Origin of the sequence: Brevundimonas sp., from assembly GCF_013912065.1 — a bacterium.
Lineage (GTDB): Bacteria > Pseudomonadota > Alphaproteobacteria > Caulobacterales > Caulobacteraceae > Brevundimonas.
The window spans coordinates 1-55,206 of sequence record NZ_JACESA010000017.1; the positions used below are offsets into that span (position 1 = coordinate 1).

Annotated in this window: 59 protein-coding genes and 1 tRNA gene (1 of these 60 only partly in view); 25 read left to right on the forward strand and 35 right to left on the reverse strand. The window is 65.9% G+C overall.

Annotation, left to right across the window (positions count from 1 at the left end; genetic code table 11):
* Window positions 1–342: 342 nt before the first annotated feature.
* From H2037_RS13645 to purL, 3 genes are read right to left on the reverse strand one after another with little or no spacing between them, the layout of a single operon-like run.
* Window positions 343–846 carry a hypothetical protein gene (locus H2037_RS13645; RefSeq protein WP_292123038.1) on the reverse strand — a complete coding sequence of 168 codons (504 nt, stop codon included), beginning with the start codon at window positions 844–846 and terminating at the stop codon, window positions 343–345.
* 2 nt (window positions 847–848) lie between these two features.
* Window positions 849–1,190 carry a DUF305 domain-containing protein gene (locus H2037_RS13650; protein WP_292123040.1) on the reverse strand — a complete coding sequence of 114 codons (342 nt, stop codon included), beginning with the start codon at window positions 1,188–1,190 and terminating at the stop codon, window positions 849–851.
* Window positions 1,187–3,403, reverse strand: a complete 2,217-nt coding sequence (gene purL, locus H2037_RS13655; RefSeq protein ID WP_292123042.1) for a phosphoribosylformylglycinamidine synthase subunit PurL — start codon at window positions 3,401–3,403, stop codon at window positions 1,187–1,189. The genes H2037_RS13650 and purL overlap by 4 nt, the downstream gene beginning before the upstream one ends.
* Window positions 3,404–3,470: 67 nt before the next feature.
* On the opposite strand from purL, the gene H2037_RS13660 reads away from it, so the two are divergent.
* The 4 genes from H2037_RS13660 (at window position 3,471) to H2037_RS13675 (ending at window position 4,598) form a co-directional block, all read left to right on the forward strand.
* On the forward strand, window positions 3,471–3,731 hold the full coding sequence (locus H2037_RS13660; protein ID WP_292123043.1) for a type II toxin-antitoxin system VapB family antitoxin: 261 nt from the start codon (window positions 3,471–3,473) through the stop codon (window positions 3,729–3,731).
* Complete coding sequence (locus H2037_RS13665; RefSeq protein WP_292123045.1) at window positions 3,731–4,117, forward strand: type II toxin-antitoxin system VapC family toxin; 387 nt, start codon at window positions 3,731–3,733, stop codon at window positions 4,115–4,117. Before H2037_RS13660 ends, H2037_RS13665 begins: the two co-directional genes overlap by 1 nt.
* Window positions 4,118–4,179: 62 nt before the next feature.
* A complete protein-coding gene (locus H2037_RS13670) occupies window positions 4,180–4,356 on the forward strand; it encodes a hypothetical protein (protein ID WP_292123047.1) in 177 nt (58 codons plus the stop codon).
* Window positions 4,356–4,598, forward strand: coding sequence for a Tat pathway signal protein (locus H2037_RS13675; protein WP_292123049.1), 243 nt, complete (start codon window positions 4,356–4,358; stop codon window positions 4,596–4,598). Before H2037_RS13670 ends, H2037_RS13675 begins: the two co-directional genes overlap by 1 nt.
* 4 nt (window positions 4,599–4,602) lie before the next feature.
* Here H2037_RS13675 and H2037_RS13680 read toward each other — a convergent pair whose 3' ends face one another.
* Complete coding sequence (locus H2037_RS13680) at window positions 4,603–5,400, reverse strand: hypothetical protein (RefSeq protein ID WP_292123051.1); 798 nt, start codon at window positions 5,398–5,400, stop codon at window positions 4,603–4,605.
* Between the two features lie 31 nt (window positions 5,401–5,431).
* On the opposite strand from H2037_RS13680, the gene H2037_RS13685 reads away from it, so the two are divergent.
* Both H2037_RS13685 and H2037_RS13690 read left to right on the forward strand, forming a co-directional pair.
* Window positions 5,432–5,602, forward strand: a complete 171-nt coding sequence (locus tag H2037_RS13685; protein WP_292123212.1) for a hypothetical protein — start codon at window positions 5,432–5,434, stop codon at window positions 5,600–5,602.
* A 64-nt stretch (window positions 5,603–5,666) separates the two neighbouring features.
* Entirely contained in the window at window positions 5,667–6,746 is a 1,080-nt protein-coding gene (locus H2037_RS13690) for an aspartyl/asparaginyl beta-hydroxylase domain-containing protein (RefSeq protein ID WP_292123053.1), read from the forward strand.
* 17 nt (window positions 6,747–6,763) lie between these two features.
* Here the strand turns inward: H2037_RS13690 and H2037_RS13695 are convergent, their stop codons facing one another.
* The 4 genes from H2037_RS13695 to H2037_RS13710 all read right to left on the reverse strand — a co-directional run bounded on the left by H2037_RS13695 (window position 6,764) and on the right by H2037_RS13710 (window position 10,368).
* Complete coding sequence (locus tag H2037_RS13695) at window positions 6,764–7,741, reverse strand: endonuclease/exonuclease/phosphatase family protein (RefSeq protein ID WP_292123055.1); 978 nt, start codon at window positions 7,739–7,741, stop codon at window positions 6,764–6,766.
* Window positions 7,742–7,831: 90 nt separating this feature from the next.
* Window positions 7,832–8,494, reverse strand: coding sequence for a phosphoribosylformylglycinamidine synthase subunit PurQ (gene purQ, locus H2037_RS13700; RefSeq protein WP_292123057.1), 663 nt, complete (start codon window positions 8,492–8,494; stop codon window positions 7,832–7,834).
* 106 nt (window positions 8,495–8,600) lie between these two features.
* A complete protein-coding gene (locus tag H2037_RS13705) occupies window positions 8,601–9,818 on the reverse strand; it encodes an MFS transporter (RefSeq protein ID WP_292123059.1) in 1,218 nt (405 codons plus the stop codon).
* Window positions 9,819–9,888: 70 nt separating this feature from the next.
* Window positions 9,889–10,368, reverse strand: a complete 480-nt coding sequence (locus H2037_RS13710; protein ID WP_292123061.1) for a YbhB/YbcL family Raf kinase inhibitor-like protein — start codon at window positions 10,366–10,368, stop codon at window positions 9,889–9,891.
* A gap of 113 nt (window positions 10,369–10,481) precedes the next feature.
* On the opposite strand from H2037_RS13710, the gene H2037_RS13715 reads away from it, so the two are divergent.
* Window positions 10,482–11,645, forward strand: coding sequence for a cyclopropane-fatty-acyl-phospholipid synthase family protein (locus H2037_RS13715; RefSeq protein ID WP_292123062.1), 1,164 nt, complete (start codon window positions 10,482–10,484; stop codon window positions 11,643–11,645).
* Window positions 11,646–11,652: 7 nt separating this feature from the next.
* On the opposite strand, the gene purS is transcribed toward H2037_RS13715, so the two are convergent.
* Both purS and purC read right to left on the reverse strand, forming a co-directional pair.
* Window positions 11,653–11,889, reverse strand: coding sequence for a phosphoribosylformylglycinamidine synthase subunit PurS (gene purS, locus H2037_RS13720; RefSeq protein ID WP_292123064.1), 237 nt, complete (start codon window positions 11,887–11,889; stop codon window positions 11,653–11,655).
* Window positions 11,889–12,647 carry a phosphoribosylaminoimidazolesuccinocarboxamide synthase gene (gene purC / locus H2037_RS13725; protein ID WP_292123067.1) on the reverse strand — a complete coding sequence of 253 codons (759 nt, stop codon included), beginning with the start codon at window positions 12,645–12,647 and terminating at the stop codon, window positions 11,889–11,891. Before purC ends, purS begins: the two co-directional genes overlap by 1 nt.
* A gap of 278 nt (window positions 12,648–12,925) precedes the next feature.
* Between purC and H2037_RS13730 the strand changes: the two genes are divergently transcribed.
* A complete protein-coding gene (locus H2037_RS13730) occupies window positions 12,926–13,249 on the forward strand; it encodes a DUF1476 domain-containing protein (protein WP_292123070.1) in 324 nt (107 codons plus the stop codon).
* A gap of 196 nt (window positions 13,250–13,445) precedes the next feature.
* Here H2037_RS13730 and H2037_RS13735 read toward each other — a convergent pair whose 3' ends face one another.
* From H2037_RS13735 to gcvA, 13 genes are all read right to left on the reverse strand, one after another.
* Complete coding sequence (locus H2037_RS13735) at window positions 13,446–14,072, reverse strand: fasciclin domain-containing protein (protein WP_292123072.1); 627 nt, start codon at window positions 14,070–14,072, stop codon at window positions 13,446–13,448.
* A gap of 106 nt (window positions 14,073–14,178) precedes the next feature.
* The gene (purU, locus tag H2037_RS13740) at window positions 14,179–15,021 is read right to left on the reverse strand and encodes a formyltetrahydrofolate deformylase (protein WP_292123074.1); all 843 of its coding nucleotides are present in this window, start codon (window positions 15,019–15,021) and stop codon (window positions 14,179–14,181) included.
* Window positions 15,021–15,533, reverse strand: a complete 513-nt coding sequence (locus tag H2037_RS13745; protein ID WP_292123076.1) for a DNA-deoxyinosine glycosylase — start codon at window positions 15,531–15,533, stop codon at window positions 15,021–15,023. Before H2037_RS13745 ends, purU begins: the two co-directional genes overlap by 1 nt.
* Window positions 15,530–16,831, reverse strand: coding sequence for an adenylosuccinate lyase (purB, locus tag H2037_RS13750; protein WP_292123079.1), 1,302 nt, complete (start codon window positions 16,829–16,831; stop codon window positions 15,530–15,532). The genes H2037_RS13745 and purB overlap by 4 nt, the downstream gene beginning before the upstream one ends.
* 61 nt (window positions 16,832–16,892) lie before the next feature.
* Complete coding sequence (locus H2037_RS13755) at window positions 16,893–18,263, reverse strand: O-antigen ligase family protein (RefSeq protein WP_292123082.1); 1,371 nt, start codon at window positions 18,261–18,263, stop codon at window positions 16,893–16,895.
* Window positions 18,260–19,618: an O-antigen ligase family protein gene (locus tag H2037_RS13760; protein WP_292123084.1), complete on the reverse strand. Its 1,359-nt coding sequence runs from the start codon at window positions 19,616–19,618 to the stop codon at window positions 18,260–18,262. The genes H2037_RS13755 and H2037_RS13760 overlap by 4 nt, the downstream gene beginning before the upstream one ends.
* Window positions 19,619–19,696: 78 nt before the next feature.
* Window positions 19,697–20,869 (reverse strand): glycosyltransferase, encoded by a 1,173-nt coding sequence (locus tag H2037_RS13765; RefSeq protein WP_292123086.1) that lies wholly within the window; start codon window positions 20,867–20,869, stop codon window positions 19,697–19,699.
* Window positions 20,853–21,707, reverse strand: coding sequence for a WecB/TagA/CpsF family glycosyltransferase (locus H2037_RS13770; RefSeq protein WP_292123090.1), 855 nt, complete (start codon window positions 21,705–21,707; stop codon window positions 20,853–20,855). Before H2037_RS13770 ends, H2037_RS13765 begins: the two co-directional genes overlap by 17 nt.
* Window positions 21,708–21,962: 255 nt before the next feature.
* On the reverse strand, window positions 21,963–23,369 hold the full coding sequence (locus tag H2037_RS13775; RefSeq protein WP_292123093.1) for an O-antigen ligase family protein: 1,407 nt from the start codon (window positions 23,367–23,369) through the stop codon (window positions 21,963–21,965).
* Window positions 23,370–23,388: 19 nt separating this feature from the next.
* Entirely contained in the window at window positions 23,389–24,705 is a 1,317-nt protein-coding gene (locus H2037_RS13780) for an outer membrane beta-barrel protein (protein WP_292123096.1), read from the reverse strand.
* Between the two features lie 77 nt (window positions 24,706–24,782).
* Window positions 24,783–25,292, reverse strand: coding sequence for a hypothetical protein (locus tag H2037_RS13785; protein ID WP_292123098.1), 510 nt, complete (start codon window positions 25,290–25,292; stop codon window positions 24,783–24,785).
* 98 nt (window positions 25,293–25,390) lie between these two features.
* Window positions 25,391–25,978, reverse strand: a complete 588-nt coding sequence (locus H2037_RS13790; RefSeq protein WP_292123101.1) for a hypothetical protein — start codon at window positions 25,976–25,978, stop codon at window positions 25,391–25,393.
* Between the two features lie 158 nt (window positions 25,979–26,136).
* Window positions 26,137–27,066 (reverse strand): transcriptional regulator GcvA, encoded by a 930-nt coding sequence (gene gcvA / locus H2037_RS13795; RefSeq protein ID WP_292123104.1) that lies wholly within the window; start codon window positions 27,064–27,066, stop codon window positions 26,137–26,139.
* A 124-nt stretch (window positions 27,067–27,190) separates the two neighbouring features.
* Here gcvA and cysG point away from each other — a divergent pair, with 124 nt between their 5' ends.
* The 5 genes from cysG to H2037_RS13820 are packed head-to-tail and all read left to right on the forward strand — an operon-like array spanning window position 27,191 to window position 32,618.
* A complete protein-coding gene (gene cysG, locus H2037_RS13800; RefSeq protein WP_292123106.1) occupies window positions 27,191–28,576 on the forward strand; it encodes a siroheme synthase CysG in 1,386 nt (461 codons plus the stop codon).
* On the forward strand, window positions 28,573–28,848 hold the full coding sequence (locus H2037_RS13805) for a DUF2849 domain-containing protein (protein WP_292123108.1): 276 nt from the start codon (window positions 28,573–28,575) through the stop codon (window positions 28,846–28,848). The genes cysG and H2037_RS13805 overlap by 4 nt, the downstream gene beginning before the upstream one ends.
* Window positions 28,848–30,518, forward strand: coding sequence for a nitrite/sulfite reductase (locus H2037_RS13810; RefSeq protein WP_292123110.1), 1,671 nt, complete (start codon window positions 28,848–28,850; stop codon window positions 30,516–30,518). Before H2037_RS13805 ends, H2037_RS13810 begins: the two co-directional genes overlap by 1 nt.
* The gene (locus tag H2037_RS13815; protein ID WP_292123113.1) at window positions 30,502–31,581 is read left to right on the forward strand and encodes a phosphoadenylyl-sulfate reductase; all 1,080 of its coding nucleotides are present in this window, start codon (window positions 30,502–30,504) and stop codon (window positions 31,579–31,581) included. Before H2037_RS13810 ends, H2037_RS13815 begins: the two co-directional genes overlap by 17 nt.
* 38 nt (window positions 31,582–31,619) lie before the next feature.
* Window positions 31,620–32,618: a cysteine synthase A gene (locus H2037_RS13820; protein WP_292123117.1), complete on the forward strand. Its 999-nt coding sequence runs from the start codon at window positions 31,620–31,622 to the stop codon at window positions 32,616–32,618.
* A 165-nt stretch (window positions 32,619–32,783) separates the two neighbouring features.
* Here H2037_RS13820 and H2037_RS13825 read toward each other — a convergent pair whose 3' ends face one another.
* The 8 genes from H2037_RS13825 to flgF all read right to left on the reverse strand — a co-directional run bounded on the left by H2037_RS13825 (window position 32,784) and on the right by flgF (window position 39,121).
* A complete protein-coding gene (locus tag H2037_RS13825) occupies window positions 32,784–34,571 on the reverse strand; it encodes a DUF885 family protein (protein WP_292123120.1) in 1,788 nt (595 codons plus the stop codon).
* Between the two features lie 61 nt (window positions 34,572–34,632).
* Window positions 34,633–35,127, reverse strand: coding sequence for a hypothetical protein (locus H2037_RS13830; RefSeq protein ID WP_292123121.1), 495 nt, complete (start codon window positions 35,125–35,127; stop codon window positions 34,633–34,635).
* Window positions 35,128–35,139: 12 nt separating this feature from the next.
* Window positions 35,140–35,589: a hypothetical protein gene (locus H2037_RS13835; protein WP_292123124.1), complete on the reverse strand. Its 450-nt coding sequence runs from the start codon at window positions 35,587–35,589 to the stop codon at window positions 35,140–35,142.
* 50 nt (window positions 35,590–35,639) lie between these two features.
* A complete protein-coding gene (locus H2037_RS13840; RefSeq protein ID WP_292123127.1) occupies window positions 35,640–36,122 on the reverse strand; it encodes a hypothetical protein in 483 nt (160 codons plus the stop codon).
* A gap of 102 nt (window positions 36,123–36,224) precedes the next feature.
* The gene (gene flgH / locus H2037_RS13845; RefSeq protein ID WP_292123131.1) at window positions 36,225–36,959 is read right to left on the reverse strand and encodes a flagellar basal body L-ring protein FlgH; all 735 of its coding nucleotides are present in this window, start codon (window positions 36,957–36,959) and stop codon (window positions 36,225–36,227) included.
* 12 nt (window positions 36,960–36,971) lie between these two features.
* Window positions 36,972–37,574: a flagella basal body P-ring formation protein FlgA gene (locus H2037_RS13850; protein WP_292123134.1), complete on the reverse strand. Its 603-nt coding sequence runs from the start codon at window positions 37,572–37,574 to the stop codon at window positions 36,972–36,974.
* A 3-nt stretch (window positions 37,575–37,577) separates the two neighbouring features.
* Window positions 37,578–38,366 carry a flagellar basal-body rod protein FlgG gene (gene flgG, locus H2037_RS13855; RefSeq protein ID WP_292123136.1) on the reverse strand — a complete coding sequence of 263 codons (789 nt, stop codon included), beginning with the start codon at window positions 38,364–38,366 and terminating at the stop codon, window positions 37,578–37,580.
* 14 nt (window positions 38,367–38,380) lie between these two features.
* Window positions 38,381–39,121, reverse strand: coding sequence for a flagellar basal-body rod protein FlgF (flgF, locus tag H2037_RS13860; RefSeq protein ID WP_292123138.1), 741 nt, complete (start codon window positions 39,119–39,121; stop codon window positions 38,381–38,383).
* A gap of 178 nt (window positions 39,122–39,299) precedes the next feature.
* On the opposite strand from flgF, the gene H2037_RS13865 reads away from it, so the two are divergent.
* The 7 genes from H2037_RS13865 to H2037_RS13895 all read left to right on the forward strand — a co-directional run bounded on the left by H2037_RS13865 (window position 39,300) and on the right by H2037_RS13895 (window position 44,681).
* Window positions 39,300–39,980: a flagellar basal body-associated FliL family protein gene (locus H2037_RS13865; protein ID WP_292123140.1), complete on the forward strand. Its 681-nt coding sequence runs from the start codon at window positions 39,300–39,302 to the stop codon at window positions 39,978–39,980.
* A gap of 2 nt (window positions 39,981–39,982) precedes the next feature.
* Window positions 39,983–41,023 (forward strand): flagellar motor switch protein FliM, encoded by a 1,041-nt coding sequence (fliM, locus tag H2037_RS13870; protein WP_292123142.1) that lies wholly within the window; start codon window positions 39,983–39,985, stop codon window positions 41,021–41,023.
* The gene (locus H2037_RS13875) at window positions 41,023–41,613 is read left to right on the forward strand and encodes a DUF6468 domain-containing protein (protein WP_292123145.1); all 591 of its coding nucleotides are present in this window, start codon (window positions 41,023–41,025) and stop codon (window positions 41,611–41,613) included. Before fliM ends, H2037_RS13875 begins: the two co-directional genes overlap by 1 nt.
* Window positions 41,614–41,630: 17 nt before the next feature.
* Complete coding sequence (locus tag H2037_RS13880; protein WP_292123148.1) at window positions 41,631–42,521, forward strand: MotE family protein; 891 nt, start codon at window positions 41,631–41,633, stop codon at window positions 42,519–42,521.
* Between the two features lie 298 nt (window positions 42,522–42,819).
* Window positions 42,820–43,059: a DUF3297 family protein gene (locus H2037_RS13885; protein WP_292123151.1), complete on the forward strand. Its 240-nt coding sequence runs from the start codon at window positions 42,820–42,822 to the stop codon at window positions 43,057–43,059.
* Window positions 43,060–43,100: 41 nt separating this feature from the next.
* Window positions 43,101–44,546, forward strand: a complete 1,446-nt coding sequence (locus H2037_RS13890) for a M20/M25/M40 family metallo-hydrolase (RefSeq protein ID WP_292123153.1) — start codon at window positions 43,101–43,103, stop codon at window positions 44,544–44,546.
* Window positions 44,547–44,594: 48 nt separating this feature from the next.
* Window positions 44,595–44,681 (forward strand) — tRNA-Leu (locus H2037_RS13895).
* Window positions 44,682–44,717: 36 nt separating this feature from the next.
* Here the strand turns inward: H2037_RS13895 and H2037_RS13900 are convergent.
* Window positions 44,718–46,127: an SLC13 family permease gene (locus tag H2037_RS13900; RefSeq protein ID WP_292123156.1), complete on the reverse strand. Its 1,410-nt coding sequence runs from the start codon at window positions 46,125–46,127 to the stop codon at window positions 44,718–44,720.
* A gap of 88 nt (window positions 46,128–46,215) precedes the next feature.
* Here H2037_RS13900 and H2037_RS13905 point away from each other — a divergent pair, with 88 nt between their 5' ends.
* Complete coding sequence (locus H2037_RS13905; RefSeq protein ID WP_292123159.1) at window positions 46,216–47,049, forward strand: hypothetical protein; 834 nt, start codon at window positions 46,216–46,218, stop codon at window positions 47,047–47,049.
* Between the two features lie 41 nt (window positions 47,050–47,090).
* Here H2037_RS13905 and H2037_RS13910 read toward each other — a convergent pair whose 3' ends face one another.
* Entirely contained in the window at window positions 47,091–47,555 is a 465-nt protein-coding gene (locus H2037_RS13910; protein WP_292123162.1) for a MarR family transcriptional regulator, read from the reverse strand.
* A 64-nt stretch (window positions 47,556–47,619) separates the two neighbouring features.
* Between H2037_RS13910 and H2037_RS13915 the strand changes: the two genes are divergently transcribed.
* The 4 genes from H2037_RS13915 (at window position 47,620) to H2037_RS13930 (ending at window position 54,427) form a co-directional block, all read left to right on the forward strand.
* On the forward strand, window positions 47,620–49,395 hold the full coding sequence (locus H2037_RS13915; protein ID WP_292123165.1) for an N-acetylglutaminylglutamine amidotransferase: 1,776 nt from the start codon (window positions 47,620–47,622) through the stop codon (window positions 49,393–49,395).
* Window positions 49,385–51,154, forward strand: a complete 1,770-nt coding sequence (gene ngg, locus H2037_RS13920; RefSeq protein ID WP_292123168.1) for an N-acetylglutaminylglutamine synthetase — start codon at window positions 49,385–49,387, stop codon at window positions 51,152–51,154. Before H2037_RS13915 ends, ngg begins: the two co-directional genes overlap by 11 nt.
* Before the next feature lie 10 nt (window positions 51,155–51,164).
* Entirely contained in the window at window positions 51,165–52,289 is a 1,125-nt protein-coding gene (locus tag H2037_RS13925) for an osmoprotectant NAGGN system M42 family peptidase (RefSeq protein ID WP_292123171.1), read from the forward strand.
* Between the two features lie 119 nt (window positions 52,290–52,408).
* Complete coding sequence (locus H2037_RS13930) at window positions 52,409–54,427, forward strand: phosphocholine-specific phospholipase C (protein ID WP_292123174.1); 2,019 nt, start codon at window positions 52,409–52,411, stop codon at window positions 54,425–54,427.
* A 23-nt stretch (window positions 54,428–54,450) separates the two neighbouring features.
* Here H2037_RS13930 and H2037_RS13935 read toward each other — a convergent pair whose 3' ends face one another.
* Window positions 54,451–54,894 (reverse strand): hypothetical protein, encoded by a 444-nt coding sequence (locus H2037_RS13935; protein ID WP_292123177.1) that lies wholly within the window; start codon window positions 54,892–54,894, stop codon window positions 54,451–54,453.
* A gap of 84 nt (window positions 54,895–54,978) precedes the next feature.
* Window positions 54,979–55,206, reverse strand: partial view of a DUF6491 family protein gene (locus tag H2037_RS13940; protein ID WP_292123180.1) — the 3' portion only. 186 nt of this gene lie beyond the right edge of the window; only the last 228 of its 414 coding nucleotides appear in the window; its start codon lies beyond the right edge, outside the window; the stop codon is at window positions 54,979–54,981.

Here is a 55,206-nt window from a genome sequence, read left to right on the forward strand (position 1 = left end):
GGATCTCGCCGAAGGCCGAGTTGCCGTGCAGTTGCGGCTCGGTGAAATGCCGCTCGGACCACATGCGGATCGGATCGCGCCAGCTGATCCAGAGGAAGGGCAGCAGGGCCAGGGGGCCGCCGGTCCGGCGGGGCGGGATGGCGGGGCGGAAGATGGTGTCGGCGGTCGTCGCGTCCATAAGACGCTCCCTGTGCAAATCGCCCGTCAGACGGGCGCGTCGTCCCTGAAACGCGCGATCTGGTGCATGCGTTCATGGGGCGCCGTCACTATCCCGACGGAGCCGTCAGACATCAGACGCCAGTAGACATAGTGATGTTCGCAGCGAATGTAGACTCCATTCAGTCAGCGCGGGCGTGACGTCCTGCCGATAACAACGAGCAGCCGCGCCATATCGTCTGCGCTTAAATCCCTCGAGCCCTGGCCTGAGGTCACGGGCTTTAAAACGGGGGCCATCGGCGCCGCTTCACCCGATTGAGCGGCTCTGCGCCTTTCGCGTCGTTCGAACAGAAAGCGTTGCAGGCCCCAGACAAGGTGAGGCGTCCAGGGTTGGCCGCAGGCGGTTGTCTTGCCCAGTTTGTTCAGAAGGCCGGCGATCTCGTTGGGCCGGGTGAAGCCGTTCTTGAAACAGGCGCGGAGCCATGGATCGTACTCGTCCAGGAACGCCTCTTTGGATCGATTGCGAAAGCTGAAATGCTTCAGTTCGTCTCGCGTGATCTGTGACGGCTTGGACGGCGTCCGTCCGGCGGGCCGCCCCGGCTTCCGCTCGGCAAGACGTCCCGTCGGCGCAGTTTTGGAACCGGGAGTACGCGCCCGTTTTCCGCTGCCGGGATAGGATCCCTTAGCCATGCTCAGTTCGCCGGAGCGACGGTCGGCGCCCAGGTCTTCATTTCGGCGATCTCGCGCGTCCGGGTGTCGATGATCCTCTGGGCCATGCGCCGGATTTCCGGATCGCGGCTGTCGCGCAGGGCGACCCGGGCCGTGGCGACGGCGCCTTCGTGGTGGGCGATCATCTTGGCGACATAGGCCTGATCCGCGGTCTGGGCCGCCGCCTGCATCTCGGCCGTGGTGCGGGTCGCGGCCGCTTGATGGGCGGCCGACGCTTCACGCAGCGCCTGCTGCACAGGGTCGCCGCCGCCGTCGCAGGCCGCCAGCAGGACGAGCAGCGCGACAGGCGGGGCGGCGCGGATCATGCGGCGTCGCCGAGCCAGCCCGGCATCCAGCCCTCATGCCATTCGCGCAGGTGGGCGACGGGGATGCTGAACAGTTCGCCCTTGTCGCCGCGCGAGGCGAAGGCGTCGCCGCCGGCGTGGCCGACGACCGAGGCGTGCAGGCCCGCAGCCTGGGCCTTGGCGATCAGGGCCTCGGCGTGGGGGACGGCGACCAGATAGCGGGCCTGGTCCTCGCCGAAGAGCAGGATGTGGGCGTGGGTCTCGCTGGAGGCGTCCAGGGTCACGCCGACGTCGGAGGCCAGGACCAGGTCGGCGGCGGCGCCGATCAGGCCGCCGTCGGACAGGTCGTGAACCACGGTCAGGTCGCCGGCCTCGATCAGGTCGCGCACGAAGTCGCCGGTCTTCTTTTCCAGCTTCAGATCGACGGGCGGCGGGGCGCCGTCTTCGCGGCCCAGGACCTCGCGCAGATAGATGGAGGCGCCCAGTTCGCCGACGGTCTGGCCGATCAGGACCAGAGTGTCGCCTGCCGCCATGGTCGAGAAGTTGGTGACCACGTCATAGTTGGGCAGCAGGCCGACGGCGCCCACGGTCGGGGTCGGCGGAATGGCGACGCCGTTGGTCTCGTTATACAGGCTGACATTGCCGGAGACGACGGGGAAGGCCAGTTCGCGGCAGGCCTCGGCCATGCCGTCGATGGCGCGGACGATCTGGCCCATGATCTCGGGCCGCTGCGGATTGCCGAAGTTCAGATTGTCGGTGATGGCGATGGGCCGCGAGCCCACGGCGGTCAGGTTGCGCCAGGCCTCAGCCACCGCCTGTTTGCCGCCTTCGTAGGGGTCGTTCTGGACATAGCGGGGGGTGCAGTCGCTGGTCACGGCCAGACCCTTGTCCGTGCCGTGGACGCGGACCACGCCGGCGTCGGCGCCGGTGGCCGAATCCTGCAGCGTGTCGGCCATGACGTGGCGGTCATACTGTTCCCAGATCCAGCGCTTGGACGCCATGTCGGGGCAGGCGATCACCTTCATCACCGCATCGGCCCAGTTTTCGGGGGCGGGGATATCAGCCGGGTTCAGGCGCGGATGCAGTTCCGGCTGAACCCAGGGGCGGTCGTACAGGGGGGCGTCGTCGAACAGGGGCGCCAGGGGCACGTCGCAGACGGTCTCGCCGTGATGCTTCAGCACCAGACGGCCGGTGTCGGTGGTGACGCCGATGGTGGCGGCGTCCAGGCCCCATTTCTTGAAGATGCGTTCGCCGTCGGCTTCGCGGCCGGGCTTCAGGACCGCCAGCATCCGCTCCTGGCTTTCCGACAGCATCATTTCATAGGCGGTCATGCCCTCTTCGCGCTGGGGCACGGCGTCCATGTTCAACTCGATGCCGACGCCGCCCTTGCCGGCCATCTCGACCGAGGATGAGGTCAGGCCGGCCGCGCCCATGTCCTGGATGGCGGCGACGGCGCCCGAGGCCATCAGTTCGAGGGTAGCCTCGATCAGCAGCTTCTCGGCGAAGGGGTCGCCGACCTGGACGGTGGGGCGTTTCGATTCCGACTCGTCGTCGAACTCGGCCGAGGACATGGTCGCGCCATGGATGCCGTCGCGGCCGGTCTTGGAGCCGAAATAGACCACCGACAGGCCGGCCGAGGGGGCGGCCGAATAGAAGATGCTGTCCGACTTGGCCAGGCCGACGCACATGGCGTTGACCAGGATATTGCCGTTGTAGCCGGCGTGGAAGTTCGTCTCGCCCGCCACGGTCGGCACGCCGACGCAGTTGCCGTAACCGCCGATGCCGGAGACCACGCCCTTGACCAGGCGCTTGGTCTTTTCGTGTGACGGATCGCCGAAGCGCAGGGCGTTCAGCAGGGCCACCGGGCGCGCGCCCATGGTGAAGACGTCGCGCATGATGCCGCCCACGCCCGTCGCCGCGCCCTGATAGGGCTCGATATAGGAGGGGTGGTTGTGGCTCTCCATCTTGAAGATGCAGGCGTCGCCGTCGTCGATGTCGATCACCCCGGCGTTCTCGCCCGGCCCGCAGATGACGCGGTCGCCGGTGGTGGGGAACTTGCCCAGGTGGATCTTGGACGATTTGTACGAGCAGTGCTCGGACCACATGACCGAGAAGACGCCCAGTTCGACATGGTTGGGCTCTCGGCCCAGGCGGTCGAGGACGACCTGATATTCGTTCGGGGCCAGGCCGTATTCGGCGGCCAGTTCAGCCATGGTCTTTTGAGGAGCGGTCATGGGCGGCGCTTCTAGCGGGTGAACGCCCGATAGGCTATATTCTAGACAGCATTTTGGGAGTTCTAGAATGGGCCTCAGCATCAAGCGCGCGGAGACGGAGCGCAAGGCCCGCGCCGTCGCCGAGCGGATGGGGGTCAGCCTGACCGAGGCGATCGACATCGCCCTTGACCGCACCTGGAAGGAGCTGACCGCCGACGAGGGGGCCGCCGAGCGGGCGCGCAGGCGCGAGGCCCTGTTCGCCTATCTGCGAACCCTGCCGCCCGGCAATGGCAAGAGTCTGCAGGAAATCGACGACGAGATGTATGGGGAGGGGGGCGAGCCCATCTGATGGTCGTGGATACATCCGCCTTCGTCGCGATCATTCTAAGGGAGCCCGAGGCGGCTACCTACGACGAGCATATTCGCTCGGCGGCGATGCGCAGGGTCAGCATGGCGACCTGGGTCGAACTCGCCACCGTCCTGACGTCACGCCTCGAGATGGACGCGAGGCCGATCCTTGATCGTCTCGAAGCGGACTATGGCCTCGATCTGATCCCCGTCGATCGGGAGCAGATGCGGATCGCCTGCGACGCCATGATCCGGTACGGCAAGGGGCGGCATCCGGCGCGTCTGAACTATGGCGATTGTTTCGCCTATGCCCTGAGCCGCAGCAGCGGCGAGCCCCTGTTGTTCAAGGGCCAGGATTTCTCGAAGACGGACGTGGCGGCGATCTGAGCGCGCGATGGAACTCCCGCGACCGCCCTTCATTGCAGGAGGAACGACCACGGAGTTTCGCCATGACCGATTCCCCCATCGATCCCGCCGCCACGCCCGAAGAGGAAAATCTGCCCGAGATCGCGGCCGACGACGCCGGCGCCTCGGCCTTCGCCGAACAGGCCGGACAGGCGGCGGACGAGCCCGACGACGACCCTGACCCCAGCCCTGACCCCAGCCCTGACCAGGGAGAGGTCTGATGGGGGCCGGCGTTCCCACCGAAACCACCCCCGCGACCGGCCAGCAGATGGACCGGTCGAACGATCGGGAGACGACGCGGAAGATGGATATAGCCGCGCCCAAGGCCGCGATGATCAGCCGACGCCAGCGACTGACCGGCGAGGCGACGGGCGTCGGCAGCGTCGGATTTCAGGAAGACGGCGCCTTCGACGTCGGCGCCGGCGAGGGCGCGATCCCCGATAAGGGCGACACGCAGCCCTGATCCATCAGGCGAGCCGCTCGACGCTGGGCCTCAGCCGGAGGGCCAGCACCAGTCCGCCGACCAACAGGACTACGGCCCCGGCCAGTGCTGTGAAGGCGACCGCCGGCTTGTCCGCCTGTTCGGCCACGAAGGCGCCCAGCAGGCCCCAGGCGGTCGGCAGGGGATAGACCAGGGTCCGCAGGAGCGAGGTCACGCCCAGCGCGACCGCGGTCGTCGCGACAATGGCGAAGATGGCCCATAGGCTCGGCGCCAGAAAGTCCGGCAGCGCCTGGAAGGCGGTCAGGGTGGTGATCAGGTTCAGGGGAGCGGCGACGGTCAACCAGCCGGCCAAGGCGGCTAGAGGCCAAACCAAAAGCATTCGATCGCGCTCGAATCGGCCCCGGTCGCGGACGGAGGCGGAATAGGTCAGCAAAGGCGCCAGCAGGGCGATCAGAGAGGCGAAGATCACGATCACGCTCGCCGCCTTCAGGTTCAGGGCCGCGACGATGATCCAGAGGCCGATGCCGAAGAAGGTCACTGCCGAAGGCCAGCCCATCCGGTTGATCAGCCGGCTCTCCCCGGTCTGGGGCAGGACCTGACGCACGGCATAGGCCAGCAGGCCGAGATAGATCAGCCCCCAAATCGAAAAGGCGTACCCCGCCACCCGCAGGGTGCTGTTTCCATCCGCCGCGAACTCGGCCTGGGTCAGGCCCAAGCCTGCCAGATTCTGAACAAGGGGAACCGCCACCGCGAAGATGGCGGCTGCAAACACCACAAGTCGCCGTGTGCGCTGTGCGGGGTTGGGGCGAAGGATCGTGGACATGGAGCTTCCGTGGCGGCGATGTTCAGCTCCATTGTACGTGTTGGGGAGCTTCGAGACCGACGAGGTCGAGGCCAACCGGGCGATTAAGAACGGCCAGGGCGTCGGCGCCCAGGAACTGGCGGCGCAACGGGATCCCGGAGGGGTGGAGACGGCGGACGAAGACGACAGCTTCGACAATGGAAAGGCCGTCCCAAAGGGCTGATTAATCGGCGACGGTCAAGGCGACGGACTTGACCGCGTCTTGAGTTGCGGTGTTCGTGGAACGGATGAATTCCGACGACGCCTCATCCCTCGACCAGCAGATCAGGCTCGGACTGGAGGCGCGTGCGCGTGGCGATCACCGCGCTAGCCTCGCGGCGGCCGATGCTCTTCTGGCGCGGGATGGCCGCGACATCTGGGCGCTGATCCTGAAGGGAGACGCCCTGGTCGGGCTGGGTGACCTGCGCTCCGCCTCCAGTTTTTACGGCGCCGCCTTGGCGCAGGCTCAGCCGGGACGAGTGACGCCGGCCCTGGCTCCGGAGTTGCGACGCGCGCATCAGGCCCGCGCGGACCTGGCCCGTCGGTTCGAGGAAGACCTGCTGGCCGGCGTCAGGGAGCGGGGGTTCGATCCCGATCGGTCCAGCGAGCGGTTCGCCCTGTCGCTGGACCTGCTGACCGGGCGTAAGTCGCTGTACCTGCAGCAGCCGAAATTCTACCTGTTCCCCGGCCTGCCGCAAATCCAGCACCAGCCCCGCGCCGATACGCCGTGGCTGGCCCAGGTCGAGGCGGCGACGGCGGACATTCGCGCCGAACTTCAGGCCATGCTGGCCGACCCCCCCCTGTTCGCCCCCTATGTCGAGGATCGCGCCAATCGACCGCGCAACGATCAGGCGGGGATGCTAGCTAATGCCGACTGGAGCGCGGTCTTTCTGTGGAAGGACGGAGTGGAGGTTCCCGAGATCGCCTCGCGTTGTCCGGCGACCATGAAGGCGCTCGAGGCCGCGCCGCTGAGCCGTATTCCGGGGCGCTCGCCGTCGATCCTGTTCTCGAAACTGTCGGCTGGGGCTCGGATTCCGCCCCATCACGGCCTGATCAACGCGAGGCTCATCTGCCACCTGCCGCTGATCGCGCCGCCCGGGTCCTGGTTGCGCGTGGGATCGGACGTGCGTCAGTGGGAGGAGGGACGCGCCTGGGCCTTCGACGACACGATCGAACACGAGGCCTGGAACGACAGCGATCAGGACCGCACCATCCTGATCTTCGACGTCTGGAAGCCGGAGATCACCGAGGAGGAACAGGGACTGATCCGCGCCCTTTTCGACGCCATCGACGCCGGCGGCGGACGGACCCCGGCGCTGGGGACCTGACGTCCTTTTGGGTGCGTCTATTCCAACCCGAACTCGACCCACAGCGGATAGTGATCGCTGATCCGCCAGGAAAGCTGGGTGCGGGTCAGGTGGGTCAGGACTACGCCCTGGAAATTCAGCCCGCCTGACTGTCTGAACGCCAGCGACAGATAGGGTTTGCCGTCGCGGCGGCGCTCGAACCAGGCGATCTGATCGAAGAAGCTGGCCAGATCGGGCTTTTCGACTGATGAACTGAGGGTCCGGGGCACCTTCTCCAGGCCGGGCGCCGTGACCAGGCCCGTGGAGGTGAAGGCCTGCCAGAGCGGGTCGCCGTGGCGGTCGATGTTGAAGTCGCCCATGCAGATCAGGTTCTGGCCATAGTCGTCCATCGACTCGGCCCAGTTCCGCAGCCACTTGGCGATCGCGGTCAGTTCGGCGACGCGGTCCGCGCCCTTCTCGCCATAGACGATATGCAGGGTCACGAGGACGAAGGTCTTGCCGGAGGCGTTGAAACTGACGGCGTATGGGGTGCGTACGAACTGGCGCTGAAAGGCGTTGGCGGGGGTGGCGTAGGGGGTATCCAGGTCCTCGGGCACCACCAACTCGCAGGCCAGGCCCGAGGGCTTCAGCCGTCGGCTGTCGTAGATATAGGCCAGACGTTCGTCGTTGCCGGGATCGCCGTAGGTGACGTCGGTCATCAGGAACCCGTAGTCGGGCCCCAGCTTCTTCAGCACATGACGCAGGGCGCGCAGATTGGCCTTCACCTCCTGCACAGCGATGACGTCGAACCGATCCAGCACGGCGGCGATCAGGACGGCGGCATGCAGATCGCGACGGGGGCTGTCGCCGTCCTGGCTTTCCCATTTCTCGGTCAGGCTGCCGAAGCCCCGGATGTTCCAGGTGGCCATCAGCAGATTGTCGCCCGTCGACTTGGGCGGCACGGCGTCTAGCAGGAGGTTCAGCCGGTCGAGATCGTCGCGCACGGCCTGAGGCGGATGATCGAGAATGGAAGCCATGATTGTCCCCGCGACGCCGATACGACCGCAGGTTATCAAAAAACGACGTTCGCTAGAGTCACAAGGCTGCGAGCATGCGAGCTGGAGCGATCAGGCCGCTGCGTAGATGCTCTGGAACAGAACCGCGCCGTCGGCCGAGCCCAGTTCGGCCTCGAAGGCGCGGTCGGGATGCGGCATCATGCCCAGGACATTGCCGCGAGCGTTCTGCAGCCCGGCGATATCGTTGACCGAACCGTTCGGGTTTTCGACATAGCGGAACACCACCTGGCCCTCGCCCTCGATCCGGGCCAGGGTTTCGGCGTCGGCGAAGAAGTTTCCATCGCCGTTGCCCTGGGTCATCGTCACCTCGCGCTGTCCCTGATAGCCGGCGGTGAAACGGGTCTGGCCGTTGGCGATGGTCAGGGCGATGGGCTTGCAGACGTATTTCAGTCCCTTGTTGCGCAGCAGGGCGCCCGGCAGCATTCCGGCCTCGCACAGAATCTGGAAGCCGTTGCAGATGCCGACCACGGCGACGCCGTCGTCCGCCGCCTTCTTCACCGCCTGCATCACCGGCGACTGGGCCGCCATGGCGCCGCAGCGCAGATAGTCGCCGTAGGAGAAGCCGCCGGGGATGACGATTAGATCCAGACCCTGGGGCAGTTCGGTCTCGGCGTGCCACACCATCGAGACGGGCTCGTTGGTGGAGCGTTCGATGGCGACCTTGCAGTCGCGATCACAGTTGGAACCGGGGAAGACGATGACGGCTGCGCTCATGGCGCGGGCCTCTAGCACCGTTTTCGGGAAATGTCAGTGCGCGGGTTGGATTTGACCCGGACCAGTCTCGATCTGGCCCACGCATGCGTCGTGCCGGCGCAATCGCTCAGATCGACGCCCGGGGCCGGCCCATCGCCCAAGCGACGACGAAGATGGCGAAACCGCCCAGCGACAGGGCGACGCCGACCCAGGCGGTCGAGGTCCAGCCATAGCCGGCCGCGATGGCCATGCCGCCCAGCAGGGGGCCAATGGCGTTGGCGGTGTTGAAAGCCGAGTGGTTCAGGGCGGCGGCCAAGATCTGAGCGTCGCCGGCGACATCCATCAGCCGGGTCTGCAGCACCGAACCCAGTCCGCCGCCGCCGCCGATCAGGAAGACCACCCCCATCATGGCCCACAGGTTCGAGGCCGCGAACGGATAGAGGGCCAGGGCGGCGGCGCTCCACAGCAACAGACCGCCCGCCGCCGGGAAGCCGACCCGGTCGGCCGCCCAAGCGCCCAGGATATTGCCCAGGAACATGCCCACGCCGAAGACGGCGAAAACCCAGGGCAGGATCTCCGGGCCGACGCCGGTCACGGCTGCGAGGGTCGAGGCCAGATAGGCGTAGACGGCGAACATGCCGCCGAAGCCCACGGCGCCCACGCCCAGGGTCAGCCAGACCTGGCCCCGTTTCAGCGCGCCCAACTCCCGCAGGGGACTGGCGTCCGCATGGGCTGGATCGCGCGGGGCGAACAGGGCGACCAGGACCATGGTGGTCACGGCCAGCAGGCTGACGATGGCGAAGGTCCAGCGCCAGCCGAAGGCGTGGCTGATCATATTGGCGAAGGGCACGCCGATGACGGTCGCCACCGTCAAACCCATCAGCACGGTCGAGACGGCGCGGGTGCGCAGGTGCAGCGGCACGGTCGAGGCCGCGACCAGGGCGGCGACGCCGAAATAGGCTCCGTGCGGCACGCCGCTGAGGAAGCGGAAGACCAGCATCCACTCATAGGTCGGGGCCAGGGCGGACAGGCCGTTGCCGATCGCGAACAGGGCCATGAAGCCGATCAGCAGCAGCCAGCGCGGCGCCCGCGCCCCCAGCACCGCCAGTATGGGCGCGCCCACGACGACGCCGGCGGCATAGGCGCTGATCACATGGCCCGCGGTCGGGGCGTCGATTCCCAGTCCGGCGGCGAAGTCCGGCAGTATGCTCATCGCTGCGAACTCGGTCACGCCGATCGCGAACCCGCCCATGGCTAGGGCGATCAGGACCAGGGCCACCTTGTCGGCGGCCATGGGTTGTCGGGTCACGATGTCGGAGTCGACGACGGCGCCGCTGGAAGCCATGGCGAAGGATCCGGGAAGGGAGGGAATGTTGCGCTGCAACATAGGCGCCCTTCCCGGACGATCAACCGTATCAGCCGTGGTTTTCGTAGGTCGCCGTGATCGAGGCCTTGGCCAGGGTATGGAAATGCAGGTTGAAGCCGAAGACGGCGCCGGAGTTGTCGGCGGTCACGTCCAACCGATCCACGTCCACGGCGAAGACGGTGAAGATATAGCGGTGCGGACCGTGGCCCGGAGGCGGCGCGGCGCCGCCGAAACCGGGCTGGCCATAGTCGGTGCGGCCCTGGATCGCGCCCTGTGGCATGTCCCCGCCCGGAGAGCCGGCGCCGGTCGCCAGCTCGGTCACGTCGGCGGGAATATTGGCGACGGTCCAGTGCCAGAACCCCGACCCTGTCGGCGCGTCGGGGTCGTAGCAGGTGACCGCATAGCTCTTGGTCCCTTCGGGTGCTCCGCTCCAGGTGAGGTGGGGAGAGGTGTTGCCTTTGGCGTGGACCTGGGCGTCGGGCAGGAAGCCGCCGTCCTGAACATCATTGGAGGTAAGGGTGAAGGTCATTGGCGTCTCTCCGTTTCGTGATCACCAGTTAAAGGGCATCGACCGATGAGGCGTTGCACTGCGACATTCTGTCCCTAGCTGTGTAGTCGATACGGTCAAGCCAACGAGGGCCCATGCTTCAATCCCTCCTCGACAGGACGTTCCGGACACGAGCCATCGCCGTGCGCCTTCCTGACGGCCGCACGCTGAGAGCCGGTCCCGGAGAGCCCGAACTGACCGCCGTCATCGAAGATGCGCGAACAGTCGTGGCCATAGCGACGAACCCGGAGTTGAAGCTGGGAGAGGCTTATATGTCCGGCGCGTTTCGGATCGAGGGCGGCTCCATCTACGACTTTCTCGCTTTGGCCGCCTCGCAACTGGCCCGATCTCCGCGGCGGCTCGGGCCGGGCTGGCGTCTTCGTCGGGCGATCGAACAGGCCAATGACCGCGCCCACGCCCGGGCGAACGTGCGTCATCACTATGACCTGACGGTGGACTTCTACCGGCTCTTCCTGGACGCCGACCTGCAATACTCCTGCGCCTATTTCGAAAGGCCGGAGGCGACGTTGGAACAGGCGCAGATCGCCAAGAAGCAGCGGCTGATCGACAAATTGGTTCTTTCGCCGGGGCAGCGGGCGTTGGATATCGGTTGCGGCTGGGGCGGCCTGGGCCTGTCGCTGGCCGAGGCGGGGGCGAGGGTCACCGGCGTCACCCTGTCGACCGAACAACACCGCACCGCCAATGCGCGTGCAGCCGAGCGGTGTCTGTCTGATCAGGCCGATTTCCGATTGCAGGACTATCGCGACCTGAACGAACCGTTCGACCGGATCGTCTCGGTCGGCATGTTCGAACACGTCGGAGCGCCGAGTTATCAGGAATATTTCGACACGGTGGCGCGGTTGCTGACCGACGACGGGGTGGCGGTGATCCATTCCATCGGCCGCAAGGGGCCGCCCAGCCGCACCCAGCCTTGGATCCGCAAATATATCTTTCCAGGCGGCTACATCCCCGCCCTGTCCGAGGTCCTGCCGGCCATCGAGCGCGCAGGCCTGTGGGTGACGGACATGGAGGTGCTGCGTCTCCACTACGCCGAGACGCTGCGGGCGTGGCGTACCCGATTCCTGGCGCGACGGTCGGAAGCGCTGGCCATGTATGACGAGCGCTTCTGCCGGATGTGGGAGTTCTACCTCGCCGTCAGCGAGGTCGCCTTCCGCGAACTGGGCCAGATGGTGTTCCAACTCCAGCTGACGAAACGGCCAGACGCCGTTCCATTGACGCGGGATTACCTGTGCCGTTGAGGCAGGCTTACGCCGCCTCGATGCGGTAGCCTTCGATCACCGTATTGGCGAGCAGTTGCTCGCACATCTTCTTGGCCTCGGCTTGCGGATCTTCAGCGCCGGCCAGATCGAACTCGATCAGCTTGCCGACACGGGCGTTCGAGACGCCCGCCCAGCCCAAACCCTGAAGCGCCCCTTCGACGGCCTTGCCCTGGACGTCCAGCACGCCGGGCTTGAGGAAGACATGAACCTTGATCTTGGCCATTAGTGCAGCCCCCCCTGGATCACCGTCGGCATGCCCTTCATGATGCCCAGACGCCGGGCGACCTCGGTGTAGCTTTCGATCACATTGCCCAGGTCGCGGCGGAAGCGGTCCTTGTCCATCTTCTCGCCGGTCGCGGCGTCCCACAGGCGGCAGCTGTCCGGGCTGATCTCGTCGGCCAGGATGACGCGGCTGAAGTCGTTTTCCCAGATGCGGCCGAACTCGATCTTGAAATCGACCAGGGTGATGCCGACGGCGCCGAACATGCCCGACAGATAGTCGTTCACCCGCACCGTCATCGCCAGGATGTCGTCCAGTTCCTGGGTCGAGGCCCAGTTGAAGGCGGTGATATGCTCTTCGGTGACCATCGGGTCGTTGAGCTCGTCCTTCTTGTAGTAGAATTCGATGATCGAGCGGGGCAGGGGCGTGCCTTCCTCGATGCCCAGGCGCTGGCTCATCGAACCCGCGACGATGTTGCGGCAGACGACTTCCAGCGGAATGATCTCGACTTCGCGGATCAGCTGTTCGCGCAGGTTCAGCCGCTTGATGAAGTGGTTGGTCACGCCGATGCCGTTCAGACGCGACATGATGAATTCGCTGATCTGGTTGTTGACCACGCCCTTGCCTTCGAGGACGGCCTTCTTCTGCGCGTTGAACGCGGTGGCGTCGTCCTTGAAATACTGGATCAGGGTGCCGGGCTCGGGTCCTTCGTACAGGATCTTGGCCTTGCCTTCGTAAATCTTCTTGCGCTTGTTGTTCATATCCGTCCCGCCTTACGGGCGCCCTCCAGAAACAAAAATCGCGCAGCCATGGTGGAGGGGAAGACCCAGTCCTGGCGGCGCGTTTCGGAATCGCTCGGGCAGTCAATCTCGTTCGGGGTCTCCTTAGCCGAACGCGGCCCCCGATACAAATGAGGCGAGCCGGAAACCGCAGCGTTGGATGCGAGTGCGACGGAAGTCATGTTGCGTTCAGGCACGGTCGGGCTATAGACGGCGCTTGTCCCGAGGTAAGCGGGGCGTGCGGAGCTGTGCTGAGCGACATGACGACCTTCGACGATCGGGAAAAGGCCTTCGAGGCCAAGTTCGCCCTCGATCAGGAGCAGGAATTCAAGGCCATCGCCCGCCGCAACAAGATGTTGGGCCTGTGGGCGGCCGAAAAAATGGGCCTTTCGGCCGAGAGCGGCGAACAATACGCCGCCGCCGTCGTGCGCGCCGATATGGAACAACCCGGCGACGAGGATGTGTTCCGCAAGGTCGCCGGAGATTTCAAGGGCTCGGGTCTGTCGGTTTCGGAAGGCGAGATTCGCTCGAAGATCGACGAACTGGCCTCGATCGCTCGCGAGCAGATCCGCTCGGGCGAATAAGAGTTTTATCCGCGTTCGTCAGAACCGGGCCTCTAAAAAGTCGAAAGGGCCGCACCCGGGGGAAAGTGCGGCCCTTTCTTTTTGCCGGGGACGTTGGGGGATGTCTCACCCGGCCTACTGTGCGTCTCGCGCCCCTGAAGAACACGGCGACGCACAATTGGTTTCAGTCGGTTCCCGGCCTCGACCGAAAATTCTTTTACGGCATCAGCACCGTGTCGATGACGTGAACCACGCCGTTCGACTGGGCCACATCGGCCTGGGTGATAGTGGATGTTCCGCCCTTGGCGTCTGTGATGATCCAGGTGTTGTTCGGACCGGCGGAAACCTTGAGTTCCTCGCCTTGCACGGTCTGAAGCGTGGCGTTTCCGCCGTTGGCCTGGGCCTGAGCCGCGATGTCGGCGGCCGTCAGGCGACCGGAGACGACGTGATAGGTCAGGATCTTGGTCAGATCATCCTTCATCGCCGGCTGCATCAGACCATTGCGTGTGGCTTCGGGAATTTTTTCGAAAGCGGCGTTGTCGGGGGCGAAGACGGTGAAGGGGCCAGGACCCTGTAGCGTCTCGACCAGATCGGCGGCTTGCACGGCGGCCACCAGGGTGGAGAGGTTCGACGCCTTGGAGGCGTTGACGACGATGGTGTCATTGGGGCTCATGGCGGCGCCGCCAACCATGGTCTCGGAGGTCATCGGCGACATCGCCGCTCCCTCGGCCGGCGCCATGGCGGTTGATTCAGCGGGCGCCGTTTCGTTGTTGTTGCAGGCGCCTAGCGCCATCAGAGCGGCGCCGGACGCCGCGACGAGCATTAGATTCCGAATATGAGCCATGGTTTTCGTTCCCTATTGTTCCGCGCATTCGGCGGCTGCCACAAGGTTACGTCCAGATAGCCACAATGGATGCGCGGGGCGCGACGAGATGGCGCAGGTCTCGTGCTTAGTCTTCGAAAACAACTGTCTTTGTGCCGTGCAGCAAAACGCGGTCTTCGAGGTGTCTTCGCACTGCACGCGCCAGAACCCGTCGCTCAATATCACGACCCTTACGGATCAAATCCTGCGGCATGTCACGGTGACTGATCCGTTCCACATCCTGCTCGATGATGGGGCCCTCATCCAGCTCAGGGGTGACATAGTGTGCGGTGGCGCCGATGACTTTCACCCCCCGCGCATGGGCCTGGTGATAGGGGCGGGCGCCTTTGAAGCCCGGCAGGAAGGAGTGATGGATATTGATGCAACGCCCCTGAAGCCTACGGCTGAGGTCGTCAGACAGGATCTGCATGTAGCGGGCGAGTACGACCAGTTCAGTTCCTGTCGTCGCGATCAGCCGCACAAGTTCGGCTTCCTGGGCCAGTTTGTCGGTCGCGCTGACCGGCAGATAGTGAAACGGTAGATCGCCCAGATCGACATGGCCGATCAGTTCGCGCGGATGGTTGGACACTACAGCCGTCACCTGCATCGGCAGTTCGTCTATCCGCCAGCGATAGAGCAGGTCAGCCAGGCAGTGGTCGAACCTGGACGTCAGGATCATCACCTTGCGAGGTTCCGGACCTCGCAAGGTCCAGTCCATCCCGAACCTTTGGGCCAGCGAGGCGAAAGCCTCTCGAATGGCGGCCTCCATATCTCCTTCGACGGGCTCAAACACCACCCGCATGAAGAAGGTGGCGGTGGAGGCGTCGCCGAACTGCTGGGCGTCGGAGATGTTGGCGTCCCGCTCCAGCAGAAAGGTGGACACGGCGGCGACGATGCCGTGGCGGTCGGGGCAGGAAAGGGTCAGGATCATCAGGCGGCAGGCTTATCTAGCAGGAAGTCACCCAGTATGGCCCAGCTGGCCGACTTTGCCGACAAGGATATTGCATGGGCGGGGCTGGACGACGGCAAATCGACCAGAGCGATCTTGTTCAGATTCCCCAGGAACCGTCGCCCCATCTTCGCCGCCAGTCCGCCGTTGAAGGCTACTGCGCGTAGTTCGGGCAGACCTTCGATCAGGCCTCGCAGGTCGGCGGCTTCAGGCGACCGGATCGCCGCATCCAGGCTGCCGGACCGTTCGGCCGAGGCGATCACGTCCCACAGGCCGACGCCGCGCGCCCTCAACCGCTCCAGCCGCGCGTCATAGGGGAGTGCGGCGACCGCCTCGCCCAGCACGCCGCCGATCAACGCCCAGAAACCGTTGCGGGGATGAGCATAGTATTGGGCCGCCTTCAGCGAGGCGTCGCCGGGCAGGCTGCCGAGGATCAGCAGCCGCGTGCGCGCATCGACGACGGGGGTGAAGCCGATGCGGCGGGCGTCGCTCACCCCTCGCCGAACACCCGTTTGAACACCACGTCCACGTTCTTGGTATGATAGCCTAGGTCGAACAGGGCCTCGAGCTGTTCGGCGGGCAGGGTGACCCGCTCGTCCGCCTTCAGGAAGTCCAGGAACACCCCCTCGCAGCGCCAGACCTTCATGGCGTTCTCCTGCACGGCGGCATAGGCGGCCTCACGCGAGATTCCGGCCTGGGTCAGGGCCAACATGACCCGTTGCGAGTGAACCAGACCGCCCAGACGGTCGATGTTCGCCTGCATGTTCTCGGGATAGACGTTCAGCCGCTCGACCACGCTGGCCAACCTTTGGAGGGCGAAGTCCAGGTGGATGGTGGCGTCGGGGCCGATGCCGCGCTCGACCGACGAATGGCTGATGTCCCGTTCGTGCCACAGGGCGACGTTTTCCATCGCCGGGGTCACGGCCGAACGGACCAGACGGGCTAGGCCGGTCAGGTTCTCGGTCAGGATCGGGTTGCGCTTGTGCGGCATGGCCGACGAGCCCTTCTGGCCCTTGTCGAAGAATTCTTCGGCCTCCAACACCTCGGTGCGCTGCAGGTGTCGGATTTCGACGGCCAGGCGTTCGACCGAGCTGGCGACCACGCCCAGAGCGGCGAAGAAGGCGGCGTGGCGATCACGCGGGATGACCTGGGTCGAGACCGGTTCGACCTGCAGGCCCATCTTGTCGGCCACATACTGCTCGACCGCCGGATCGACGTTGGCGAAGGTGCCGACGGCGCCCGAGATGGCGCAGGTGGCGATCTCTTCCTTGGCGGTGATCAGGCGACGTTTGGCGCGCTGGAACTCTGCGTGATAGCCGGCCAGCTTCAGGCCGAAGGTCACCGGCTCGGCGTGGATGCCGTGCGAACGCCCGACGGTCGGGGTGTATTTATGCTCCTTGGCGCGCTTTTCCAGCGCGGCCAGGACGCGGTCGACGCCGTCGATCAGCAGGTCCGACGACCGGGCCAGCTGAACCGCGAAACAGGTGTCCAGCACGTCCGACGAGGTCATACCCTGGTGCAGGAAGCGCGCCTCGTCGCCGACGATCTCGGCGACATGGGTCAGGAAGGCGATGACATCGTGCTTGGTGGTGCGTTCGATCTCGTCGATGCGGTCGGCGTCGAAGCTCGCATCCTTGCCCTTGGCCCAGATGGCCTCGGCCGCCTCGGTCGGGATGACGCCCAGTTCGGCCATCTTGGTCGCGGCATGGGCCTCGATCTCGAACCAGATCTTGTACTTGGTCTCCTGCGACCAGATGGCGGCGGCGTCGGGGCGGGAATAGCGCGTGATCATGGGCCGGTCCTGTCGGTCCGCGACGGCCCGGAGTCAAGGTCGCCTGGTCGGATTGGAGGCGCTAGTCGAATGAAGGCAGAGCGCGTTTGCGCCGTGAGCGCGGGCGTGACTTGGAAGAAGACGAAGGCAAGCGTTTTCCGGTGGCGACCTCCGTAAGCGCCAGGGTGATCAGTAGGAACGCCCAAACAATGACGTCGCGGTCGAACAGGCCCGACTCGGTCATGTTGTGACCGACGCAGAAGATGATCATCCCAATCAGCAGAGCGCCGCGCCAGCGCGAAACAGATTGACTGGAAAGCAGCTTGTATAAGGGCATCACGAAGGCCGCGACGACCGCCAGGATCAGGCCGGGGATGCCCACCTGCGCGGCGAGGTCGAGATAGCCGTTATGTCCGCTGGCGATGGTCGTCACCCAAGTCTTCGAATAGGTGAAAATCGGACTCTCGTCGCCGATGTTCCAGAAAGCGCCATATCCAGAGCCGTTCAGCGGATGATCCCGGATATATGAGATGAGGTGAGGCCAGATCTGCACACGCCCGGTAAACGCGGTTGGCTTGGCAAACGGGCCGACAGATTCTACCCAGCTGTCGGCCCAGAACAGCATTACAGCCATGCCCGCCAACGCGGCGAACGGGACCGCGATCATCCTGGCGCGGGGGCTGAGAAACAGGAACATGGCGCCGCCCAACAGGCCCATGGCGGCCATGCCCATTGAGGTCTTCGACTCTGTTTTAAAAAGGAAAAAGGCGGCCGCCAGCACCACAACTGTTCGGATCGCTACGCCTACGATCAGTTCTCGTGGGACTTTGGCCTTGGTGTCTGACTGCGTCTTGCGAGGCAGCTTTGGCGGGGCAAAGGTGAAGAACAGGATTGTGAAGGCGCAAAACTCACCGGTGAAATTCTTTTGCGGCAATACCCCTCGCCAGTCACCGATCAGACCACGATCTTCACCTGCCGTAAAATGATGGATCGCGGTTGCCGGCGACACAGCCACAGCAATGAAATTGATGAAAAGTAGAACCGCAAGGCCCACCATAATCGTCTTGACGGTACGGTCGTAACCGCAATCGTCAACCGCCAAGAATACGATCCAGATGATGATGGTGGTCAGCAGGACGCGCCGTACGCTGATCATCGGCACATCCGACCATGCCACGCTGATCCAGCACCAGGCTACAGCCGCCATTAGGATAATCGGCAGGCTGAGCAGCTTAGACGGCTTCTTGAAGACTCCGGCCGCCCACATTGTGCCGAGAAGAAGGGCCGTAAAGATGGCCTGCCGCAGAATGTTGCCGCTCGGAGGCCCGCCATTCGTCATGGCCGGTCCCAGAACCACGAGGACGAACAGCGCGATCAGGGTCGCAACCGCCGGGACGAAGAGGGGGCGGCCACCAGATTTTCGGGCTGGAATGTCGTTCGCCGTGGCGGTCATGCCTTGGATTCTCCGTCTTGGCTTGGCGCGAGGCGGCTATTGGGTAGCGGCTTGAACCTGCCGGTCCAGGCGAAATAGAGCGGCCCCGGCGCTTCTGGAGGCTGACGGGTCGAGATGGTGATCAGGGCCAAGGTCATCATGAAGAAGACCTGAACAATAGCGTCGCGATCCATCACGCTGCTTTCGGTAAAATTATGACCGATGCAGAAGATCAGCATGGAGATCAGCAAGGCGCCGCTTCTCCGACTGATCGTTCGACTCCAGAGCAGCCGAGACAGCGGCGCTACGACAAGGGCCAGAACAGTCAGCAACAGGCCGATGACACCGACCGTGACCAGTATGTCCAGGTAGCCGTTGTGGCCGGTTCCCAATAGGCGAACCCACGTGGAGGTGTAGTAGTAGACAGGACTGTTTACGCCGATATTCCAGAAGGAGCCGTACCCAGTGCCCAGCAGCCAGTGGTCGTTGGCATAGGATATTAGAACGCCCCAAATCGTACCACGCCCAGTAAGGGCGCTGCCTTGACTGAGAGTGTATATGGCGTCCATCCAATAAAACTGCCCAAACAGGACAGCCAGTCCGACTGTAATGACTGTGGCTGGGATCAAAAGCGCTCTAAATTTTGGATCGTAGGAGAGGTACAGACCTCCCAGAACCAGACTTCCGAACGTCAGCGCCAGCGATGTCTTTGATCCGGTCTTGTAGAGGAAGAATACGGTTGCGATTATTGAAATCAGGCGAAGGTAAGGTTGAAGCCAGCCGCCTGCGAAGATGAGCAATAGGATTGTTATCGCGCAAACGGCGCCCGCAAAATTTTTCTGAGGCAACGCTCCTTTCCAGTCGCCAACCAGACCAGCATCGAGCACTTCACGCGCCTGGTGGATACCGGCGTGAGGAAACAGCACGACCATGACGTAGTTGATCAGGAGCACCGCCAGAAGAGTAAGCAGGGCTGTCCTCACGGCCCGCTCATAGCCTGTGCGCTCGACGATCATGAAGACAGTCCAGATAATGATCGTTGTCAGGAGTAGTCGGCGAAAGGCGATCGACGGCTCGAGAGACCACGACAGACTGATCCAGCACCAGGCGATCAGGATCCATAGGGTAAGGGGCGGGCTCAGAAATATGCGGGGGGTCTGCAAGGCCTTGGCCGAGACGATGACGAAGCCGAAAACGAGGATATAGAGAGCTTGCCGAAAGATATTGCCATCGCCGGTGGACAGCATTGTCTTCTGGGCTTGAAGTGGCCCCAGGCCGACGATCACGATCAGCAGAAGACCAGCTAGAGCCCATCCGCAAAGTTTGGCGGACAGGTCATGGTTGGCGTCGACCGGGAGGGGGGCGGCAAGCATCATGTTTCCGTCCGCGAATAGACTTCCGTATGACGGCTGCGCTGCAGGCTCAAGTGCGGAGCGGCTCACAATATCGATGGGTCAGACTAGGAGACGGGAGTAGGCGGTGAACATCCGGTCGTATGTCGCTTCTGAACCCAGTCGAGCGGCGCGCTGGGCATAATTGCTGTAGTGCGACGCATCTGTCAGAAGCGCCTTGAGTTCTCGCGCCAAGGCCTCGTGATCCAGTACGCCGACGACCACCCCGCATAGTTGTCCATCCGCTCCACTTATGCCTTCCACCTGGACCGGGACGTCCGACACGACCAAGGGCAAGCCCAACTGAGCCGCCTCAATGAGGGCGAGGCTGTGGCCCTCGAAAAGACTTGGCTGGACGAAGACATCACCTTCCGCCAGCAAGGCGAGGGTCTCATCTCGTGGATGAAATCCAACGAACTCGACTTTCTGTTGCACGCCCAACTGAGCCGCCAGCGCCTTGAGTTCGGCCTCGTCCGGGCCGGCGCCAAGAATCTTGATCTTGATGTTGCTGTCAAGGTGCTCCGCTGCGCGGATCAAGGTGGGGTAGTTTTTCTGTGGCACCAGACGACCAGCGGCGATTACAATCTGGCCTCGCGAAGATTTTTGGGATCGCTCTGACGCCAGCATGCCAAGTTTCGCCTCTATTCGGGGCGGTAGGGCGTTAAGAATGGTTCTCAGCTTGGCGCGATAGGCGGCAGGTTTCTTTCGGTGCGACCGCGCCACGGTATTGGACACCGCTACGATATCGCTGACGGACGGCAGGGTGCCGGCCAAACCGTCGATTAGGTTGAGTAGCGGCGCATAGGTTTCCGAGGGAGAGTGGTGCGAGGTAATCACCTTGGTGGGTGCGCCGGACAGCATCACTGCTATGGGCGCCAGTATGTTTGCTGCTGGAAGCGCCGTGATAACGGCGTCTGGACGCTCTCTGGCCAGGAAGCTCACGAAATTCTTCAACAGTCTGAACAACTCGAACGGAGAATGTGGTCGCCGCTCCGTCATATGAGTCCAGAGCAATCCTTCGGGAGTCTTCAGCCGCGATTCATCCGACGGATAGAGCGCCGCGAGTGTGACTTGGTCTCCCCGCGCTTGGAAGCCTTCCGCGAGGTTGGACCAGATCTCCTGCGCGCCACCCGCATTGGAATGGGTCACCATGAATACGAGACGCCGAGCCACGGATTTTGAGACCGTCGCCGCACCAGTCGATTCGAGTGGCTCGGTGTCAGATTGGCCGGTCATCGACAGGGGCGTCCTCATTGGTCGTGTGCAATTTCGTTCGTGCGATGCGGACGTCTTCCTGTCGGTCCGTGGTCTGGGTGAGCAGATAATAAATTGCGGGCAGATTGGTCGCCATATACCGTCGCCCCAATCTGATCGGTTCGTTCAGGGCTCTATGGAGCCATTCTAGGCCGATGCTCTGCATCCAGACCGGCGCGCGCCTGAACTTTCCCGAATAGTGGTCGAACATGCCGCCGCAGGTCCGAAGCCATGCCAGTCCCTGAAGATGATGCTGATTGCGAAGGGCGAAGGATTCCTGAAGGGGGCTGCCCAAGCCGATCCAGAGGACATCCGCGCCCGAGGCGCGAATCTCGTCGCAAATATCAATCTCGTCCTCGGCGTTGAAATATCCGTGTCGCACTCCGACAATCTGCAGATCAGGGTGAAGTGCTCGGAAATGCGTGGCGGCCGTGTCTGCAACACCTGGTTTGGCGCCCAGGAAGTAAAAGCGGATTCCCTCTTTCGCCGCGGCCTCGGCGGCGTCGTTGATGAAGTCGGTGGTCGCCACGCGTTCTTCCAGCGGTTCCTGACAGAACAGACGGGTGGCCATGACCAGGGGCATGCCGTCAGCATCGATCACATCCGCCTTCAGCAAGATATTGCGGAAGCTGGCGTCGCGGTGAAAATCGGCGATTACGGCGCCATTGGATGAGACGACGAGGCGAGGCAGCCGCTCGGGGTCGGCTCGAGTTCGCCGACAGTCGTCGATCATCAACAGGGCCAATTCTGCGCGGGTGATCCGCGTCGTGGGGACGCCGCCGACGAGAACGGTAGGGAAAGTACCGAGGCCTTCAGTCATGACGCCTCGAACGCGATTGTGATGGCTCTGGTCCATGCACGCGCCGAGGCGCAAGACTGCCAATCCCCAGCGTAAATAGAGCGCACAGCGGAATTCAGTCCCCTCTCGCCTTGCGGCGCACACACGCCTTTGCGGCGCTCACACAGTACCTCGGCGTAATGGTATTTGTCTTACCGGAAAATGTTGCGGCTGCGAAATAGATCAAAGAACCGGCTAACTTCCCGACAAAATAAAAGACGCATGGGACCTTTAGGTTCACTTCCCGGCTCGAGCCTTGCCATATGAAAACTGCAAGCCGAGCAAATACGCCCAGAAGGCCGCTATGGACGGCACCTGCAACGCATAGTCGGTAGTTCCATGCAGGAGCACCACCAGATTGGCGGCGATCAATCCCCGTTGAATCGCTCCGCCAGGCGCCTGATGCGAACGTCGGAGGCCGCCGCCGATCAGGACTGCTATCAAACCGAACATCGGCAGGGCGCCGAACACCCCCGCCTCCTCCAACCACTGGATATAGACATTATGGGCGGCCCGGATCGAACGCAGCGCGCCGTAATTTTCAGGTGTCATCTGCTGGGCGTTGACCGCGCTGAAACTGCCGAGTCCATGTCCGAACAGGGGTGCATCCAAAAAGGCGCGCCAATGGGCCGTAAAAATGACGCTGCGGTTCGCCGCGTCCGCGTCGAGAGTGTCGAACCGCGCCCACAGAGTGTCCGCGCCTGCGATGCCAATCAGCCCAACGAGTGCGCCGGCCACGGTTAGGCCAATGGTTCGTTTAGACAGGCTGTCTTTCCGGCTGAGAGCCTCCCAGACGAGAAAAACGATCACAGCCAGGGACGTGGCCGCCAGGCCCATACGAGAGGCGGTGGCCAACAGGCAGCCAACAAACAGCATGACGCAGAAAACGGATGCACCGAACGCGACGAGACGGCCGAATGTGCGGCCAAGGCGCAGGCTGCGGCTGGCTCTCGCCAGTACCGCTAAGGAAAGGACCAGCAGAATGCCGTAGACGGTGGCGCCGCTGTTCGCGCTCAGGAACCCGCCGGTGAGACGTCCATCTTGGCGAACCTGCAAGTCCGCGATGAACATCACGATCCCAACAACCGCCCAAATGGCTCCGATGGTGATGACTGTGCGGACCGCGCCGGCTACGCGACGGGTTCTGACGCCTTCAAAACAGCCGAGTAAGAAAACTCCAGCCAGAGCGCAAAGCTTGATGATCTCAACGAGTGTCGCCGATCTGTCCAGGGAGATGGCGCTTTGCCCATGGATCGCCGCCCAAGGGGAGTTCGTACCGGAAGCGGGGGCGAGCAGAGTCCAGACGGCTAAGCCGAGCACGGCAACAAACAGCATGACCGCAGTGCGGCCTGGCCAGATCAGGGACAACTCGCCCTTGCGGCCCGCTAACAAAACCATAGCCGGCAGAAGGAGTACGATCGCCGCCGCGAACCAGAGCGCCGCCGTCGGTTGAGCGCCGCCGCCGAGCAGATGAACGATGCTGAACAGCGCGATCGGGCCGCTCAGGAGCAGATAGTCCGCAAGTCTGAGGCTGCGGGCGCGGCGGTTGGACAACGATCGGGCCGAAGGTGGCCGACCACGCGCGCGCCGCCTTGTGGCGGCGAGAGGGGCTGGCTGCTGCTCGACCCCGGGGTCGGCGTTCATATGACGTAGCCTGTGGGCGTCAGAACTGGGCGACGAGAGAAACGTACATTCTCATAACATCGTAATTCGGCCCAGAAAGAGCGCCGTCGGAAGCCTGGTCGATATAGGCCAGGGTAGTGGTTACGCCATAGTGGCGATTGATTAGGTACGTGCCGGAAACAGAGGCGTTCAGCCGCTGATCGTCGCGGTCGATGCCATTGTAATCGTCTTCGCTGTAGGTCACCTGGGCCGTGAGGATAAGATTGCGCAGCAGTTCATGATCGATCTTGCCGCCGACCTCAGTACTCAGATAACCGGCGGCGCCGATAATTCCCGCATCCTGAACCGTGCGTGACACGGACGCCGTGACGGTAGTCAGTTCCGTCGGGAACCATTCCAGTTGCGCCCGTCCACCGAAGCCGTCGATATCGGTATAGGCGGCGTCATCGAAGCTCTGACTGATATAGCCTGCGGCGATTTCTCCGCGGCTGACCGCGCCCAGTTCGAAGTTGACGCCGACTAGGGCTTCATAACCTGAGGAGTCGCGTGCAGGCGTGGTGCTGCTCGCGTCACTGTCATAGTCCCTTTCATTGAGCGACACCTGACCGAAAACAGCGGTCGCAGGGCTGATGGCATAGTCCATACGACCCGCGACATTGAAGATGCTGCGGTCACGATCGCTTTGGTCGATCACTGCGCCGGCGGTCGTCCGGCCGTCCTCGTAGTCAAACGATCTTACGTCGGCGCGACCGGAGAGACGTACACGGCCTTTAGAGCGCACAGCGCCGACATAAGCAGAGGCCATGTCGAATTCGATTGGATTTTCCGCAGTCTGGGCGGTGTTCGTCGAGGTGCGAGGTTCCGTAACATGGGCGAACTCGGCGCCGCCGGTCAGGTTTGAGCCCCGTACGATGTCGAGACGACCCGTCGTGCCCACCGTCCAGTCGGTCGTGTTTTCGCTGTCGAAGTCGACGTTCTGGCTGATGGTGCTGCGGCCATAGGCCTGGATGTAGTGGCGAGACCAATCGGATTGGGCCACTATTTCCGGGCGGATACGGAAGACGACATCGTCCTGCTTGTCCGTGTCCACAGCGAAGATGTTGTCGTTATACTCCGCATCCACCTGAAGCTTCGGGAAAATGACGAACCCCCCCGAAGGGATGCCGAGCGCCTCATAATCCGGCCGGGGGCGTTCACGTACGCCTACGCCACGATCACGCGCGAACATGTCGGCGGATCGGTCCTGAGCAGCTCTGACGGACTGGGCTGCGGCGTCTGTCGAGACGGCGGCTGCACCCACAATCACGAACGAAGCTGCGCTGGCCAGCAGGAATACCTGGCTGCTCTTGTTGCGCATGATCTGACAGTCCTTGAAAACGCTTATCGGGGAGTGTGCGGCAGGGGCGGTTCTGATCGCCTTAGCCAGGCGATATACTAGGCTGCAGTGTCGTAGTCTGGCCCGCCGCCGCCGGAACCAGAGACCGGCGGCGCGCCGAACGCGGGTGCGCCCGTGTCGGCGCCTGTCGCGGCCGGAGCGTCCTGCTCCAGAGTTTGGCGAATCCGATCAATGACCTGATTGATGGCGGCTTCGGCAGGCGCTGACAAGGTTCCGGCCGCCTTCATCTGATCTCTCGCAGCGATCAAAGCGTCGATCGCGACCTGAGGCGCGGCGCCGCTGGCTATGATTGCCCCCTCGAGTGCTGTGACATAGACGGCCTGGGCTTCAGCTGGCGTCAGCGCCTGGCCGGCGAGCGTATTGGCTGTTTGGGTGACCGTCGCCTTGACTTGGATAGTCAGGGCAGCCGTCGATTCAGCGGAGGGTGCGGGCTCTTGAGCCTCAGCCAAGCGCCAGATGGCGGCTGTGACCGGGCCCGCCGCCAGCGTCAAAACCGCTGCAGCAATCGCGACCCGTCCAGTAGAACGCCCAAGCTTGAACTGTTTCATGGTCAATCCCCTTTCACGGCAGTCGTGGAACGATCTCCGTGTGTCTGTCAGTAAATATACGGCTTATGTTGGTTAAAAGCCAGAGTTAAAGAGCGTTGTTATGTTGTGACGCGTCGAACCTCTTGGGCCAACGCGTCGTCGGACCCGGTGGCCGCGATATTCATGTAGACGTTCCGAACTGTAAGCTTGGCCGCTAGGCGACCCGCTGGGTCGGCGATGGAGTCCACCAAGGCGCCGCTGCCCTTATGATAGGTGGCGAATACCCGAAGTTCGTTCAGAGCCGCAACGCGTATGGCGGGTGTGACCGACTGCCAGTTTTCAAACACGAAACGAAGTCGCCACCGGCTCACGCCAGGGCCCAATGGAGCGACCCGGTATGAAATCTCAAGGTTGCGCAGGCTTTCGGCGTCAAGCGAACCTGTCTCCTCCTTGCGGATATAGGCTGCGCGCAACCATGCGCTTGCAGTAAACGGCGAAGACTCAAGAGTTTTGTCATTCTCGCGAGCGGCGCGATCAAGATCGTGAGCCGAAACCTGCTCCGATCTCAGAGCGAGATCCGCACGTTTTTCATGATGGGCTGCCAGGCTCAGAGGAGCGGCAAGCGCTGGCCAGGTCAGGCCCGACGCAAGAATGATCGCCGAGATTGAGGTGGCTCCGCTCAAGGCCAGAACCATCGGCGTGAACAAGCGGCGTCCGTCATATACGGATCGTCTCTTCGACCTTTTTTTCGACCTCTGTAACATTTTGGCACATTCTAGGCGGGAGCGCCTGATTTCGCCATAGTGTTTCAAGACCTGCGCCAACCTCCGGTCCCTTTTGAAGAAGTGTGAGGCGCGGGGCGGCTTTAGAGCTGGCCCATAGTATTGTCGTGATCGACCGCCTGCCGTTTCAGCCAGTTGGCGAAGGCCGTTGCGCTGGGTGAGGGCGGGCGGTCGCGGGGCTGGACGACGTAATAGGCGAAGCCGACCGCCTCCGACCCGTCGGGGAAGGGGGCGACCAGCCGGCCGGAGGCGAGGTCGGCCTGGGCCAGGGTGCGTTTGGCAAGCGCCACGCCGCGGCCGGCGATGGCGGCCTCGATCAACAGGCCTGACTGGTTGAAACGCGAGCCCCGGCGCGGGTCGGGGTGGCGCACGCCGCGCGCCTTCAGCCACATGGCCCAGTCGGGACGGCTGGGGTCGCCGTCGTTCGACATGTCGTGCAGCAGGGTGTGGCCCACGAGGTCGGCCGGTTTGCGGATGGGCTGTTCGCCGACCATCAGCGCCGGGGCGCAGACCGGCAGGACCGTCTCGGTCATCAGCCGATCCACGGTCAGGCCGGGATAGTCGCCGGGGCCGTAACGAACCGCAAGATCGACCTTGCCCTCGGTCAGGTCGGCCGGCTCCATGTCGGCCGAGATCCACAGCTCGATCTCGGGATGGGCGGTGTGGAAGTCGTCCATGCGCGGCATCAGCCATTTGGAGGCGAAGCCGGGGGCGACGCTGATCGACACCTGTTTACGGCGCGGCGGTTCACGCAGCAGGGCCGAGGCGTCCATCAGCCGCTCGAAGCCTTCGCGCAGCAGGGGCACGGAGGATCGGCCGAGGTCGGTCAACTGCAGGCCGCGCGCCTCGCGCACGAACAGGGGGCCGCCGACAATGTCTTCCAGCAGGCGGATCTGCTGGCTGACGGCGCCCGGCGTCACGGCCAGTTCATCGGCGGCGCGCGAGAAGTTCAGGTGACGTGCGGCGGCCTCGAAGGCGCGCAGGGCGTTGAGCGGGAGCAGGGAACGGGCCATCGCCGTTAGAAATCCTATCAGCGCGCCAAAGGCAATCTGGTTTGCGGCCCTGGGCGGGGAGGCCGAAGGTTCGTGACCTGAAGTCGTCCCTTCTTCCCCTCCCGACGGCCCTGAAAGCAAGACGATGCGTGTATTTCTCGCCTCCATTCCGCTGGAGGCCGCCAAGATCGTGATCATCGGCGGCGGTGAGCCCGCCCTGGCAAAGCTGCGACTGTTTCTCAACACGCCGGCGCAACTGCTGTGGTTCGCGCCGGACGGGCCGCCGCCCCGGATGGAAATCCCGCTGAGCGCGCCCGAGCCGGTGCTGCGCACGCCTGAGGCTGAGGATCTGGCGGGTGCGCGGCTGGTCTTCATGGCCTTGGACGACCCCGATGCGCTGACGCGGCTGGGCGCCCTGGCGCGGGCGGCTGGGGCCCAGGTCAATGTGGTGGACAAGCCGCATCTGAGCGACTTCCAGACCCCGGCCCTGATCGACCGTGACGAGGTGGTGATCGGGGTTGCGACCGGCGGATCGGCCCCCATTCTGGCGCGCGACGTCCGCTCGCGGATCGAGGGCGTGCTGCCGGCGGGCCTGACCCATGTGGCCCGACTGGCGCGCGAGCTGCGCGATACGGTCAAGGCCAGCGTGCCGGACTTCATGGCGCGCCGTCGGTTCTGGGAGAAGGCCTTCCGGGGCCCGGCGGCCGACCTGGCCGCCGCCGGGCGCACGGCCGAGGCGCGGCGCGAGATGCTGCGCCTGTTGAACGTCGCCGCGCCGGAACAGGGCGTGGTCCATATTGTCGGGGCAGGACCGGGCGACCCGGAACTGCTGACGCTGAAGGCGCTGCGGGTGCTGCAGGACGCCGATGTCATCATCCACGATCGGCTGGTGCCGGATGCGGTGCTGGAGCGGGCGCGGCGCGACGCCAAACGCCTGTATGTCGGCAAGGCGCGCGGCGAGCATTCGGTGCCTCAGGACCAGATCGAGGCCCTGATGATCGAAGAGGCCAAGGCGGGTCATCGGGTCGTGCGGCTTAAGGGCGGCGATCCCTTCGTGTTCGGACGCGGGGGCGAGGAACTGAACGCGATGCGGGCGGCCGGCGTGGCGGTCTTCGTTGTGCCGGGCGTGACGGCGGCCCTGGCTTGCGCCGCCTCGGCGGGGATCCCGCTGACCCATCGCGACCACGCCCAGGCGGTCACCTTCGTGACGGCCCAGGCCAAGCCGGGCGGGGGCGACGCGGACTGGTCGAAGCTGGCGGCGCCCAATCATACGCTGGCTATCTATATGGGGGTGGACCGGGCCGAGGAGACGGCGGCCAAGCTGATGGCGGCCGGGCGTCTGGGCTCGACCCCCGTGGCCATCGTCGAGAACGGCAGCCGGCCGGACGAGCGGGTTCTGACCGGCCGACTGGACGAACTGGGCGCCCTGGTGCGGGGCGCGGACCTGACCGGGCCGGCCCTGCTGTTCGTCGGCGAGACGGCGGCGTTTTCTGCGGCGCAGCTCGACGTGCGGGCCGAGGTGGCGGCATGAAGATCGTCACCGCCAACCGCCTGTCGGACGGCCGCGTGATCTACGCGGGCATCGACAATCAGCCGGTCGAGGGCATCGACCAGGCGTCCGTCCTGGATGAGGCGACGGCAGAGATCGTGCTGGCCGAGGTCGCCTCTCGACCCGACATCTTCGTGAACCCCTATCTGTTCGAGGTTGAGGACCACGCGCCTTCTGGCCGGGACCGCCTGAAGGAGCGTATCCGCGCGACTGGACCGACCGTGGGCAACAGCCTGGTGCGGGAGCCCGCCTGATGTATCGCTATGACGAGTTTGACCACGCCCTGGTGCGTGAACGGGTCGAGGAGTTTTCCGACCAGGTGGCGCGCCGCGCCTCGGGCGCCTTGAGCGAGGACGAGTTCAAGCCGCTGCGGCTGATGAACGGCGTCTATCTGCAACTGCACGCCTATATGCTGCGGGTCGCCATTCCCTATGGGACGTTCAACAGCCGCCAGATGCGCCGGCTGGCCCATATCGCCCGCACCTATGACAAGGGCTACGGCCATTTCACCACGCGGACGAACATCCAGTACAACTGGCCGGCCCTGACCGATCTGCCGGCGATCCTGAGCGATCTGGCCGAGGTCGAGATGCACGCCATCCAGACCTCGGGCAACTGCATCCGCAACACCACGACCGACGTCTTCGCCGGGGCGGCGGATGACGAGATCGAGGATCCCCGTCCCTGGTGCGAGATCATCCGCCAGTGGTCGACGATCCACCCGGAGTTCAGCTTCCTGCCGCGCAAGTTCAAGATCGCGGTGATCGGGGCCGAGAAGGATCGGGCGGCGATCCGGACCCATGACGTGGGCTTGCAGATCGTGCGCGGCGCCGACGGCGGGACGGCTTTCCGCGTCTTCGTCGGCGGCGGGCAGGGGCGTCTGCCCCATATCGGCCAGGAGATCGCTTCGGCCGTGCCGGCGGCGGAGCTTCTGGCCTATCTGACGGCCATCCTGCGGGCGTGGAACCTGCTGGGACGGCGCGACAATATCCATAAGGCGCGGATCAAGATCCTGGTCGCCTCGGTCGGGCTGGAGGCCTTCCGCGAGGAAGTGGACAGGCACTACGCCACCCTGCGCCACGAAGACCTGCGGATCCCCGAGGACGAGGCTGAGCGGATCAAAGCCTATTTCGCCCCGCCGCCGTTCGATGATCTGCCCAAGGCCAGCGCCCCGTTTGACCGCGCCCTGCTGGCCGATCCGGACTTCGCCCGGTTTGCGCGCAACAATGTGCGACGTCACCGCCAGGCGGGCTATGCCTCGGTGGTGGTGTCGTTGAAGCCGGTCGGCGGCGTGCCGGGCGACATTACGGCGGATCAGATGGACGCGGTGGCCGACCTGGCCGAACGCTACGCCTTCGATGAACTGCGCGCCGCCTATGAGCAGAACCTGGTCCTGCCGCATGTGAAGCTGGACGACGTGCCGACGCTGTGGCGGGCGCTGCGCGAGGCGGGGCTGGCGACGGCCAACGCCGATCTGGCGACGGACGTCATCGCCTGTCCGGGGCTAGATTATTGCAGCCTGGCCAACGCCCGGTCGATCCCGGTGGCCCAGGCCCTGTCCAAACGTCTGGCCGATATGGACTATCAGGAGAAGCTGGGGCCGGTCCGCATCAATATGAGCGGGTGTATCAACGCCTGCGGCCACCACCACGTCGGCCACATCGGTGTCTTGGGCGTCGATCGCAAGGGCGAGGAATATTACCAAATCACCGTCGGCGGTTCGCCCGACGAACAGGCCGCCCTGGGCGATATCGTCGGCAAGAGCCTGCCGGCCGAAGAGGTTGCGCCGGCGATCCAGCGGACCCTGGACCGCTATCTGCAAATCCGCGCCGAGGGCGAGCGGTTCATCGACACGGTGCGCCGCGTCGGTCCCGATCCCTTCCGTGACGCCATCTATGAGACGCTCGATGCTGCAAACGCTTGAGGGGGTTCAGAACGGACCGCGCCTGTCGGTGACGACGCCGCTGGAAGAGGTCGAGGCCGCCGCGGCTGCGACCGACGTCCTGGTGCTGGAGTTCGACGCCTTTCGCGACGGGCGCGGCTTCTCGCTGGCGGCGGTGCTGCGTGAGCGGGGCTATGCCGGGCGTCTGATCGCGGCGGGCAAGGTCTTGCCGGATCAGGCGCGACACCTGCGACGCTCGGGCTTCGACGCGGTGGAGCTGGCGCCGGGGGCGGACACGGCGGCCTGGGCGCGGATGGACCAGGCCTTCAGCGGATCCTATCAGCCGGCGGTCGATCCGGGGCCGACCATCTGGCAAAGGCGGCGGGCGGCGTCGAACGACCCTGATCTGCAAGCCCTGGCCGACCGGCTGAACCGCGAGACCGAAGGCAAGGACGCGTCCGAGATCCTGAAGGCGGCGCTGGACCCGGCCCTGGGGCTGAGGGTCGGCGCCATATCCTCGTTCGGGGCGGAGTCGGCGGCCCTGCTGCACATTGTCGCCGAGACGGACCGGGACGTGCCGGTGGTGTTTCTGGAGACCGGCCAGCATTTCCTCCAGACCCTGTCCTATCGCACTCAGTTGACCAAGGCCCTGGGTCTGACCGACGTGCGGCTGGTCACGCCGGATGCGGACGAGAAGGCCAGGCTGGACGCCCGCGACGACCTGTGGCGGACCGACGCCGACGCCTGCTGCGATCTGCGCAAGGTGCGGCCGCTGGCCCGCGCGACGGTCGGGTTCAACGCCGTAATCACCGGGCGCAAACGCTATCAGGCCGCGACGCGGGCCGAGCTGAAGCCGTTCGAGGTGCTGGACGGGGTGCTGCGGATCAATCCGCTGGCCGACTGGGACGCCGATGATGTCGAAACCTGGCTGGAGGCGCACGACCTGCCGCGTCACCCCCTGGTCGAGCAGGGCTATCGCTCCATCGGCTGCTGGCCGTGCACGCGTGCGGTTCAGGATGACGAAGAGGCGCGGGCCGGACGCTGGTCGGGGATGGACAAGGTCGAGTGCGGCATCCACCTAGGGCGACGTCAGGTCGCGGCCTGATCTGCCCCTTTCGTTCGACCTCGCCTGAAAGCTGAACCGTGTCTGTCACACCGTCCGTTATCGACCTGATCGGCCATACGCCGCTGGTCCGCCTGAACCGCCTGTCTGATGAGACGGGCTGCGAAATCCTGGGCAAGGCCGAGTTCATGAACCCCGGCGGCTCGATCAAGGACCGCGCCGCCCTGTCGATCGTTCAGGGCGCCCGTGCGTCGGGCGCGCTGAAGCCCGGCGGGACCATCGTCGAGGGCACGGCGGGCAACACCGGCATCGGCCTGGCTCTGGTCGGCGCCGCCCTGGGCCATCCGGTGGTCATCGTCATTCCCCGCACCCAGTCGGAAGAGAAGAAGTCGGCCATCCGCTCGCTGGGCGCGCGCCTGGTCGAGGTGGACGCCGCCCCCTTCTCCAGCCCCAACCATTTCGTCCATTATTCGGGGCGTCTGGCGACCGAGCTGAACGAGAGCGAAGAGGCTGGCGCCATTTGGGCCAATCAGTTCGACAACACCGCCAACCGCGACGCCCACTATACGACCACGGCGCCGGAAATCTGGGAGCAGACCGGTGGCAAGATCGACGCTTTCGTCTCGGCCGTCGGCTCGGGCGGCACCATCTCGGGCGTCGCCGCCTATCTGCGTGAGAAGAAGCCCGAGGTGACCATCGCCCTGGCCGATCCGGCCGGCGCGGCCATGTTCAACTGGTTCACCAAGGGGGAGATGACGGGCGAGGGCTCGTCGATCACCGAGGGGATCGGGGTGGCGCGGATCACCGGCAACCTCGAGGGGTTCAAGCCGGATCATGCCTATCGGATCGAGGACGCCGAGTTCCTGCCCATCCTGTTCGACCTGGTGAAGCACGAAGGTCTGTCGCTGGGCGGATCGGCGGGCGTGAATATCGCCGGGGCCGTGCGGCTGGCGCGCGAGATCGGACCGGGCAAGACCATCGTCACCTGCCTGTGCGATCCGGGTTCGCGCTATGCGTCGAAGCTGTTCAATCCGGAATTCCTGACGTCCAAGGGCCTGCCGGTTCCGGAGTGGGCTTGAAGCGCCCGTCTCCTCCCCGCGCAGCGGGGAGGGGGACCGCGCGAAGCGTGGTGGAGGGGTTCTGGACGCCCCACAGGCGCTGGTGATGCGGAAAGAACCCCTCCGTCACGGCGCTGAAGAAGCGCCGCGCCACCTCCCCGCGAAGCGGGGAGGAGACTTTGTCGCTTACTTCGCCTTCTCCTCCGCGATCCACGCATCCATACGCTGGTCCAGCAGCGCCAGCGGCAACGGCCCCTCCGTCAGCAGCGCGTCGTGGAAGGTGCGGACGTTGAACTTGGGTCCCAGTTCGCGTTCGGCCCTGGCGCGGATCTCGCGCAGGCGGATCTCGCCGATCTTGTAGGCCGTGGCCTGGCCCGGCCAGCCGATGTAGCGCTGAAGCTCGGTTTCGATATTGTGGGGCGCCAGGGCCGAGTTGTCGCGGAAACAGGCGCGGGCCTGTTCCTCACTCCAGCCCATCCAGTGCAGCCCGGTGTCGGCCACCAGACGGCAGGCGCGCCACATTTCGTAGGACAGCCGCCCGAACCGCTCATACGGCGTGCGATAGAAGCCCATCTCCTCGCCCAGATATTCGGCATAGAGGCCCCACCCCTCGGTGAAGGCGGTGACATTGGCCTGGCGACGGAAATAGGGCTGGCCTTCGGCTTCCTGTTGCAGGGCGATCTGCAGGTGGTGGCCGGGAACCGCCTCGTGCAGGGTCAGGGCCGGCAGTTCGTACAGAGGCCGCTGGTCCAGTTTCGACGTGTTGACGACATAGTGGCCGGCGACGCCGTTCTGCATCGAACCGCCGTTATAACGGCCGGTGGTGTAGTTTTCCTCGATCTGGGGCGGGACCGGCTGAACATCATAGGTCAGGCGGGGCAGGGTGGCGAACAGGGGCGGCAGGCCGCCGTCCGCGCGCTTGGCCATTTCCGACGCCTTCTCCAACAGCTGCTCTCGGCTCGTGGCGTAGAATTGCGGGTCGGTGCGCAGGAAGGTCAGGAAGCCGGCGAAGTCGCCGGTCCAGCCCGCGGCCTTCATCTCCACATCCATGCGGGCGCGGATGCGGGCGACCTCGTCGAGGCCGATCTGGTGGATCTGGTCCGGCGTCAGGTCGGTGGTGGTGTGGCCGCGCACCAGATAGGCGTAGATGTCCTTGCCGCCCGGACGGTTGCCCAGGCCGGGCTCGACCGGCGTATGGGGCAGGTATTCGGTCGCGAGGAAGTCCAGCCAGGCCTGCCGAGCCGGGACGATGGTCGCGGCGATCGCGCTAGAGGCGTCGGCCTTCAACCGCTCCCGCTCGGTCTGGGACACGTTAGAGGGCAGGGTGGAAAAGGGTTTCAGCAGGGGCTCGGCGTCCGGCGTGATCGCCACGTCGTTGCGGGCGCCGGCCAGGGCGCTCTCTGTCACCGAGCGAGCCTGAACCAGGCCGGTCGCCAGCCCGCGCCGGGCGTTGGTCGTGGTCTGGGCGTAGATGTCGCCGAAGCCCCGTATGCGGCGGATGTAGGCCTCGGCCTCCGCCACCGAGTTCAGGCGCGTGCCGCCGCCGATATAAAGGGCCCATGTCCCCGGTCCGCCCTCGCTGTCGAACGCCAGACGCGAGGTGTCGTAGTCCAATCCTTCCAGGCCGCGGTTCAGGCTGTACAGCAGGAAGGCATGGTTGATGCCGCCGCCGTGGGAAAGACCTGCCGGGTCTATCGCCTGGAGCCGAGCTACAAAGGCCTCAAGCGGCGCGCGCTGGGCCAGTTCGAATTCGCGCGAGAGGTCCGGCACGCGGCCCATGGCCTCCACGTCGCCTTCACCGCCGGCTGAGAAGGGGTCGATCGACTTCAGATAGGTTTCGTAGTCCGCGATCACGGCGTCGAGGGCCGCTTGCGCCGGTGCGGGCGCGACGGCCGTCGGCGACGTCTGGGCGACGACCGCCGACGGCGCGGCCACGGCCAGAACAGCCGCGATGGCCAGATAGGAAATATTCATGAGCCCCCTCCAAGAGATCCGCAGGCAAGCGGACCGGGAGGAGGCCGTCAAGTCGCCGCGATCAGTCGCAGGCGACGAAGAAGCGTTCGATATCGGCCCGGGATTGCGGATGGGCGGCGTACGCCCGGCGTTCCTCGCCTTCCCAGAGGGCGATCCAGCCCAAGCGGCGGAAGCGCTGGAAGACGGGATCCTTGGTGCGGGCCTGAGCCTCGGCATAGTGGCCCGACGTAAGGCCGGCGGGTTCCGACACGGCCGGATAGGTTTCCATGTCGCCGCCGGATTCCAGACGCAAGCGCGACGTGGGCTTGTCCAGCACCGCGGCGAGATCGAGCACGCCCGACGCCGTGGAACAGGACAGTTTCAGCTTCACCTCGTCGCTGTTGGCGAGACCATAGGTAAGGCTGTTCTCTCGGGGCTCCTGATGCAGAAACCAGTCATAGCCCGCGACCGGAGCCGGGCTCAGGCCCGCCGGCGGCGCGGAGACCGGGGCGGGGGTGGCGCATGCGGCGAGCGCCGACAGGGCCAGCAGGGGCGGGAAGAGCTTCAGCAGACGCATGGATCGAGACTCCTATCCAGAGCAACGGTCGGCGAATCGTCGAAGCTTGGCAAGATGAGGCCGTTCGACCTTGACCGCGCCGGTCCGTTCCCCCGTCATGATCGATATGTCGCCGGAACCGACGAAGGCCGCGAACAGGGGATGGTCGGTGCGCAGGGTAACTTCCACCCGTCCGCCCCTGCCTATGCGGGCCTCACTGGTCGCCGAGGCGCCGCCGGAAGTCAGGCGCGCAAAGCCAGACCGGGGCGTGGGCTCCGCGTGGGCGTCATATATGGTGATGTCCACCAGGCTTGATTGGGCGTCGCACTGAAGCGTCGCGCGGAGGTTCGGGGTGTCGGGAATTTCATTGGCCAGGACGACCGGGCCCTCGCCGTCATACAGCGTCCAGGTCCAGGCCGGCGTAGCCTGCGGGCCGGCCGCCTGAGCGCCGAGCGCCAGCGCGGCCGCGAGAATGAGGTTCATCGATCAGCCCCGCCGACAGCGGACGCACGGCGCGCCCCCGTCTCATTTCGTCAAGCGCGCGACGATCCGCAATAGGCAAGAAAGCCCGCGATCATTCGCCGCTCGGCGGAGGTGGCGCTGAGATTGAACCGTCCTGCTTCGCCCTGGACCAGCATCGAGCCCCGGGAAGCCAGCCCCGTCAGGCTCGCGTCATGTAGGGAAAGGCGGGTCTCGACCGCGTCTCCGCCGCTCATGGGATCGAGCGGGGCGGGTCCCTGAGAGGCCGCGATCAGGCGCGCCGAGGCCGGTTGAACGTCGCCGTAGACGACTGCGGTCGAATCGCCCGGCGAGCAGGTGACCATCAGGGCCAGTTGATCGGAGTTGGCGACGCCGTAGGCCAGTTTGGCCATCGACGCCTCGTGGCTGAGATGCCACGCCATAGCCGGGGCCTCGGACGCCGCCTGCATCGGCATGACCGAGTCGAGCGGCTGGGTCCTGGCGGCGAAGGCGACCAGGGCGATTGAGGCGGCGGCGGGAATCAGAACCTTGAACATGTCGGTACTCGCGTCTGACTGGCAAACGCGGGTACGCATTAACGGTTCACGGCTCCGCTTTAACGATTACGGTCTGTGGCGCTCCTGCATCAGGTGTGTTGCCTAGAAGGGGCTGAAGCGCTCAACCAGGCTTTGTGCGGCCGGGGTGGCCTGCATCCGGCTGATGTCGCCGCGGCCGCCGTAGGAGATGCGGGCTTCGGCGATTTGGGCGTGGTCGATCGAATTGGCCGACGAGATGTCCTCGGGCCTCACGATGCCGGCGACGGTCAGTTCGCGGACCTCGCGATTGGTGCGCACTTCCTGCCGACCCTGGATCACCATATTGCCGTTGGCCAGTACCTCGGTGACGACGGCGGCGATCGTGAGGGAGACTTTTTCCGATCGGGTCACCGAACCGGAGCCCGAGGCGTTGGATTCGCCTTCCAGCCCAACCATGCTGGCGGGGTCGAAACCGCCGGGGAAGGCGCGGCCCAGGCTGTTCTCCAGGCCGAAGAAGTTCGTGACCCCGGTCGACGAATCGTTCGAGCGGGCCCTTTGCGTCGAGTTCTGGGTCTGGGCGCTGTCGTCAATGTCGATCTTGACGGTCAGAATGTCGCCGACGCGCCGCGCGCGCTGGTCGCCGAAGAAGGTGCGGGCGCCGACGCGCCACAGACTGTTGGCGCTGGCCGGCGTCGCTTCCGTTCGCTGGGACGGAGCGGCCATATAGGCCTGCTGGACCGGCACCAGGGCGGCGGGATAGCCGATGGGCGCCAGTTGCGGGCCGCGTACGGCCTCGACTGCGGTCGAACAGGCGCCGAGAGACGCGGCGGCGGCGGCGATGAGCAGGGTTTTACGCATGACTGGATTTCCCTAGCGAGCGGCGAACTGTTGGGGGTCGGCGCGGGCGATTTCGGCGGCCGGACCGGCGACCGCCTGTCCCGGACCGGACGCGACGGCGTCGATGACGCGGTTGGAGTTGGTGTTGAGCACGGCGACGGGTTCGCCCAGGTTGGCGTTGCGCATGGCCTTGCCCATCACGCTCAGATTGACGCCGCCGACCTGATAGGTGACGCGCACCATGTCGTTGCGGGCGATGACCTGTTGGGCGGCGCCGACGGGGCGAGAGATCGCGCGGGGCTGGACGGCCGGGGCCTCGACGCGGGTCACGGCCTCGACCGGCCCGGTCGAGCGACGAACGGCGACGCGCCGCAGGCCGGTGGGATTATCCCAGTCCAGCCCGGCTTGGCGGGCCTGGGCCTGGAGCTGGCGAGCCTCCAGCACGACCGAAGGCCCGACACGCCGGGCCACCACGACCCCGGCCGCGGAGCCCGCGCCGTCGAAGATGTCGCCCAGGGTGACGTCGCCGTCGTCGTCGACTGGGTTCGACTTCAGCGAGACGGGCGCAGCCATGGCGGCGCCGGCGAAGGCGCAGAAGGCGGCGGCGAGGAAGAGTGTGCGGCGGATCGCGGTCATGGCTTAGCCTTTCACCTGGGCGGTCACCGACAGCATCTCGTCGGCGGTGGAGATGACCTTCGAGTTCATCTCATAGGCGCGCTGGGCGATGATCAGCGCACTGATCTCGGCCACGGAATCGACGTTCGAGGCTTCGGTATAGCCCTGCATGATCTGGCCGAAGCCGACGTCGCCCGGCGTGCCGACATTGGCGGCGCCGGATGCGGCGGTCTCCAGCAGCAGGTTATCGCCGATGGCCTCCAGGCCGGCCTCGTTGAAGAAGGTGGCCAGTTCGATCTGACCGACCGTGGTCGGCGCGGTCTGTCCAGCCTGGGTCACCTGCACCAGACCCGACTTGGAGATGGTGACGTCGGTGGCGTCCTGGGGGATGGTGATGGCCGGTTCCAGCGCATAGCCATCGTCGGTGACGATCTGGCCTTCCTGGTTGACCTGCAGGTTGCCGGCGCGGGTATAGCCGATCTCGCCCGAGGGCAGGGTGATCTGGAAATAGCCCTTGCCGTCGATGGCCATGTCGTAGTCGTTGCCGGTCTGCTGCGGCGTACCCTGTTCGGTCACGCGATAGACGGCTCCAGCCTTGACGCCCGCGCCGATCTGGATGCCGGTGGGGACGACGGTGCCCTGGCTGGACGACTGCGCGCCCATCCGTTCGACGTTCTGATAGAGCAAGTCCTGGAACTCGGCGCGCTGCTTCTTGAAGCCCACCGTGTTCATGTTGGCGATGTTATTGGAGATGACCTCCACGTTCAGCTGCTGGGCGGCCATGCCCGAGGCTGCGGTTCTGAGCGCGCGCATGTCCGGGGCTCCCTTTACGCGGCCTTGCCGAGGCGCTCGACGGCGCGACGGCTCAGGTCGTTGGTGTTCTCGATCATCCGCGTGACGCTCTCATAGGCGCGGCTGATCTCGATGAGATTGGTGATTTCCATCAGCGGGTTGACGTTCGACGCCTCCAGCGAGCCCTGATGGATCTGGGCGTCGTTCGCCTCGACCGGCTGGACGTTGGAGCCGTTGCGATAAAGGCCGTCGCCGCCCTTTTCGAGCACGCCGAGCGTATCGAACCGAACGACGGACAGGCGGCCGGTGATCTGGCCGTCCTGAGTGATGGTTCCGTCGGCGCCGACCGAAACCGGGCCGAGGTTCGGGTCGAGCACGATCTCGGCCCCGCCGCCCAGCACGGCCTGGCCCTGTTTGGTGGTCAGGCGACCTTCCGGAGCCATGGTGAAGGCGCCGTCGCGGGTGTAGGCTTCGCCTGCGGCCCCGTCGCGCACCGTGAAGAAGGCGCCTTCGCCGGCGATGGCGAAATCCAGGACGCGGCCGGTCTCGGACATCGATCCCTGGCCGAAATCGCGGCCGACGCCGTTGTCCATCACGAAACTGGCCGAAGGGCGGATGGCGTCGTTGCGGGCGCGCTTGCCCACCTCGGCGCTGACCATCAGCTGCTCGACCTTGAAGCCGGTGGTGTCGGCGTTGGCGACGTTGTTGGCCACGATGTCGAGCTCGCGGCGCAGCGTCATCTGACGGGACAATCCGATATAGGCGGCGTTTTCCACGGGTGGCGTGCTCCTTCGCCCTTCCCCCTCGCAACAGGCGTGCCAACAGGGTTAATCTAGGCGGGGCAGCGGTTTCAGGGTTTTGGACGTCGGCTCGCCCGGCAAAATCTGCCGTTTGTAAACGGGGCGTTAACCAAGCTCGGTCGATCTTCCCCATCAGAATCTCCGGGGCGAGCGCATGTTGAAGCTAGGCAAGAAGAAGGGCGATCCGAACGCCGAAGCCGCCGCGCCGGAAGGGGACGCCGCCGAAGGCGAGGAGGGCGCGCCGAAGAAAAAGAAGCTGCCGATCCTGTTCATCATCGCTCCGGTCGCCCTACTGGTGCTGGGCGGGGGCGGCGCCGCGGCCTTCTTCATGATGAAGCCCAAGCCCGCCGAGGCGCACGGTGAAGCCGCTGCGGACGGTCACGGCGAAGACGCCGAGGCCGGTCATGGCGAGGAGAAGGCCGAGGGCGGAGGTCACGGCAAGGAAGAGAAGGGAGGCGGCGGTCACGGCGCTCCCGCCGAAGGCGGCGAGCCCGATCCGTCGCTGGGCAAGATTTCGGAAGGCCCCGACGGCGTGACCTTCTACACCCTGCCGGACATGGTCATGAATATTCAGTCCACGAGCGGGCGGGCGACCTTCCTGAAACTGAAGCTGACGCTGGAAATGCATGACGCCAAAGTGGCGACGCAGCTCCAGTCCGAGATGCCGCGCCTGCAGGACATGTTCACCGGCTTCGTGCGCGAGCTGCGGCCCGAGGATCTGAGCGGCTCGGCCGGCACCTATCAGCTGCGCGCCGAGATTCTGCGCCGCGTCAATCTGATCGCCGCGCCCGGCAAGGTCGACGCGGTTCTGATCGAAGAAATGCTGGTGCAGTAGGTATGACCGACGCTCCGCTCGATGCTTTCGGAGGCCTGGGCGATTCTGCGGACCCCATGTCCGAACGCGTCCTCAATCAGGATGAGATCGACAGCCTGCTGGGCTTTGATCTGGGCGACGACGACGGTTCCGAAAGATCCGGCATTCGCGCCATCATCAACTCGGCGCTCGTCTCGTACGAACGTCTGCCGATGCTGGAGATCGTGTTCGACCGCCTGGTGCGGTTGATGACGACCAGCCTGCGCAACTTCACCTCCGACAACGTCGAGGTGTCGCTGGACAATATCTCCTCGATCCGGTTCGGCGACTATCTGAACTCGATCCCCCTGCCGGCGATCCTGGCGGTGTTCAGGGCCGAGGAACTGGACAACTACGGCCTGCTGACGGTCGATTCCAATCTGATCTATTCGATCGTCGACGTCCTGCTGGGCGGGCGTCGCGGCACGGCGGCGCTGCGGATCGAGGGTCGTCCCTACACCACCATCGAGCGGGTGCTGGTCCAGCGGATGGTCGAGGTGGTGCTGAACGACGCCCGTCAGGCCTTCGAACCTCTGACGCCGGTGACCTTCAACCTGGACCGGCTGGAGACCAATCCCCGTTTCGCCGCCATCGCGCGTCCTGCCAACGCCGCCATCCTGATCAAGCTGCGGATCGACATGGAAGACCGCGGCGGTCGGATCGAACTGCTGCTGCCCTATGCGACGCTGGAACCGATCCGCAAGATGCTGCTGCAGCAGTTCATGGGCGAGAAGTTCGGTCGCGACAACATCTGGGAAGGCCACTTGGCCACCGAGATCTGGACCACCGAGACCGAGGTGCGCGCGGTGCTGGACGAACAGACCATGCCGCTTTCCAGCGTGTTGAATCTGAAGGTCGGCGATACGATGATGCTGAACGCCACGCCAGATTCGGAAGTTTCGATTCGGGCCGGCTCCATTCCGCTGACCACCGGCCGGATGGGCCGCAAGGGGCAGCACATCGCCGTGCGGGTCGAGGGGCCGATCAATCCCGAGGTCGCCGCCCGTATCAAAGGACCTCGCTGATGGCCGGCATGATCATGGACGGGGTGCTGATGGCGCTGCTGATCGCGGCGATCGGTTATGGGATCAAGCTGGAACGCAAGCTGGCGGCCCTGCGCGCCGGACAGATGGCCTTCGCCCAGGCGGTGACCGAGCTGAACGCCGCCGCCGGCCGCGCCGAGGCCGCGCTGGCGACGCTGCGCGCCTCCGGCCAGGAAACCGATCTTCTTCACGATCGCATCATCAAGGCCCGCGAGGTCAAGCAACAGCTGGAAGTCCTGATCGCACGCGGGCCGGTCGCCGCGCCCGTTCACGTCCAACAGGAGGCGCCCGCCCGCGCCGAGGTCGTTCGCCCGCCCGTCGCCGTAGCGGCTTCGCCCGCCGCAGTGGTCAATGACGATGACGAACGCGCCCGCCGCATGGCCACCCTGGCCCAGCGTATCCAGGGCATGTCGGCGCCCGCCGCCGCCCCGCGCGCGGGCATCCCCGCAGGTCGCGACAACGTCGCCGCCATCGTCCAGGCCCTGACGGCGGCCGGATCCGCTAACCAAATCGCCAAACAAAACCTCAACGCCGCGCGTCGTAATCTCGACGACGACCTGTTCGCCGCCTGAGTTCGGAACCCCAGTCCATGGCCCGCATCCCCCGTATCCTGCCCTTGATCGCCGTCGCCATCGGCGGCGTCGTCGCGGTGCGCGCCATCGGCGTCGCGCCGGGCCTGTTCGAGGGCGCCAAAGCCTGGGCTGAGGAGGCCCCCGCCGCCGCTGCGGGGGCTCCACCCAAGCCGGCCCTGCCGGGCACCTGCGCCCTGTCGCCGGAACAATTGGCGCAACAGGCCGGAATCTCGCCGGCCGAGCTGAAGATCATTCAGTCGCTGTCGCAGCGTCGCACCGAGCTGGACGCCCGCGATCAGGACTTCGCCACCACCCTGCCGCTGATGGTCGCCGCCGAACAGAAGCTGGACGCCAAGGTCAAGGCGCTGGAGGCGTTGAAGGCCGAGATGAAACAGATGCTGGGTCAGGTGGACGAGCGCGAGAAGGCCGAGATCGATCGCCTGGTCCAGGTCTATTCGGCCATGCGGCCCAAGGAGGCCGCGCCGGTCATGGCTTCGCTGGAGGACCGGGTTCGTCTGCCCGTCGCCGCCGCCATGCGTCCGCGCACCCTGGCCGCCATCATGGCCCAGATGACGCCGCCCCAGGCCAAGGAGCTGACCGAAAAGCTTGCGGCGCGGTTCCAGGCCCAGCAGATGGCCGCCCGCGCCGCCGCCGCCGAGGCTACGCCGCCGCCCGCCGCTCCCGTGGCCGCCGCTCCCGCCCCGGCCGCTGAACAGGCCGCCGCCCCGGCGCCCCAGCCGACTCCGGCGGTCGCAACACCGGCCCCCGCGCGTCAGACGCCGCGTCCCGCCGCCCGGCGTCCCGCGCGACGCCCGACGACCCCTGCGGCGGTTCCGGCCGCCGCCGGCCCCACGCCCTATCAGCCCTCCGGCGCCGCCAACGCCCAGCCGCGCCAGACCGTGCAGTAACCGCATCCGGATTCATCCGTAGCGGGACCAGGCTGATATAATAACTATTCCAGCCGATCATTCCCCTGCGCTCGATCGACGGGCGAAGGCACAGGATGATCCGCCGTGGTCGGCGAACTTCTTTACATCGCGCACCGTCTTAGGCGCGTTTTGATCCTCGGCGCGGCCGCGACGACGCTCGGGCTCGCCGCCCTGATCGTCCAGCGCAGCCTGACCTTCTGATCGGCGGTTTCGGTTGGCATTGGGGCCGGGCGCGGCTATCACCGCGCCTTTCCGATAGTCGAGCCGCCGAACGATCATGTCCGACACGCCCCCCGACCGCCTCTCCGTCGATCCGTCCAGCCCGCATCATGATGCGGAGGTTCTGCAACGCGGCGTCGGCATTCGCTTCAAGGGCGAGGAAAAGACCAATGTCGAGGAATACTGCGTTTCCGAGGGTTGGGTGCGTCTGGCCCTGGGCAATCGCGTCGATCGCAAGGGCAAGGCCCTGACCGTCAAGCTGCAGGGCCTGGTCGAACCCTATTTCCAGAACGGCTGACTCTTTCTAGGGTCCGGGCTTTCCGAGTCTGGAGCCTGCCGATGTCCCTTCGTCTGCTGACCGCGAGCGCGATCGCGCTTGGTCTCGCCGCCTTCGCTCCCGTAGCGACGGCTCAGGATGCGGCGACGGTGCTGCAGGCGATCGTCATCCGCGATGCGGCGATGCGGTCGAATATCGCCCTCGACTATGTCACCCAACTGACGACGCGGTTCGGCGCCCGCCCGGCGGGCTCGCGGTCCGAGCAGGACGCCGCCGCCTGGGCCGCCGACTATCTGCGCGCTCACGGTTTCCAGAACGTCCGTATCGAACAATTCCCTCTGATCGGTTGGGAGCGGGGCGAAAGCTCCGCCGCCATCGTCGGCGATCACGCCCAGGCTTTGGTCGCCGCCGCCCTGGGCCATTCGCCGGCCACGCCGCGTGGCGGGGTCGAGGCCGAGGTGGTGCGTTTCGCCTCGATGGAGGACCTGCAGGCCGCGCCTGACGCCGCCGTGCGCGGCAAGGTCGTCTATGTCGACCTGGGCCAGATGCAGCCGATGCAGGACGGCTCAGGCTATGGCCCCCAGACCCGCGTACGCGGCGCTGGGCCGGGCGTGGCGGCGGCCAAGGGCGCGGCGGCCTTCGTCATGCGTTCAGTCGGCTCGGACGAGGATCGGATGCCCCATACCGGAACGACCCGTTACGTCGATGGTAAGCCGACGGTTCCGTCCTTCGCCCTGGCGGCGCCCGACGCCGATCAGGTCAGCCGTCTGGTGGCGATGGGCCAGCCGGTGCGGATGCGCCTGACCTCGACGGCCCATACCTATGAGACCCACAGCCAGAACGTCATCGGCGACCTGCCGGGCGCGACCCGACCGGACGAGATCATCGTTCTGGGCTCGCACATGGACAGCTGGGATCTGGGCACCGGCGCCATCGACGATGGAGCCGGCGGCGCCATCACCGTCGCGGCGGCCAAGGCCATCGCCGACAGCGGCCGGCGCCCCGCCCGCACCATCCGGGTCATCTTCTACGGCTCAGAGGAGGTGGCCCAGCCGACGTCCCAGACCGGCAACGGCGGCGGCGTCTACGCCCGCAACCAGGGCGCCGCCCTGGACAAGCACATCATCGCCGGCGAGAGCGACTTCGGCGCCGACCGGGTCTATGCGCTGCGTCTGCCGGCCGGCGCCCAGGGCTCGGACTTCCAGAAGGCGGCAACGCGCGTCCTCTATCCGATCGGCGTCCTGGCGTCGGATCGGATCGAGACCGAGGGCGGGGTCGATGTCGGCCCGATGGGACCGCACGGCGTGCCCTTCTTCGGCCTGGCGCAGGATGGAACCCGCTATTTCGACCTGCACCACACCGCCAACGACACCCTGGACAAGATCGATCCGGCCCAACTGAGCCAGAATGTCGCCGCCTGGGCCGGCCTTGTCTGGCTGATCGCCGATTCCGACGTCGACTTCCGCGCCATGCGTCCCGCGACCGCCACGGCGGCTCCCGCTCACTGAGCGGCTTGGCCCCGCGCGCCGGTTCTGGCTATAGAGCCGGACCGGCTCGCGGGCGTGGCGAAACTGGTAGACGCAGCAGACTTAAAATCTGCCGGGCGCAAGCCCTTGCCGGTTCGACCCCGGCCGCCCGCACCAACAGTCGCATGAGGCCCAAGATTTGGACGCGGTCTCTCAGAACGGGAAGAAGACCGGGATCGCCACCATGGCGGCGAGCCAGGTGATCAGGTTCAGCGGCAGGCCGACGCGAACGAAGTCCATGTAGCTGTAGCCCGCCATGTTGAAGACCAGCACATTGGTCTGATAGCCGAATGGCGTGGCGAAGGCGGCGGAGGCGGCCATCATGACGCAGACCAGGAAGGGACGCGGATCGACGCCCAGGCTCTCGGCCAGGGCCACGGCGATGGGGGTGATCAAAACCGCCACCGTGGCGTTCGACAGCAGTTCGGTCGCGAACAGGGTCACGCCGTAGAGCACGATCAGGGCGCCCAGCGGCCCCATGGGCCGGATGACGTCGATCAGCCGCTCGGCGCCGGCCGAGGCCAGGCCAGTCACCTCGATCGCCGTGCCCACCACCACCATCCCGGCGATCAGCAGCAGGATTTCGGGCCTCAGCCCGGCATAGGCCTCTTCCGGGGTGATGACCCGCAGCAGGATCAAGGCGACCGCCCCGGCGAAGGCCGAGGCCGCGATCGGCGCCCAGCCCAGGCCGGCGGAGGCGATCACCAGGACGAAGACGAGGAGGGAAATCGTCGCAGGTCTCAGGCGGAAGGGTCGGTCCGCCGCTCCATACAGTTCGACGTCCCCCAGATGGGCGTCCCCCGATCCGTCCGACTGGTTGCGGGATTCGCCGAGGCGAGGCAGGCCGAAGGGAATCAGCCGCAGTCGCCGTTTCGCCGCCTCCGCCGCAGGCCGCCGCTGCGCCGCTTCCATCTCGGCTAGACGCGCCGCTTCCGCCTCGTCCTTGGCCACCGACTTGCCCAGCTGCCGGGCCCCGACGAAATACAGCCACAGGCCGCCGACCACGGCGATGAACAGGCCTACAGGCGTGATCTCGAACAGGCCGAACACCGGCTGGCCCGCGTTGCGCGCCATGTCGTTGACCAGCAGATTGGTCGAGGTGCCGATCAGGGTCAGCAGGCCGCCCAACACCGTCACATGGCTGAGCGGCATCAGAAAACGTTTCGGCGACAGACGCAGCGACTGCGCCACGTCCCGGATCACCGGCGCCGCCAGCACCACCACCGGCGTATTGTTCAGAAAGCCGCCGACCGCGCCGCACAGGCCGATGACGATCCACAGTCCCGTCGCCCCGACCCGCGCCGCAAGCCGGGTGGCCTGGCGGATCAACAGGCCCAGCAGGCCCGACAGCTCGATGGCGTAGGCGATGACGAACAGGCCGGCCAGGGCGATGACGGCGGGACTGGCGAAGGCGCCCTGAACCTCGACAGGCCGCACGACGCCCAGCAACAGCAGGACGGCGGCGCCGGTCAGGGCGACGACATCGGCGCGGATCTTGCCGTGGATCAGCACGCCGACCACGCCGATGAGCACCGCCAGAGCGGCGATCTGATCGAAGGTCATGGGGCTTGCAGACCGCTCCTCGGCGCTCGCGTCAACCTTTTTCCGAGGTCGGTCCCCCAAACCGCCAACCCCATGCTAGGGTGTTTTCATGTTGGAACCGACCGTGTCGCCTCGCCCGTCGGTCGTCGCGCTGGCGGCGTCCATTCTTCTCCTCGCCGGATGTGAGCGCGAGGCGGCTCAGACGCCTCCGCCCCCCGCTCCCGCCCCTGACGAAACCCCGGTCGTCGTCGTCGGGCCCACGCCCGTGCTGGATCGCGCGGGTCTGCTTCAGGCCATGGATGTCGCGGCCTCGGCCTATGCGGCAGGCAAGGATCCGGGCGGCGCTGGTCTGGCGGGGCGTCGGTTCGTCATCCGCCAGGCCTTCGGCTGCAGCGGCCCGACGCCGCCGCCCGCCGAGACGACGCCGGGCGACGGCTTGGCTGCTTGGTCCTGGGGCGAACGTCGCCAGGGCCTGAACCTCACCCTGGCGCCGGGAGACTGGACGGAGTCCTCTCTTCTGGCGGGCGGCGCCGAAAGCTGGGAGGCGGCCGAGGGCTTCTGGCTGCCCCGACCCTGGCTGCGAGCCGACGGCTGCCCCGGCGTTTCCGGCGATCCCCTGGCCAGCGGACCGGTCGCGCCGTCGCCCCAGACCGTCGGCCTGGCCGCCGTATTCGAGGAAGACGGGTCGCGGCTCGGCCGCCGCAACGGCCGGGCCTATACATTCACCGTGCGCGGCGAAGGCGACCAGCCCCCTGTCGCGCCGGCCGACGGCTATCGTCTGGTTCTGGAGGGGCGGATGACCGCCTTCGCCAACGGTCGTGCGATCCGTTGCCGCGCCGCCAGTCCCGATCAGAGGCCGGTCTGTATCGGCGCCGTCCAACTGGACCGCGTCGCCTTCGAAGACTCAGGCGGCCGCGCCCTGAGCGAATGGCGTCTCGGGTAGTCGCCACTCGGGACAGAGCGGTCGGCGACCGGCTCGCGGGTTCAGGACGTCTCGCCGTGCGGCGGCGTCCGCACCGACATCATCGTCGCCAGACGGTCGGCCGCCGCCGCCATGATCTCGCGATCCGCCTGCGTCAAATCGTTGAACTGGGACGTGAAGTCCTCGCCCAGCAGACCCGGCGAGGCCGCCAGGGCGCCGCGCCCCTCGTCGGTCAGACGGGCGTGCACCACGCGTCGGTCCACGGTGGAGCGATAGCGAACGACCATCCCCTTGGCCTCCAGCTTGTCCAGCACGGCCACCACGGTCGGGGCCGACATGGAAGCGTCGCGAGAGATGGCGCTGGTGCTGACCTCGCCCAAGGCTCGGATGGATTGCAGCACCAGCAGCTGCGGCAGGGTCAGGCCCGTCAGTCGCGCGATCTCGCGCGATCGCACATCGATCGCCTGGGCGATCCGCCGCACCGACCGGAGCAGGGATGGGGACAGGTCGGGAGAAATCTCGCTCATCGGGTTGAACTCTTTCGTGCACGAACCATTTGTAAGCGCTGCTTCAACAATTCAAGGAGGACCCATGTGCGGTCTTAGCGGCGAGATCAATTTCGACGGGCGGCCGGCCGACGCCGGCGCCGTTCAGCGCATGACGGACGCGCTCTCGCCTCGTGGACCGGACGGGTCCGGCATAGTGATGCGCGGCCCGGTGGGGCTGGGCCATCGGCGTCTGAAGATCATCGACCTGACCGAGGCCGCGCAGCAGCCGATGGTCGACGCCGACCTGGGCGTGACCCTGGCCTTCAACGGCTGCATCTATAACTACCCCGAACTGCGCGAAGAGCTGCAGGGCATGGGGTTCCGCTTCTTCTCGCACGGCGACACCGAGGTCATCATCAAGGCCTGGAAGGCCTGGGGCGAGGCCTGCGTCGAGCGGTTCAAGGGTATGTTCGCCTTCGTCCTGCACGAGCGCGATACGGGCCGCACCGTGATCGCCCGCGACCGGTTCGGCATCAAGCCGCTGTATCTGGCCGAGAGCGGGAAACGCCTGCGCTTCGCCTCCAGCCTGCCGGCCCTGCTGGCGGCGGGCGACGTGGACAAGACCATCGATCCGGTCGGCCTGCACCACTACATGACCTTCCACGCCGTGGTGCCGCCGCCGCACACCATACTGAAGGGCGTGAAGAAGTTTCCGCCGGCGACTATCCGCGTGATCGAGGCGGACGGCACGGCGAAGGATCGGCTTTACTGGCAGCCGGACATGACCCGCCACGCCGAGGACGCCGCCCTGACCGCCGAGGACTGGCGCGACCGGGTGCTGGACAGCCTGCGCGAGGCCGTGAAGCGCCGTATGGTCGCCGACGTGCCGGTCGGGGTCCTGCTGTCGGGCGGGGTGGATTCCAGCCTGATCGTCGGCCTGCTGGCCGAACTGGGCCAGAAGGACCTGATGACCTTCTCCGTCGGCTTCGAAGAGGCCAATGGCGAGAAGGGGGACGAGTTCGTCTATTCCGACCTGATCGCCAAACATTACGGCACCAAGCACCACCAGATCTTCGTGCCGCACCAGCGGCTGATGGAGGCCCTGCCGGGCACCATCGGCGCCATGTCGGAGCCGATGGTCAGCTATGATAATGTCGGCTTCTATCTGCTGAGCCAGGAAGTCTCGAAACATATCAAGGTGGTGCAGTCGGGGCAGGGGGCGGACGAGGTCTTCGCCGGCTACCACTGGTACCCGCCCATGCTGGAGACGACCGACCCGGTCGAAACCTACGCCAAGGCCTTCTTCGACCGCAGCCATGCGACGCTGAAGACCCAGTTGAACGGCGCCTATATGGCCAACACCGACGTCAGCCGCGCCCTGGTCGAGGCCCATTTCGCGCAAGGGCGCGCCGCCACCCCGGTCGACCAGGCTTTGCGTCTGGACAGCCAGGTCATGCTGGTCGACGATCCGGTGAAGCGGGTCGACAATATGACCATGGCCTGGGGACTGGAGGCGCGGGTGCCCTTCCTGGATCACGAACTGGTCGAACTGGCCGGGCGTATCCCGCCCGAGCATAAGCTGGCCCAGGGCGGCAAGGGGGTGCTGAAGGAGGCGGCGCGCCTGGTCATCCCGCCCGAAGTCATCGACCGCAAGAAGGGCTATTTCCCCGTGCCGGCCCTGAAATACATCCAGGGGCCTTATCTGGACATGGTCCGCGAGGCTCTGACCAACCAGGCGGCGCGCGACCGCGGCCTGTTCGAGTCCGCCTATCTGGACACCCTGTTCGCCAATCCGACCGAGCGCATCACGCCGTTGCGCGGGTCCGAACTGTGGCAGGTGGCCGTGCTCGAGATGTGGATGCAACAGCATGGCGTCTGATCTTCGTCCGATCCGTCCCAAGGCCCACAGGCTGAAACGCCTGCGTCACGAGGGTCTGAAACCGGCGGTGAAGACCGGGCAGGGCCCTGCGCCTGACGCGGTCGTGGATTGCGGCTGGGGTCGGCTGCTGTTCGCCCAGACCTTCGCGACGGCGGAACCCCTGGTCGAGGCCCTGCGCGCCGAAGGACCGGATCGGCGCGACATCGCCTTTTACGTCCGCAATCCGCACGTCCTGCTGGCCCAGGCGCCGCAGGAACTGTTCCTGGATCCGTCGCACACCTATCGGCTGGACCTGGCCACCTATCGCGCCGGCCGCCGCCAGCCGCGCGGTTTCACCGTGCGCCGCCTGACTTCCGAGATGGACGCCCAGGCGGTCAACGACATCTACGCCAAGCGCAAGATGGTGCCGGTGCCGCCCGACTTCTTCTGGTCGCGCCGCGACGACCGGACCATCACCTATTTCGTGGCCGAGGACACCACGACCGGGGCGGTGATCGGCACGGTGACCGGGGTCAATCATGTCCGCGCCTTCGACGATCCGGAATGCGGTTCATCCCTATGGTGCCTCGCCGTCGACCCCCAGGCGACCCAGCCGGGCATAGGCGAGGCCCTGGTCCGGCGCCTGGCCGAGCATTTCAAGACTCAAGGTTTGGCGCACATGGACCTGTCGGTCATGCACGACAACGACCAGGCCATCGCCCTGTACGAAAAGCTGGGCTTCCGGCGGGTCTCCTTCTTCGGGGTCAAGCGCAAGAACCCGATCAACGAGGCCCTGTTCGTCGGCCCAACCGACGACCACGACCTGAACCCCTATGCCCGGATCATCGTCAACGAGGCGCGCCGGCGCGGCATCCATACCGAGATCATCGACGCCGAGGGCGGCCTGTTCCGCCTGAACTGGGGCGGCCGGTCGGTGCGGTGTCGCGAAAGCCTGTCGGAACTGACGTCCGCCGTGTCGCTCAGCATCTGCGACGACAAGCGGATGACGCGTCGGATCGTCGAGGCCGCAGGCGTGCGCGTGCCCGAGCGGATCGACGCCGACAGTCCCTCTGACATCGACGCCGCCCTGGCCCGATTCAGCGCCCTGGTGGTCAAGCCGGCGCGGGGCGAGCAGGGGCAGGGCGTCGCCGTCGGCCTGACGACCATGAGAGAAGTGCAGGCGGCCCTGGTCCGGGCGCGTCGCATATGTTCCGAGGTGCTGATCGAGGAACAGGTCCAGGGCGAGGACCTGCGCCTCGTGGTGATCGACTACAAGGTCGTGGCCTGCGCCCTGCGCCGTCCGCCACGCGTGATCGGCGACGGGCGAACCTCCTTGCGGTCCTTGATCGAGCACCAGAGCCGGCGCCGCGCCGCCGCGACCGGCGGGGAATCGACCATTCCCGTCGACGACGAGACCGAACGCACCCTGGCCGAGGCCGGCTATCGTCTGGACGACGTGGCTCCGGAAGGGACCGAAGTCCTGGTGCGCAAGGCGGCCAATCTGCATCTGGGCGGCACCATCCACGATGTGACGGAAGAGGTGCATCCCACCCTGATCCGCGCCGCCATCGCCGCCGCCCGCGCCATCGACATCCCGGTCACCGGCATCGACCTGATGGTGCGTTCGCCGCGCGAGCCGGAATACGCCTTCATCGAGGCCAACGAACGTCCCGGCCTGGCCAATCACGAACCCCAGCCGACCGCCGAGCGTTTCGTCGATCTGCTGTTCCCCCTGTCCGCCCCGACCTCGGCGCGGACGGCCCCGAGATCCGAAGCCTGAAGGAGGCCCCTTGGCCCGCCCCGAGATAGACCTCGACTACCTGAAGGCCCGCTTGGCCGACCTGCTGAACACCCCCAGCCCCACCGGCTACACCGACGAAGCGGTCTGGATGCTGTGCCGTGAGCTGGAACGGCTGGGCCTCGATTATGAGATGACCCGTCGCGGCGCCATTCGCGCGCGCCTGCCGGGGCGCGACGCCAGCCCGGCCCGCGCCCTGGTCGCCCACGTCGACACCCTGGGCGCCCAGGTCAAACAGGTGAAGGACAACGGCCGGCTCGAACTGGTGGCCATCGGCCACTGGTCGTCGCGCTTCGCGGAGGGCGCGCGCGCGACGATCTTCTCCGAGGGCGGGGCCTGGCGCGGCACCATCCTGCCGCTGAAGGCCTCGGGCCACACCTTCAACGAGGAGGTGGACACCCAGCCGGTCAGCTGGCGCCAGGTCGAACTGCGGATCGACGCCGTCACCCACGGGCGCGACGACACCCTGGCCCTGGGCGTGGACGTCGGCGACATCGTCGCCATCGACCCCCAGCCCGAGTTCATGGACACCGGCTTCATCGTGTCGCGCCATCTGGACGACAAGGCGGGGGTGGCCACCCTGCTTGCGGCGCTGGAATGTCTGATCCGCGAAGGCCGCACCCCGACCGTCGACACCTGGTGGCTGTTCACCATCGCCGAGGAGGTGGGGCTAGGCGCTTCGTCCGTCCTGGTGCCCGACGTGGCGGCCATGGTCACGGTCGACAACGGCACCACCGCGCCGGGCCAGAACTCGTCGGAGTTCGGCGTCACCATCGCCATGGCTGACCAGACCGGCCCGTTCGACTGGCACCTGTCGCGCAAACTGGTCCAGCTGGCGCGCGATCACGAGATCCCGCACCAGAAGGACGTCTTCCGCTACTACCGCTCCGACTCGGCCTCGGCCCTGGAGTCCGGCGCCGACATCCGCACCGCCCTGGTCACCTTCGGCATCGACGCCAGCCACGGTTACGAACGGATCCACGAGACCGCTCTGGCGGATCTGGCGCGGCTGCTGATCGCCTATGCCGAAAGCGAGGTCGAGATCGAGCGCGACGCCAAACCCATGAGCAGCGCCAAGGGCTTCACCCACCAGCCGATCGACGAACAGCACGACTGAGGGCGCGCTGGCGATGCGTCGAGCGAGCGGCGTTAAATCCATCGCGCAAGTCATACTGTGCAGTTTGTGTCACAGCCGGCTTCTAAGAGGGAGCGGTTCCAGCACACTACGGACTCGCTATGCCCCAGATCGATCGCCGCGGCCTGTTGGCCGGCCTGGCCGCCGCCGCGGCCTTTCCGTCCCTCGCTCGGGCGCTGAGCATCGCGCCCCGCGTTCGCACGGGCACGATCCAGGACGTCGAACATGTGGTGATCCTGATGCAGGAAAACCGGTCGTTCGATCATTATTTCGGCACGATGAACGGTGTGAGGGGCTATTCCGACCCCCATCCGGCGCCGGCGCCCAGCATCGACAGTCGCCAGCGCGACCTCCTGCTGCAGTATGACGGTTCGGGCGAGGGGCCGGCCTGGCTGGCGCCCTTCGCGCTGAACACCCGCCAGACCTTCGCCCATATGCGGGTCGAGGGCACGCCCCACAGCTGGTCCAACGCCCAGGCGGCTTGGGACGAGGGGCGAATGGGGCGCTGGCCCGAGGCCAAACATCCCCATTCCATGGGTTACTACGAGCGGGCGGACATCCCCTTCCAGTACGCTATGGCCGACGCCTTCACCCTGTGCGACGCCTATTTCTGCTCGCTTCAGACCGGCACCAATCCGAACCGCGTCATGCTGTGGTCGGGGACGAACGACGGCTCGGGCGAGCGGGGCGGGCCGTGCATCGGCAATTCCCACGACAGCCTGCCGCGCGACGGGGGCGCCGAGGAGCCGTATCGCTGGACCACCTATGTCGAGCGGCTGCAGGCGGCGGGGATCGACTGGCGCGTCTATCAGGACATGGCCGATAATTTCACCGACAACCCCCTGGTCGGTTTCGAGGCCTTCCAGCGAGCGGTCGCCGGCGCGCCGGGGTCCGATCCGGCCCTGGTCGAACGGGGCCTGACCACTCGGGCGCTGGACGGGCTGAAGGCCGACGTCCTTGCCGGGCGGCTGCCCCAGGTCTCCTACGTCATCGCCACGGCCGGCGGGTCCGAACATCCCGGACCGTCCAGCCCGGCCCAGGGCGCCGACTATACGGCCCAGGTGATCGACGCCCTGACCGCCGATCCAGAGGTCTGGGCCCGCACTGTCCTGCTGGTGAATTTCGACGAGAATGACGGCTTCTTCGATCATGTGCCGCCGCCGGCGCCGCCCGCCCGCGGCCCTGACGGCGCGCTGCGGGGCGGATCCACCGTCGATCTGACTGGCGAGCATCATCTGCGACCCAGCCCGGCCGATGCCGATCTGGATCTGCCGGAATATCGCGGCCGGCCCTACGGCCTGGGGCCGCGCGTGCCCATGTATGTGCTGTCGCCGTGGAGCCGGGGCGGTCGGGTCAATTCGGAGGTCTTCGACCACACCTCGGTGATCCGCTTCCTGGAGACCCGGTTCGGGGTGATGGAGCACAATATCTCGCCCTGGCGCCGCGCCGTCTGCGGGGATCTGACGTCCTGCCTCGACTTCACCGGCGCGGATGCGCGGATCGTGCCCCTGCCTTCGACCCGGGCGGACGCCGTCCGGGCCGCAGCCTTGGAAGGTCGCACCACCCCGCCTATCCCGACCCAGCCGTCGCGCCCCGAACAAGCCCTGGGTTTCCGCCCTGCCTGCCCCAGCGTCTATGCGCTGGACTGCACGCTCGAGACGGCGGCCGAGAGCGTGCGACTGGACTTCATCAACACGGGATCGCGCGCGGCGGTCTTCCATGTCTATGACCGGCATAACCTGGAGGCCGGGCCTCGGCGCTATACGGTGGAGGGCGGTCGGCGGCTTCAGGATGTCTGGACCGGCGGCGGCGTCGATCTTCAGGTCATGGGACCGGACGGATTCCACCGGCGTTTCGTCGGCGCAGACGCGGGCGGGGATGCAGTGGCCGCGCGCCTGGACTGGCGGGACGGGGCGCCGCTCCTGGTGCTGACCGGAACAGGCACGGCGCGCGTCAGCCTCGGCGACGACGACCGTTCAATCGCCGTCGCGGGCGAACACAGGCTCCAGATCGACTGGATCGACGCCAACCAGACCTATGATCTGGCCGTGGAAGCCGGCGGCTGGCGACGCGAGTTCGCCGGCCGGGCGCCGAAGATCGACGGTCTCGACGCCCTATAGACCTCTGGCCCGGACGGACGCGGTCAATCGCCGCGTCCGGCGGCGATAAAGTCCGCGATCGTCGGCCAGGACCGGGCCTGGGGACGCATGTCCTCGCAGGCGAAGGATTTGATCCCGCCATAGATTCCACCCGACGGAGTGTCGTCCCAGGCGCCGTCCTCCGCGATCCGGTCCGTTTCGGCGCCGTCCGGGCCGTACGTGACCATCGCGGTGGTGCGCGACTGACCGTCCGAGCAGCGGATCGCGAGTTCCTCGGTCTCGTGGCTCAGATCGGTCGCGTCGCCCTGGGCGGGGACGCGGGCGAAACGGGCCGTGGCGACCCCGTCGACCGGCGTCAGGGTGTCCTGATCCACCAGATAGACGACGCGATCGCTGGCGGAAAACCGGGCCCAGTTCTCTGCTGCGGCGGGCGTCGCCGCCGCCAGGGCTACGACGCTGATGAGTGTGAGTTTGGCGATTCCGCGCATGTGATCCTCCCCATGAAGGGGAAGATTTGATACCCGTGATCGCCCGATTTCAACCCTGTCTCGCCCTACGGCCGAGACCGCAAGTCAGGGTCGCACGCGGTCGGGCAGAGCCGCGACTTCTTCTGCGTCGAGGGACTTGTTTACAAAGCCGCGGCAGACGCCCCGGCCCATCGACGCGTCCGGCACGAGAATGCGCACAGGGTCGCCGACACAGACCGTATCCGAGCCGCCTCCTGTCGGCAGCACGGCTATGGAGATCGCGGAATCAAGATCCGTGCAGCCGCCGCTGGTGTTGATGTGGAAGACGTCGCC

Coding starts and splice junctions, on each gene's coding strand:
- H2037_RS13645 (WP_292123038.1), bottom strand. CDS start 846: ATGGCTAAGGGATCCTATCCCGGCAGCGGAAAACGGGCGCGTACTCCC.
- H2037_RS13650 (WP_292123040.1), bottom strand. CDS start 1,190: ATGATCCGCGCCGCCCCGCCTGTCGCGCTGCTCGTCCTGCTGGCGGCC.
- purL (WP_292123042.1), bottom strand. CDS start 3,403: ATGACCGCTCCTCAAAAGACCATGGCTGAACTGGCCGCCGAATACGGC.
- H2037_RS13660 (WP_292123043.1), top strand. CDS start 3,471: ATGGGCCTCAGCATCAAGCGCGCGGAGACGGAGCGCAAGGCCCGCGCC.
- H2037_RS13665 (WP_292123045.1), top strand. CDS start 3,731: ATGGTCGTGGATACATCCGCCTTCGTCGCGATCATTCTAAGGGAGCCC.
- H2037_RS13670 (WP_292123047.1), top strand. CDS start 4,180: ATGACCGATTCCCCCATCGATCCCGCCGCCACGCCCGAAGAGGAAAAT.
- H2037_RS13675 (WP_292123049.1), top strand. CDS start 4,356: ATGGGGGCCGGCGTTCCCACCGAAACCACCCCCGCGACCGGCCAGCAG.
- H2037_RS13680 (WP_292123051.1), bottom strand. CDS start 5,400: ATGTCCACGATCCTTCGCCCCAACCCCGCACAGCGCACACGGCGACTT.
- H2037_RS13690 (WP_292123053.1), top strand. CDS start 5,667: ATGAATTCCGACGACGCCTCATCCCTCGACCAGCAGATCAGGCTCGGA.
- H2037_RS13695 (WP_292123055.1), bottom strand. CDS start 7,741: ATGGCTTCCATTCTCGATCATCCGCCTCAGGCCGTGCGCGACGATCTC.
- purQ (WP_292123057.1), bottom strand. CDS start 8,494: ATGAGCGCAGCCGTCATCGTCTTCCCCGGTTCCAACTGTGATCGCGAC.
- H2037_RS13705 (WP_292123059.1), bottom strand. CDS start 9,818: ATGGCTTCCAGCGGCGCCGTCGTCGACTCCGACATCGTGACCCGACAA.
- H2037_RS13710 (WP_292123061.1), bottom strand. CDS start 10,368: ATGACCTTCACCCTTACCTCCAATGATGTTCAGGACGGCGGCTTCCTG.
- H2037_RS13715 (WP_292123062.1), top strand. CDS start 10,482: ATGCTTCAATCCCTCCTCGACAGGACGTTCCGGACACGAGCCATCGCC.
- purS (WP_292123064.1), bottom strand. CDS start 11,889: ATGGCCAAGATCAAGGTTCATGTCTTCCTCAAGCCCGGCGTGCTGGAC.
- purC (WP_292123067.1), bottom strand. CDS start 12,647: ATGAACAACAAGCGCAAGAAGATTTACGAAGGCAAGGCCAAGATCCTG.
- H2037_RS13730 (WP_292123070.1), top strand. CDS start 12,926: ATGACGACCTTCGACGATCGGGAAAAGGCCTTCGAGGCCAAGTTCGCC.
- H2037_RS13735 (WP_292123072.1), bottom strand. CDS start 14,072: ATGGCTCATATTCGGAATCTAATGCTCGTCGCGGCGTCCGGCGCCGCT.
- purU (WP_292123074.1), bottom strand. CDS start 15,021: ATGATCCTGACCCTTTCCTGCCCCGACCGCCACGGCATCGTCGCCGCC.
- purB (WP_292123079.1), bottom strand. CDS start 16,831: ATGATCACGCGCTATTCCCGCCCCGACGCCGCCGCCATCTGGTCGCAG.
- H2037_RS13755 (WP_292123082.1), bottom strand. CDS start 18,263: ATGACCGCCACGGCGAACGACATTCCAGCCCGAAAATCTGGTGGCCGC.
- H2037_RS13760 (WP_292123084.1), bottom strand. CDS start 19,618: ATGATGCTTGCCGCCCCCCTCCCGGTCGACGCCAACCATGACCTGTCC.
- H2037_RS13765 (WP_292123086.1), bottom strand. CDS start 20,869: ATGACCGGCCAATCTGACACCGAGCCACTCGAATCGACTGGTGCGGCG.
- H2037_RS13770 (WP_292123090.1), bottom strand. CDS start 21,707: ATGACTGAAGGCCTCGGTACTTTCCCTACCGTTCTCGTCGGCGGCGTC.
- H2037_RS13775 (WP_292123093.1), bottom strand. CDS start 23,369: ATGAACGCCGACCCCGGGGTCGAGCAGCAGCCAGCCCCTCTCGCCGCC.
- H2037_RS13780 (WP_292123096.1), bottom strand. CDS start 24,705: ATGCGCAACAAGAGCAGCCAGGTATTCCTGCTGGCCAGCGCAGCTTCG.
- H2037_RS13785 (WP_292123098.1), bottom strand. CDS start 25,292: ATGAAACAGTTCAAGCTTGGGCGTTCTACTGGACGGGTCGCGATTGCT.
- gcvA (WP_292123104.1), bottom strand. CDS start 27,066: ATGGCCCGTTCCCTGCTCCCGCTCAACGCCCTGCGCGCCTTCGAGGCC.
- cysG (WP_292123106.1), top strand. CDS start 27,191: ATGCGTGTATTTCTCGCCTCCATTCCGCTGGAGGCCGCCAAGATCGTG.
- H2037_RS13805 (WP_292123108.1), top strand. CDS start 28,573: ATGAAGATCGTCACCGCCAACCGCCTGTCGGACGGCCGCGTGATCTAC.
- H2037_RS13810 (WP_292123110.1), top strand. CDS start 28,848: ATGTATCGCTATGACGAGTTTGACCACGCCCTGGTGCGTGAACGGGTC.
- H2037_RS13815 (WP_292123113.1), top strand. CDS start 30,502: ATGCTGCAAACGCTTGAGGGGGTTCAGAACGGACCGCGCCTGTCGGTG.
- H2037_RS13825 (WP_292123120.1), bottom strand. CDS start 34,571: ATGAATATTTCCTATCTGGCCATCGCGGCTGTTCTGGCCGTGGCCGCG.
- H2037_RS13830 (WP_292123121.1), bottom strand. CDS start 35,127: ATGCGTCTGCTGAAGCTCTTCCCGCCCCTGCTGGCCCTGTCGGCGCTC.
- H2037_RS13835 (WP_292123124.1), bottom strand. CDS start 35,589: ATGAACCTCATTCTCGCGGCCGCGCTGGCGCTCGGCGCTCAGGCGGCC.
- H2037_RS13840 (WP_292123127.1), bottom strand. CDS start 36,122: ATGTTCAAGGTTCTGATTCCCGCCGCCGCCTCAATCGCCCTGGTCGCC.
- flgH (WP_292123131.1), bottom strand. CDS start 36,959: ATGCGTAAAACCCTGCTCATCGCCGCCGCCGCCGCGTCTCTCGGCGCC.
- H2037_RS13850 (WP_292123134.1), bottom strand. CDS start 37,574: ATGACCGCGATCCGCCGCACACTCTTCCTCGCCGCCGCCTTCTGCGCC.
- flgG (WP_292123136.1), bottom strand. CDS start 38,366: ATGCGCGCGCTCAGAACCGCAGCCTCGGGCATGGCCGCCCAGCAGCTG.
- H2037_RS13865 (WP_292123140.1), top strand. CDS start 39,300: ATGTTGAAGCTAGGCAAGAAGAAGGGCGATCCGAACGCCGAAGCCGCC.
- fliM (WP_292123142.1), top strand. CDS start 39,983: ATGACCGACGCTCCGCTCGATGCTTTCGGAGGCCTGGGCGATTCTGCG.
- H2037_RS13875 (WP_292123145.1), top strand. CDS start 41,023: ATGGCCGGCATGATCATGGACGGGGTGCTGATGGCGCTGCTGATCGCG.
- H2037_RS13880 (WP_292123148.1), top strand. CDS start 41,631: ATGGCCCGCATCCCCCGTATCCTGCCCTTGATCGCCGTCGCCATCGGC.
- H2037_RS13885 (WP_292123151.1), top strand. CDS start 42,820: ATGTCCGACACGCCCCCCGACCGCCTCTCCGTCGATCCGTCCAGCCCG.
- H2037_RS13890 (WP_292123153.1), top strand. CDS start 43,101: ATGTCCCTTCGTCTGCTGACCGCGAGCGCGATCGCGCTTGGTCTCGCC.
- H2037_RS13900 (WP_292123156.1), bottom strand. CDS start 46,127: ATGACCTTCGATCAGATCGCCGCTCTGGCGGTGCTCATCGGCGTGGTC.
- H2037_RS13905 (WP_292123159.1), top strand. CDS start 46,216: ATGTTGGAACCGACCGTGTCGCCTCGCCCGTCGGTCGTCGCGCTGGCG.
- H2037_RS13910 (WP_292123162.1), bottom strand. CDS start 47,555: ATGAGCGAGATTTCTCCCGACCTGTCCCCATCCCTGCTCCGGTCGGTG.
- H2037_RS13915 (WP_292123165.1), top strand. CDS start 47,620: ATGTGCGGTCTTAGCGGCGAGATCAATTTCGACGGGCGGCCGGCCGAC.
- ngg (WP_292123168.1), top strand. CDS start 49,385: ATGGCGTCTGATCTTCGTCCGATCCGTCCCAAGGCCCACAGGCTGAAA.
- H2037_RS13930 (WP_292123174.1), top strand. CDS start 52,409: ATGCCCCAGATCGATCGCCGCGGCCTGTTGGCCGGCCTGGCCGCCGCC.
- H2037_RS13935 (WP_292123177.1), bottom strand. CDS start 54,894: ATGCGCGGAATCGCCAAACTCACACTCATCAGCGTCGTAGCCCTGGCG.